Below are 45,393 nucleotides of genomic sequence, written 5' to 3' on the forward strand. Positions count from 1 at the left end.
CTATTGTCAATTTCATAGTTGAAAATAGCATTGGTTTTGAGTTGATTGCCACTGATTGTAAAAGAGGTATTGTCTGTACTCCCGGTACCTGCAACAAGAGTATAGGTATGGGTATTTCCAGCCGTATCGGTCGTTGTGAAAGTCCCGACGGCCGTTCCGGAGGCGGAGTTTTCGGCTACTGACGTGGAACTCAGAGAAATATTAGTTGGTGCTGTGTTCGGAGCATCTTCACATCGTGGTGGCCCGCCCCCAGTTTTCCATAGGCAACTACTATCCAAATCGCAAGCAGTTCTATTGAGACCAGAACATGCAGCATACAAAGAAATAGAGTAAAAAAAGAGTACTAGAAGAAATAACTTTTTCATGCTTCTCTGCTCCTGGAATTTTCAGTTATTATAATACAGTTGCCCCATAATTGCGCTAAAAGCCCTTTTTGCTATAATTCGTTCACTTATTGCCACCAGCAAGGGCAGTGAGGAGAGAAAAATCTAAGGAGTTTCCTAATGAAACACGCATCTGTGGGCAAATACCGCCCGTATCCTCAAGTTGATTTGCCAAACCGAGTTTGGCCTACCAAAACCATCACGCACGCCCCTATCTGGTGCAGTGTCGATCTTCGCGACGGTAACCAAGCGTTGATCACCCCGATGAATTTGGATCAAAAACTCTCTCTCTTCTCACTCTTGCTGAAACTCGGATTTAAAAATATAGAAGTGGGATTCCCTTCCGCATCGAAAGTGGAGTTCGATTTTTTACGCACCCTTGTAGAGCAAAAATTGATTCCCGATGACGTGACGGTTCAAGTCCTCGTCCAAGCACGGGAACATTTGATCGATAAAACGTTCGAAGCGTTAGCAGGGGTTAAAAAAGCGATTGTCCATTTGTACAACTCCACCTCGGTCGCACAGCGTAAAATCGTCTTCGGAAAAGAGCAAGATGAGATTATCGCGTTGGCGTTAGAGGGTGTCGATATGGTCAAAGCCCGCGCCGCCAAGCACGACGGTGAGATCAGTTTAGAGTATTCACCGGAGAGTTTTACGGGGACTGAACTGGAATATGCCGCCCGTATCTGTAACGCCGTTACCGATCGTTGGGGGATCAGCGCTGAGCGTAAAGTTATTATTAATCTCCCTGCTACGGTCGAGATGGCGACACCGAACGTCTATGCCGATCAGATCGAGTGGATGAGCCGACACCTTACCAACCGTGAACACGTGTTGATCTCGACCCACACCCATAATGACCGTGGAACTTCCGTTGCCGCAACGGAGTTGGCGTTGTTGGCTGGGGCGGATCGTGTCGAGGGGACGTTGCTCTCCAACGGTGAGCGTACCGGAAACGTCGATATTATTACGTTGGCACTCAACATGTATACCCAAGGAGTTGATCCTGAGCTTGATTTCAGCGATTTAGAGAGTGTTGTACGTGTCGTCGAAGAGTGTACCGATATGAAAACCCATGAGCGTCACCCGTATGTGGGTGAACTTGTCTATACGGCGTTTTCAGGGTCTCATCAAGACGCGATCAACAAAGGGTTGGCGTATCAACGTGCTAAAGACGATGCGTTTTGGGAAGTACCGTATCTCCCTATCGATCCGAGCGATGTGGGACGCAATTACGAGGGGATTATCCGTATCAACTCCCAGTCGGGCAAAGGGGGAGTAGCTTACGTCCTCGAAGATAAATTCGGCTATTCATTACCGAAGAAAATGCACCCTGAGATCGGAACGATCGTTCAGCGCGTTACCGACGAAGCGGGACGCGAACTTTCCAGTGAAGAGATTTTAGACATTTTCGAGAAAACCTATTTCGGTGAACCGCATGACATTGAGTTTGTGGATTATTCGGTGATCTCCGAGAGTGCAAAAGAGCACTCGGCGAAATGTGTGTTGGAATACACCCATAACGGCAAAGCGATCCGAAGCGAAGGGGTGGGGAATGGTCCTATCGATGCGTGCAAAAACGCGTTGATGGTGGAGTATTCCCACAGCTTTAAAATCCTCTCCTACAGCGAGCATTCACGCGGAGAGCTCTCCAGTGCCGAAGCGGTTGCCTACATCGAGATTCAGACCGAGAGTTTGGATAAATTTTTCGGGGTAGGGTGTGATAACGACATCACTGTTGCTTCGATTAAAGCGATGTTTAGCGCTCTTAATAGAGCATTTTCGTAATTCTTCTGTGTTATCCCCAATCAAGTCGGGGATGCATTCCTAGCGGTTATCTCTGTCTTCAAGTGTTCCATCTGGATGTAGCCAAAAACCGTCTGACAAATAAGTAGCTTCACCTTCTGAATGAGTGATAGCACTGTATAGTTGTATTAAAAAATTATCAACCATTCTATTTGTATGATTTTTATACCTATGATAGTTTTCGACATCGTAATCTAAAGCAATGAGTTCATCATTAGATATAACTCCTAGTTTAGCTTTTAATGCTTCAATAGAATGAATCCATTTTTTCCTATCTTTAATATAATATTTTCCTTGATAGGCATTTTCATCAAGTATCTCTTGATATCCAAGTGCCAATGCTAATTCAACACTTTTTGCATAATTCATTTTCATAATAAAGTTCTACGACGCAATCAGCGGGAAATTTTCAGGGTGTTCGATAATATCAACGGTGAGATCAATATCTAAATCCGGCCAGTAAAGATGACCGTTTGCATAGGTCTCGACATTGCCGATTTTTGCTACCGAAGCATCTTTAAACCACGGGAATGTTTCAAAAGACATAAACAGCTCTTTACCCTCGGTTAGAATCCATACACCGTTAGGGGAAATGTTGGTGATTTCAGTTTCCAAAGTGTGCCTCCCAAGCATTTTTAAACGTTTCAATATTCTCTTTTGTCATCGTTTCAATCTCTTTTAGACGAACATTTGAGAGCTTATAACTCGTTGCAATTTCGATAGTCGGTTCAAGCCAAAGCTTCGCTTCGCCGTCAGGACAGATAACATGGATATGCATACGTGCCTCTTCACGAGAAAAAAAGAAAAAACGGTAATCTTTAATTTTCAGAACGGTTGGCACGTTAAATGTCCTCTCATACTTGCTTATGAGATATAGTTTAGCAAAAAAGTCGTAAAAAGATTATGTACTTTTCTTTTTCATAAGAAAAGTACCAAAAGAAAATCGCCTTGCGACAAGTCGCTGGCGGTCGCTTCACAGTACTGCGAGCGACCTTGCTCTGCGTAGTGTAGCAAGGCAGAAAATTATTTGATGAAATGATTTTCGCATTCTGCGAAAATAGAAAAACAATCCCTGCGATTCAACTCCTAGAGCCGCGTGCGATGCAGAAGTGCAAGGAGTCACGTGAGCGTTCATGGATCGCGGTATGCTCTTTTGCTACTTTTCGGCTAAACAGAAAAGTAGAATTACTATTTAAACCAATCAGTGATACAATAAACGAACTAAAATAAAGAGGTTGCAATGCCAACGATTAGCTTGTTTTACGGAATCGTTATTAGTCTTTATTACTTTGATAATGAAAAACATCATACCCCTCATATTCATGCAAAATATCAAGATTTTTCGGGGGTATTTGATATAGAGAGTGGAGAGATGATTGAGGGAGATTTGCCAAAAAACAAGGTAAAACTTACAGTGGCATGGATGGAGATTCACAAAGAAGATTTGATGGCAGACTGGGAATTAGCTATCACTGGTCAGCCTGTTTTTAAAATCGAACCGTTGAAATAATCATGCGTATTTATGTCAAATCAGTAGAAATCTTTGAGTTTCCAAAGCTCTCTATTACGTTTAATACCGACGAGAAAAAAATATTTGATGTCTCTCCCTATTTGGATAAAGGGATATTCACAGAGCTTCAAAATCAAGATTATTTTAAACAAGTAAAAGCGACCAATGGAACCATTGAGTGGCCAAATGGTCAAGACTTTTGCCCTGACACATTGTATATAAAGGGCAGGTGAAGTTGGGAATGACTGCGTAACACCCTTCGACAGGCTCAGGGCAAACGGAAAAAACTTCTCTTTTCCTTCTAACTTCTTTAATTAAACCCTTCTTCGCTATAATCGCGCAATTTTTACTAAACGGTGAGTAAACCATGATGGATGTCCGCGAAGCCTTTTTGGCCTTTTTTGAATCAAAACAACACGCACGGGTTCCGAGTTCCCCACTTGTCCCCGATGATGCAACCCTCCTTTTCACCAATGCGGGGATGGTTCCGTTTAAATCGATCTTTACGGGTGATATCCCTATTCCTGCCAATCCGCGTGCGACCAGTGCACAGACGTGTATCCGTGCGGGTGGAAAACACAATGACCTAGAGAACGTCGGTCATACGGCACGTCACCACACGTTTTTCGAGATGCTCGGAAACTTCAGTTTCGGTGATTATTTCAAAGAGGAAGCGATTGCCCATGCGTGGGAATTTGTGACCGAAGTGATGAAACTCCCTGTCGATAAACTCTGGGTTACTGTCCATGAGAGCGATGACGAAGCGGAAGAGATTTGGAAGAAGCATATTGCCGCAGATCGCATTATGCGTTTGGGTGATAAAGATAACTTCTGGCAGATGGGAGATACCGGACCGTGCGGACCGTGTTCGGAAATCTTCGTCGATCAGGGTGCGGAACATTTCAATGGACCTGAGGATTATATGGGGGGAGACGGGGATCGTTTCCTAGAAATCTGGAACCTCGTATTTATGCAGTATGAGCGTAATACCAAAGGTGAATTGAAACCGCTTCCGAAACCATCTATCGATACGGGGATGGGGCTAGAACGTGCTACGGCAGTACTCGAAGGGGCATTGAGCAACTACGATTCAACCCTCTTTATGCCGATTATTCGCAAAGTCGAAGCCCTTATCGGTAAACCCTATACGTATGCAAGCGGTGCATCGTATCGTGTTATTGCCGATCATATCCGTACGGCTACGTTTCTCCTTGCTCAGGGGACAAACTTCTCTAACGAAGGGCGCGGGTATGTATTGCGTCGTATTTTACGTCGTGCGGTTCGTCATGGATATTTGCTCGGATTTACCAAACCGTTTATGTTTGAGGTTGCCGACACCGTTGCCGAGTTGATGGGGAAACAATACCCTTACATTGTTGAAAAATTGGCAGTTTTAAAAGAGCAAATCATGCTCGAAGAGGAACGCTTTTTCAAAACCATCGCTTCGGGGATCGAACTCTTCAACGAAGAGTTGAAAAACACCAAAGAGACCTTCAGCGGAGAAGTGGCGTTCAAACTCTACGACACCTTTGGATTTCCTCTCGATTTGACCGAAGATATGTTGAAAGAGAAACATCTCTCTCTCGATGTAGAGACGTTTGAAACTTTGATGTCTGAGCAACGCAAGCGTGCGAAAGCGGCGTGGAAAGGTTCGGGAGACGCGCACGTCGAGGGGGATTTTAAAACTCTCCTTGAGACGTTCGGGGTTAATACTTTTATCGGATACGGCTACACGAAAGCTTCCGTCAAAATCCAAGCTCTTTTGAGTGAAAGTTTTGAGCGGGTTGAGCAACTTCATGCGCACCAAAGCGGATGGGTACTCCTCGAAGAGACACCGTTTTATGCGGAAAGCGGCGGACAAAGCGGTGACACGGGTAAACTTGGCGATAAAGCGACCGTTACCGAAACGAAAAAGTTTCACGGCTTGAACCTCTCTCATATCGAGACGAAATCGACCGTGAGTGTCGGTGAGAGTATCGAAGCGGTTGTTGATCCTGAGCGTAACGAAATTGCAAAACACCACTCGGCAACGCATCTTTTGCACGCGGCATTGTACGAGCAATTGGGTGAGCATATTTCCCAAGCGGGATCACTCGTTGAGCACAATCGTCTCCGTTTCGACTTCTCCCACCCTAAGGCAATGAGCCACGAAGAGATTGCTCTGGTAGAAGAGAGGGTGAACTATCATATCTTCCATGCGTTGGAAGGGTTGACGAGAGAGATGAGTATCGACGAAGCGAAAAAAAGCGGTGCGAAAGCGCAGTTCGGCGAGAAATACGGTGACACCGTCCGTGTCGTCAATTTTGGAACTGCGTCGGTCGAGTTTTGCGGCGGTATCCACGTCGATAACACGGCAACCATAGGGACATTTGTGATCGTCAAAGAGAGCGGTGTGAGCGCGGGTGTTCGCCGTATCGAAGCAGTGTGCGGAAATGCAGCATATAACCTCTTTAAACAACAGCGTCACCTTCTCGAAGAGGTCGAAGCATCGGTTAAAAATCGCGATGTATTGGCGGGGATCGAGCGTCTTAAAGAGCAGGTTAAAACTCTAAAAACTGAAATGAGCACATTGGCGTCGAGTGCGAAAGAAGAACTCTCGATCACGATGATGGGATCTACGGCAGTAGTAGTCGCCGAACTCACAGCGGGTGATATCAAAGAGCGTATCGATGAACTCAAAAATCAGCACGATTCGGTTGCGGTGATCCTCTTCCAAGTCAAAGACGACAAAGTGCTTCTCGCGGCAGGGGCTAAAAATACAACCGTAAAAGCGGGTGATTGGATCAAAGTAATCGCTCCGATCCTCGGCGGCGGCGGCGGTGGACGTCCTGACTTTGCCCAAGCGGGCGGAAAAGATGCTAGCAAATTGGGTGAAGCTAAAGAAGTAGCATTGGCGTATGTAACGAAGGAATTGGGACAATGAAAGAGTTTTTGATTGAAACTTTCGCTCATCATCGGACATTGATTGTTTTTTTACATGTCATCAGTGCCGTTATTTGGGTCGGCGGGATGATTGCTATCCGTTTTGCTACTCATCAATCATTGGCACTTATCAGTGATCCAAAAGTGCGATTAGAGCGTGCAGCACATACATTAAAACGTCTCTTCAGTATTGTATGGCCATTTGTGATTGTTCTTATTGTTACGGCTGTTTTTATGGCTGTGGGATTAGGATTTCGAGCAGCGGCAGTAGATCCGATGGGTAATGTTATCGATGCGTACGCTATGAGTTTGTATAACACCATCCACATAAAAGAAGCGATTTGGCTTATTATGGCGATGAATCTTGGTGCTATGATGTGGCGACGTAATAAGGCAGAGTTTGCATTGAAAAATGGTGACGTTGAAACGGCGAAGAGTATGTTGGGTTTGATTGCCAAATATATGGTTCCGCTCAATATAGTATTGGGTGTTATCGCGATTTATATCGGCGTCTTTTTAAGAGGCGCTCACGCATAATATGCTCCGTTTAGCTTCATCCTCGATAACCCGCGCTGAGCTTCTAGGAGTGGCGGGTATCCCTTTTATCCAAGAATCTATCGATTTCGATGAAGATTCTATTGTTGCCTCCTCTCCTAAAAATTTTGTCTATCAAGCGACACTCGGAAAATACCGTGTTAATTTGGAAAAATTCGGATGTGCCGATTATCCTCTTCTCGTAGCCGACACGGTAGTAACGGCGCATGGTAAAATTTTGCGCAAGGCGAAAGACGAAGCGGATGCCCGAGCAATTTTAGAGATGCAAAGCGGTTCGGATGTTGCTATCATCACTTGTATGATCTATAAAACTCCACGCCTTGAGCTTGTCGATATCTCATCGACGCACTATTTTTTCGATGTTTTTGATCCCAAAAATATCGATGCGTATCTGGAGAGCGGCGAGTGGAGAGGCAAGGCGGGAGCATGCATGGTGGAGGGGTTTTGTAAACCTTATATCCGTGAGGTTCGAGGCTTTGAGAGTACGGCGATGGGGCTCTCTGTCGAAATACTTAAACCTTTTCTATAGGAGAATACGATGAAGTTTATAGTGACAGCACTTTTAGGATTATTGTTAGTCGGATGTACAAAAACTCCTCTCACTAATCGGTCCCAATTTATGATGATTTCTCCTGATCAAGAGATGACTTTAGGTGCTACTGAGGCAAAGAAAGTTGTAGAAACGTCTAAAATCAGCACCGATAAAAAGCTCCAAGATCGTGTCAAACGGATCGGGGCTCAAATCGCTGCGGTGAGCGGACGAAGTGATTTCGCATGGGAATTTACGGTAATACAAGACGATACTCCCAATGCGTTTTGTCTGCCGGGGGGAAAAGTCTTTTTTTATACGGGGATTTTAAAAATTACCGAAAACGATGATCAAATAGCTACCGTTATGGGACATGAGATCGCACATGCTCTTGCTCGTCATGGTGCAGAGCGGATGTCGATGCAAAATGCGAGCAATATAGGCGCTCAGGTGCTAGCAGTGGCATTAAACGTTCCAGCACAATATCAAAATCTTTATGCGCAGGCGTATGGGGTTACTTCACAAGTAGGGCTCATTCTCCCTTATAGCCGTACTTTTGAGCATGAAGCGGATCAAATCGGTCTTTATTTGATGTGGAAAGCGGGATATAACCCTGCACAAGCGGTCAAATTTTGGGAAAATATGGCTCGTTTGTCTAAAAGTTCTCAAAAACCGCCCGCTTTTCTCTCCACCCATCCGGCGGATGAAGAACGGATTCGAGAGATTCGCGCATACATAGCACAACTCCCTGTCACTCGATGAATAACCCCTACACAAGCGAGCTTAATGCGCTAAAACGCTCAGGGCGTTATCGTGAACGTCATCTCCGCGATGCCTCACTGATTGATGCGGCATCGAATGATTATTTGGGATTAGCCCACAACAAAGAGCTTCATCAAAAAGCGTGTGAAACACTCTTGCACTATAGCGATCATGCTCCAAAAGCCTCGATGCTCGTAAACGGCTACCACCCGATCCATGCGGCATTTGAAGAGGCATTGTGTAGAGCTAACGGCTTTGAATCGGGGATCGTCATGGGGAGCGGGTTTAATGCGAATGTGGGACTGATCGAAGCATTAGTTCGCAAAGGCGATGTACTTTTGATGGATGAGGAGTACCATGCCAGCGGGATTGCAGGTGCACGGATGTGTGAGGGAGAGGTGGTATTTTTTCCTCATAACGATGTTGAAGCCTTTAAATCCGAGCTACTACGCGCAGAAGGAAAACGGGTTATTGTCGCGGTTGAGGGGATTTATTCGATGGGGGGTGACCTCGTTCCTAAAGCAATTATCGAGCTCTCCATTGAGCATCAAGCGATTTTGATTTTGGATGAAGCGCACAGTAGCGGTGTGATCGGTGAGCATTTGATGGGGGTACTCGATTATTATGCAATTACACCGACACCACTTATGATCAAAATGGGGACGTTGGGCAAAGCGTATGGCAGTTTCGGTGCTTATGTCCTCTCCTCGCGCCACATCAGTGAGTATCTCATCAACCGAGCTAAAAATGTTATTTATGCGACGGCACCTTCGCTGTATGATACGGCACTTGCTCATCATGCCCTCATCTTTATTCAAACGCATACCGATATGTTAGCTCAACAAATAGGTGCACGCCAGAGGATTATCAAAGAGGTATTAGGAATTGAGTGTTCTGGGCTGATTGTACCTATAGTAATCGGAGATAATCGTGAAGTGATGCGATTGCAAGGTGTCCTCAAAAGTGAGATGGGAATACACGTCGGAGCGATTCGTCAGCCAACAGTCAAAAAAGCGATCCTTCGTCTTATTGCACGGCTTGAAATAAGCGAAACAGACTTGGCGCAAGCGTGTGAGCGATTAACACAGATTTGGGTAAAATAGCGTCATGAATACGATTCGTATCAATCAGCTCAAAATCACCTATGCAGGTGAAGTAGTGGTAGATATTGCATTTGAAATTCGGCATTCATTGGCACTGGTGGGAGCAAGCGGAAGCGGTAAATCGCTAAGCCTCAAAGCTCTTTTGGGACTTTTAGATCCGACATTGGATGTTTTAATAGAGAAAGAGTGTGATTTTGAGTGGGAACGAGGCAAGAGTATTGCTTTGGTTCCTCAAAATCCTTTTACGGCATTGTCTCCGCTTACACGGATCAAAGATCAGATGTTTCTCCCCTTGTCGCGAAGCATTGAACTCTTTAACCTGCTGGGTTTGGATGAATCGCTGTTAGAGAGGTTTCCCCCTGAGCTCTCAGGTGGGCAGCTTCAACGAGTAGTGGTCGCTATCGCTCTAGGCTCGAATCCAAAGCTTTTGTTGTTGGATGAGCCGACAACGGCGCTGGATCCCACCTCAAAAGAGACAATGATTGCGTTGTTAAGAACATTGCAAGAAAAAATAGGATTTAAGATGTTATTTGTTACTCACGATATGGGGGTAGCATCGGCACTGTGTGAAGATATTTGTGTCTTGAGAGAGGGACGAGTCATCGAACAAGGGCTAATCGACATGGTGACGCATGAGCCCAAAGAGCCTTATACTCAATCGTTAATCGAAGCCGAATTTAAAACCAGGGGATTTAGAAATTGATCAACTCCTATGAAGAAGTACCGTTAAGGGTGAGAATGAAAAAATATTTTTTGATTGTAATTGGGATTATCGTGATGATTCCAATCGTTTTTTTAGGGTATCTTATTTACTCGTTTGAATACGAAACCCAAAAGCTGATTCAATATCAACCGCGTCTAACCACCGAAGTGTATGATCGAAACGGCAATAAAATTGCGAACCTTTTCAGTGATGAACACCGGTATTATGTTTCGTATGAAAACATCCCTCCACGTCTTATTGAAGCACTTTTGGCGATCGAAGATACGATGTTTTTCGAACATGATGGGGTTAACCCTGATGCGATTATGCGGGCGATCATCAAAGACGTCAGTGCTGGAAAGCTCAAAGAAGGGGCGAGTACGATTACACAGCAGTTAGTTAAAAATACGTTGTTGACTCGTGAAAAGAAATTTTCCCGTAAATTTAAAGAGGTTCTTTACTCGATCCGTATTGAACAAGAACTTTCTAAAGAACAAATTTTAGAGCGTTATTTTAATGAGATCTATTTGGGGCATGGTTATTACGGGATTAAAACGGCATCTGATGGGTATTTTCGAAAACCACTTAATGAACTCACTCTAAAAGAGATGGCGATGCTGGTAGGCTTGCCAAAAGCTCCGAATTTTTACTCACCGACTCGAAATTATGAACTCTCTTTAGGTCGGGCTAATCGCGTTATCGGTCGGATGTATGAGCTAGGATGGATCGATCAACCAACCTATGAAAAAGCAACAGATGAGCGACCAAAAGTTTATAACGATACTCTTAGTAAAAATTCGGGTCCTTATATCATTGATGAGGTAATGCGTCAACTCGGTGATGCCTTTCCTGATATTCGTAGCGGGGGCTATAAAATCTACACCAGTATCGATATGAGATTACAAGAAGCGGGATATAAAGCATTGCAATCTGGTCGTGACGAGATTCTGAAACGGGCACAGGAAGCAGGAGATTTAGATGAGAATATACAGCGTCAACTCAACGGTGCTTTGATCAGTCTTGATCCTCGAAGTGGTGAGATTTTGGCGATGGTAGGAGGGTATGATTACTCTCTCAGCCCTTTTAACCGTGTAACACAGGCAAAGCGTCAGCCGGGTTCAGCGTTCAAGCCTTTTATTTATCAAGTCGCACTTGATAGCGGTATGTCTCCCTCTTCTATGGTTCCAGATATTGCGCGTACGTATACCTATTCAGGTGATGATGGTGAAGAAAAAACATGGCAGCCGAAAAACTATAAAAATGAGTATAAAGGGATGGTGACAATCCGTAATGCGCTGACCCATTCACGTAACCTGGCGACGATCAATATGGTCAGCGATATGGGATTTGGAAAAGTGACCGATGGGTTGAGACGGTATGGGATTGTTGAGAATCTTCCACCTGATTTGTCTATTGCCTTGGGGACAATTTCTCTTTCCCCTCTTGATTTAGCAAAATATTACACTATGTTCGCAAGTGGTGGTGCATTAACTAACCCGATTCTTGTTCGACAGGTTATTACCCCTAAAGGGGAGACGATACGTTATGAAAATAAAAGCCGTCAAGTCAATACTCCTCAGCAAATTTATCTCATGACCTCGATCCTCAGAGATGTTGTAAGTCATGGAACAGGGACAGGAGCACGTGTCGGAGGGATGGAAATCGCTGGAAAAACCGGAACAACGAATAAAAATGTCGATGCATGGTTTGTCGGGTATTCACCGACAGTCGAGACGGTTGTTTGGTTTGGAAATGATAACAATACCCCGATGCGTCGAAGTGAGACGGGTGGTCGCGCAGCTGGACCGGTATTTAGGTATTACTACGAAGATATGTTACGTATTTACCCGAATACTAAACGTTATTTTGATGTACCTGCTGGAGTGTATGTAGGATCATCTAATGATCAAAATAATTCTGAGAATTACACGGATACCTCAACAGCACCCGATATAACACAAGAGGAAGCTCCAATTACGGAAGAAAAGTTATTATTTTAACTGATTTATGAGCAAGCTCAATTTTTTTTAAGGGGAGTTTTTCTACAATTCCCCACTCAGTTATTGGGGTGTCGCCAAGCGGTAAGGCAACTGGTTTTGGTCCAGTCATTCGGGGGTTCGAATCCCTCCTCCCCATCCACACTATGATTTTTTTACTGCTTTTTGGTTGCACGTGAAAGATAGATCCAAATAGTTCCCCCGATAAGTACAAGCATTACAGGTGCCAAATACGGTTTATCAGCAACTACTTTATACCCCTCGATTAAAGCCCCACCGAAAAGATAGCTACCACCACCGACAACGATTGCCCAGATTGCTGCACCGATGGCATTGTACGCACTAAATTTCCAAAAATCGTATTTCGTAAGACCAATAGCCAAGGGGACTAGCGTTTTTAATCCATAGATAAATTTTTTGACCACAATAATCCATGAACCGTGCTTTTTCAAAAGGAGATGGGAAAAGGCAAGTTTACGACGGTGTTTTCTAAAATACTCCATCATTTCACGTTTGTGATAGCGAGACATATAAAACATGAGTGAATCACCGATAAAGTTAGCGGTAAATGCAATAGCAATCGAGAGGGATATATCCATCTTCCCCATAAAACTCAGAACCCCGGCACCGAGAAGGGCAACAAAACCACCTCCAAGAGAGTAAAGAAAAAGTACGACGTATCCATACGTCGAGAGGTTGTTGAGCATGTCATCCATTTTATTATAACTTCCTTATTTTTGCTATTTCATCCCGTAAGCGGGCAGCTTCTTCAAATTCGAGTTTTTTGGCGGCTTCTCTCATTTTGAGATTCAGCTCTTCGATCAGTTTTTTCCGCTCAGCGGCAGGGAGTGTTTTCGCTTTTTTAGAGCGGTTGTATAGATCGCCGACATCTTCGAGTTTGAGATTTTCATCGAGTGAGCGTTTGGTAGTTGTCGGGGTAATCCCATGCTCAGTGTTAAATGCCTCTTGGGTTTCCCGTCGTGCCGTTGTTTTGGCAATGGCGCGTTCCATCGATCCGGTAATCTTTTGTGCGTACAAAATAACCCGTCCGTGTTCATTCCGCGCGGCGCGTCCGATGGTTTGAACGAGAGCGGTTTCGGAGCGGAGAAATCCCTCTTTGTCGGCATCTAAAATCGCTACGAGACTCACTTCGGGAAGGTCAAGCCCCTCACGGAGGAGATTGATCCCGATAAGGACATCGAAATCGCCGACACGCAATCCTCGTATAATTTGATTGCGCTCGATAGCGTCGATCTCGGAGTGCATATACTGCACCTTGATCCCCAAATCGGCGAGGTATTTGGTGAGCGCTTCCGCCATTTTTTTGGTTAAAACGGTGACGAGGACACGATCCCCAAGAGCCACCGTTTTTTTAATCTCATCGTGCAAATCTTCGACCTGATTTTCACTCGGTTTGATCGTGATAATCGGATCGAGCAATCCGGTAGGGCGGATAATCTGATGGGCGATCGTGGTACTGATATCGAGTTCTTGCGCTGATGGGGTTGCAGAGACGAACATATAATGGGGCGCTTTGTTCATAAACTCATCAATCATAAGAGGGCGGTTATCGAGGGCACTCGGAAGACGAAATCCGTAATCGACGAGTACCTCTTTACGACTCCGATCCCCCGCAAACATCCCCCGAAATTGCGGCAAACTCACATGGCTCTCATCGACGATAATGAGAAATTTATCGTGATGGAGGGTGAAATAATCGAGCAGGGTATACGGAGCTTCTCCGGGGAGTTTGTCGGTGAGATGGCGGGAGTAGTTTTCGACCCCCTTACACATCCCCGTTGCCTGAAGCATTTCGAGGTCAAATTCACATCGCTGTTTTAGGCGCTGTGCTTCGACGATTTTCCCTTGTTTGTCGAGCTCGTTTAGTCGTTCTCCCAACTCATCTTCGATCCGCTTGATCGCGCGTGAGAGTTTCTCTTGCCCCACCGCAAACTGACTGGTAGCGTAGATCGTGACCGTTTCTTGTTTTTCGGTCATCGTGTTGCTCAGGGGTTCAAAAAAGGTTAAACGCTCCACTTCATCCCCGAAAAACTCGATCCGTAGAGCCTGATCTTGCCAGTATGGGGGATAAATATCGACCACTTCACCGTTGACCCGAAAGTGACCGCCATCGAAATAAGTGTCATTTCGGGCGTATCCCATCTCGACGAGGCGTAGAAGGAGCTTTTTTTGGTTGATTTCATCACCGATGGCGATAACTTGCACCATCTTCTCATACTCTTCCGGATCACCGAGCCCGTAGTTAGCAGAGACGGAGGCGACAACGATAACATCATCATAGCTGAGGAGATTCGCGGTGGCAGAGAGGCGAAGCCGTTCCAACTCATCATTGATTGAGCTGTCTTTTTCGATAAACAGATCTTGGCGGGGGATATAGGCTTCGGGTTGATAGTAATCGTAGTAACTGATGAAATACTCGACATGGTTTTCAGGGAAAAACGAGCGAAACTCACTGTAGAGTTGTGCCGCGAGAGTTTTGTTATGGGTCATAATGATCGTCGGAAGCTGAACGCTCTCGATCACCTTCGCCATCGTGTAGGTTTTACCACTACCGGTTACCCCCTCAAGGGAAACATAGCGTTCGCCGTTTTTAATGCCCGATGCGAGAGCATCGATAGCAACGGGCTGATCACCGGCAGGTTGATAGGGGGTATGGACTTTAAAAATCGGCAATGAATGACCCTAAATTAGTTTCTACTATAGTTGTCGAATTATAGCGGAAAACCTGTTTCTTAATGAGGACGACTGCCTATAGGCTGCTGAGTTAAGGTGAGTTTTTGAAAACAAGATATAATTGATTATATGAGTGTAATTCAATAAGTAGGAAAGCTATATGACAAGTTCAGAATTGCAACAGTTAATCATGGCGGGTGAAAATAATTTATGTGATTTCAAACGTGAGTTTTATAAATATAATGGAGTAAATGATGGACGTGCCGAATTTATAAAAGATATCACAGCATTTGCAAACTCCACTCGCCAGAATGGAAAAGACGCATTTGTCATTGTTGGGTATAAAGATGGAAATTATTTTGATGTTAAATTGTCCGATATTGAAGATGAAGCGCAATGGCAAACTCTTGTGAATGGCAAAATCAGTCCACCAATAGAATTTACTTTTGAAGAAATTGAGATTACACACGAAGGGCAGGAACATCATCTTATATTGATTAAAATACCAGTTAGCTCTAGAAAACCACATATCGTGAGACAAGACTTTAAAACGGTTAAAAAAACACTCTATGAAGGCCAATGTTTTGTGCGCCTTGGTTCAAGTACGGCAATTGCAAATAGAGTACAAATTGCTGAAATGGTTTATGATGCTGATAAAAATTTTAACCCATATAAGAGATTAATTAAATATATTGAGTCGGTTCAGAAGACAGGTGAAAAAATCGATATTGGTGCAATTGAAAATCTTTTGTATCAAAATATGATTCCTTCTTTTTTTATGCCACTTTCACAAAATTTAGATGCAGTCAGTTTAAATAGTGCAGGTGTACCAATTCACAGCCCCTCAATATCACAAGCAGATTTACAACGAGATTCTTTAAATTTTAATGAAGCAGCAGATCATTCAAATACTGGTGATTATTCATTGGCAAAGACTTTTTTAGACAAACTTTCTGATATAAATAAATATAAAGAAGCTTGTCTTGTTGCGGGAGTTGTCTATACAGAATTGGGAGATCAGCAAAAAGCATATAGCTATTATGAACGTGCGATTGAATTAGAACCTGATAGCCCTGAAGTTTATTATCGTTATGCTATGTCTTATCTACGTAATAAAGAAATTGGAAATGGTATTTTAAATTTGGAAAAAGCATATGCACTAATTGATCCTGTTGAGGAGCCAATTCTTTCTAAAGTTATCATATACAATTTGGCTACAGTATATTATGAGAAAGATATTATGAAAAGGGCTAAAAATTTGATGCATGAATTTTTACAAATTCATTATGAAGAGGATGAGCCAAAGTTATTTGCTCAAATGGTAATTAATTCTTAATCAATACACCTTGGAATGACCTCATTTCATAGACACATTAGAATTCTTTCATAACCCCGAATGAGGACGTTCGCCCTGAGCCTGTCGAAGGGTGTGCAGTTCATGGTTCGACAGGCTCACCACGAACGGAAAAAAAGGTTATGCAAAAAGTTTACTATTTCATCCCCAGTACGATACTCACCATTGTATCAATATCGTCCATTTCGTGAGGATATAAGGAAGCGATTGCATCGGACGTCAATCGGTTGTTATCGATGGAGCGGATTTGATCGATAACGATATCTGAATCGTAGTCTAATGCGTCACGTTTGTTGATCCGATACCGAAGCGGTTGGGCATCATCGATTAGCTTGGTAGATAATGGGATTACTATTGTTGTTGTATGCCCTATGCTATTGAGCATATTGCTTTGGTAAATCAAGACAGGTCGTATTTTGCCTATTTCATCCCCTTTTTTAGGGTTAAGATTGGCTAAATAGATGTCTCCGCGTTTCATACTAATCCGTCATTTAGCGTATCATCAAATTCTTGAACCATAGACAACGAATGATCTCGCACTTTTAGGGATGCTCGTTTCATTTGCTCTTTGAGTTGTTCTTGCTTTAATGCTTCACGATAATAGGTTACTGAACGGCGAATCAATTCGCTCTTCGTAATCTTAAGGCTCTTTACCATGTCGTTGAGTGTTTCATAAAAGGTGTCATCTGATTTTAATGTGATCGTGTGCATGATCTCTCCAATCAATTATTATTTTAAATATTATACCAAATTACTTACTTTGGTATTACTAAATTACTTAAATAGTTTATTTATTGAAGAACTCATAGAAGACGCCATTTTTACCAATATGACTGCTGAGTTAAGGTGAGTTTTTGAATTATCGCTAATCTCTAACTCTTTTTCGAATTTTTGTCAGTGCGTTTTTCTTTTAACGTTTTGGTCGGTGCTTTTTTAACTGCTTTTTTTGAATCTTGGCCTTTTGCCATAATATCCCCTTTTTTAGATGTGTTAATCGTATAACTCTCCACACATAGTATACGACTTATACTTAAAAGGCAGTGGCAACTCAGAGGGATTTGGAAGGATTAGCGTTGAAGCAGAGCTAAACTATGTTAAAATTATGTCAAAGACTCTATTACCCAAGGTTAATCATGTTATTTAATCCCACTCCATTGGAAAAGTTGACGACACTCGTTACCGATTTACTTGAAAAACAAGTTGCTCTTAAAGGAGAAGTTGAAGCCCTTCGTGCTGAGGGTGTCTCGATTCGTGGTAATGAACAAACGAAAGATGCTGAAATTGAACGTCTAAATGGGGCGCTTGCCGCAAAAGATGAAGAGATTAAAATGTACGCTGATGAACTTGCCGCAAAAGATGTTGAGATTGAAGCCATCGTTTCTAAAATAGAAAGTTTGCTTGGATGAAGACCAAAATAGCCCTTACCCTCAATGCCAAACGTTACGACATTGATGTTGAGGAAGATTTTGCCCGTTTTTTAACCGAGCAGATGAGACAGGATTTTGAGTTTAATGGGAACAATGATCTCAAACTACTTCTCCAAGCCTATGTGCGTAAAAATTTTGCTCTGTATGAGCAAGAGAAGCAAACACTAGCTTTAATCGAACGTCTTCAAAATAGTTAACCCCCTCCACAATCGCTTCACAATAACTTTTTATACTGCTCTCATCAAAAGGGAATCTCGAAAGAGAAACTCTGAAAAAGGAGTTTAGGATGAATAAGTTGCTTTCATTACTGTTAATCGCAGCACTCAGTGCTTCAGTTGCTTCAGCGGACGCTAAAGCGGGTCAAAAAATCTATCTAAAAACGCTTAAAGCGAAGTTCAACATGAACGGAACCAAGTTTGCGGCTGAGCATACGGTAGGTGAATGGGAAGAGTTGTTTGCTGATGGAGCAAAAGGGTTTATCAAAGTTTATGGTGAGCGTTTTCCAAATGCAGTTCCGGTCCTTACGAATCCAAGCATGAGTGATAAACTCCAAGATATTGGTGATTTTGCTAAAGAGTACGGTTCAGATAGCGGAAACGTCCCGAGCTGTGGATAAGGGTTGTGTCATTCCGTGCACCGACACGGAATCTAAAAATACAAAGAGTGTGGATACCGTATCAAGTACGGTATGACGAAATTAGGCAAACATTAAATAAAAAGGATTTATGATGAAAACGTTAATTGCGATTCTTGGACTTACAGCTATGTTGAGTGCTGCTGATGGCGGTGCTTTGTATCAAAAATGTGCGGCCTGTCATGGTCTTAAAGGTGAAAAAGTAGCTTTGGGTAAATCAGAAGTGATTGCTGGATGGAGTTCTGCAAAAGTGGTTGATGCGCTCAAAGGGTATAAAGCGGGAACACGTAATACCAAAGGTATGGGTGCTTTGATGAAAGGGCAAACTGCCACATTGAGTGATGCTGATATGAAAGCTCTTGGTGATCATATCGCGGGTCTAAAATAATCTTTAGCTGCTGCGAGCTGTCGCAGTCTACAAATTATATTGTTTTGTTCCTCGTCACAATTCCCCTAATGGGGAATTACTCCCATCCCACGCAAATCTTTGTCCCGATTCTCTCTTCAGATTCAATCGTAATTTTCAAATCATACTCTCTTGCAATCATTGCGACGATATTTAGCCCTATTCCAAATCCTCCGACACTTTTATCAGCGCGGGTATAGCGCTCAAACACTCGATCAATCATTTCTGAGGGGATTCCTATGCCGTTGTCTTCGATACACAAATTACCATGAATGAGATTAATAGCAATATGCCCCTCCATTTTGTTGTACTTGATTGCATTTGAGAGGAGGTTATCGATGAGGCGAGTCGCTTTGGTGCTATCGATAATAAGTATGATATCGGGATTGATAGAGAGGGTAAGGGTGATTTTTTTTTGCTCGATTCGATGACGGAAATACTCGAGACGCTCATTCAAGAGATGAGATAAATCGAGTGCAGTATCCTTAACCGCTAAATCATGGTTTAAAATGAGGTAGGTAAGATCATCATAGAGTGTCGAGATTGTACGAGAGGCGATTTCAATTCGTTTGAGTTTTTTTGCTGCTGATAGTGGTAGCTCCCCTTCTTGTAGTGCTTCTATATTCGTGAGGATTGCACTAACGGGGGTATTTAGTTCATGGGTGGTATCTTTGATAAAATTATCGAGCAGGGCTATCGCTTCGTTCATAGGACGTAAAAACATTCGAGAGAGGAAAAACCCGATGATCCCTAAAATCACTAACAAGAGTGAACCGAAACTCAACACATCTTTAAGAACTTGGTGTCTCCAAAGCTCATCGTCACGGGTTTCAAAAACGAGATAATACTCTCCTAATCCATAGGGTGAGAGGGCAATAATGAGATGAATATACCCCTTATGCAAAGCAATATTTTCGCGAAAATCGGTGTGGTTTTGATATAAATTGCCGACAAGAAAATCTTTGCTGTATCCATACAAAGCAGTTGTATAAGCAAGGTCAGTCGGGAAAGTTTTGAGATTATGACCGTTTTCTAACCATTGTTTGAGTTTTGGGACATAAGTCTCACTCTCCAACTGCATTGCTAGACGATGCGAAGAGAGCATTTGAGTTTTTACCGATTCATAATAGAGGATTGCAATCAGCCCCAAAATGAGAATACTCATTACTCCATAAAGAGCTAAAAAACTTCGTAAAGTTCGGTATTTAGCGAAATTGATACCCGAGGCGCTTGTGGCTGACAATGGAATCCTTTCCGAGGAGTTTACGGAGCGTTTTAATATAGGTGCGTAGACTTCCATCACTAGGGGTTTCATCGAAGTCCCACAAATACTCCATGATCATCTCATGATGCAAAAGTTCATTGCGGTGTTGGATAAAAAGTTTGAGGAGCTTGTGCTCTTTGAGTTGTAAATTTTGGACGATTCCATTGATTGTAAGCACTTGATTATCGATGTCGTAGGTAATCCCCTCGGCTAACGTGAGAGCATCGGTCGGATTATGGTAAAAATTGCGCTTTAGGATCGTTTGAATCCGTAACAACAGCTCTTTGAGAGCGAAGGGTTTACGGATATAATCATCTCCCCCGCTCTCAAACCCCTCTTCGACATCACTCATAGCATTACGTGAGGTGATAAAGATCGCAGGAGTTGAATTTCCCTCTTTACGGCTTGTTTTGAGGAGGGAAAAGCCATTTCCGCCTGGGATATTGACATCGAGGAGTAATAGATCGAATTTTTGCTCATAGAGGGTATCTTCAGCGGTTGCAGCATCATAGACACAAGTGACGTCATAGCCGCAACTTTCAAGATATTCGCTGACACTTTCAGAGAGATTCGGGTCGTCTTCGAGTAAAAGAAGCTTCGCTTTAATCATGTGAGTAGTACCCCAAAAAGTATAAATAAAATAAAGGCAAAGAGTGCTGAAATAAGAGCGTAGGGGAGTTGTGTTTTGACATGTTCACCAACCTCACATCCGCTTGCCATCGACGAAATGATAGTGGTATCGGAGATGGGAGAGCAGTGATCGCCGAAAACTCCTCCTGAGATCACGGCTCCTATTGCCAAAGCTACCGGTGCATCGAGACCTACTGCGAGAGGTACGGCGATGGGGAGCATAATGCTAAAGGTCCCCCAACTCGTCCCCGTAGCAAATGCGATGAGGGCAGCTAACATAAAAATGGCTCCCGCGAGATAGGCGGAGGGGAGATAGTCACCGATAAAGGAGGCGAGGTATTGCCCCACCTCCATATCTGAACTCACTCCGCCGATAGCAAAGGCAAAGAGTAAAATAAAGGCAATAGGGGTGAGGGTTTTGGCTCCGCTAAAGGCCGCTTCTAAAAATTCTCCTGTTTTCATGGTGTTGGTGAAACGGTAGTAAATCCACATCAAAATAAGAGTTAGTGAAAGGGCATAAAAAATTGAACTGGATCCGGAACCTTTTAAAATATCTCCCTTTCCGCTAAGGAGCATGAAACCGATTACCCCGCCGATCATCCAAACGATAGGCCATAAAAAGAGGCCGACACTTTTAGTGTTTTCTTCATACTGGGGTGAGAACTCATGCGGGAGTGAATGACGCATAGGACCGATATCGATCTCATACCAAATAACGATAAAGGTAACAATGAGAGCAATATAAGCATAAAAATTAAAAGCGATGGAATGAATAAGCCAAGTTGCACTTTCACCCGCGATCAGTCCGGCGGTGATTTGTCCGCCTATAAGTCCCAAGAGTAATGCTCCCCATCCGTTAATGGTGATGATGGAGCAGACCGGTGCTGAGGTCGAATCACAGACAAACGCCAATTTCGCTCGGCTGATACCATAGCGGTCACAAAAAGGTTTTCCTACCGCACCGGCTACGAGAGAGGTGATAGATGATTCGATAAAAATAATAATTCCTGCAACAAAACTAGGGATCAGAGCACCTCGTTTGGTGGTGACGAGTGAGTGTTTGATACTCAGCTCATGGACAAAAGCTCCGACACCGCCACTGCGTTCGATCAGTGTCATGACAGAACCGACCATGATTGCAAATCCGAGGGTTTTGAGCACCCATCCTTCGCTAAGTAGAGCGATAAATCGTTCGATAATAAGAAGAATCGTCGTAATCAGATGAAAATCGGCAATAATAAATTCACCAATCAATACCGCTACGGCTAATGCGATAAAGACCGAGCGACTAAAGAGGGCAAGTAAGATGGCAACAAGGGGAGGGATTAACCCTAAAAGACCGTATTCGATTGGATATCCTTACAGTATCATTTGCAGGCGCATAATACCGGGACGGTCAAATTGCTCACGGTAGTATTCACTTCGTTTCTCATCCATGACTTCAAAGCCTAGCTTTTTGTAGATCATTTCATTCTCAACGGAACCGATTTCAATTGCCGTTTGAACTTTTCGATATCCTTTGAGTCGTGCAGTGAGCATACTTTTTCCAATGAGCTCTTTAAAGACATCAAGACTTTTAAACTCCGGTTTAATAAGCATAAAATCGAGGACAAATGTTTTATTGTCCACTTCACCCTCACATAAAAGATAAGCGGCTATCCGTTCGTGATACGTTTCATCAAAACCGATCTCTTCGAGTGCTTTGGAAAATATTTCATGCGTGGCGATACGGGGTTCATAGCCACAAATGGTTCCGGCTATCATCCCATCTGAGAGGGCGATGAAAAAATTGGAGAAATGACAATAGCTTTTCGTTGAAGTGAGAGCTAAGCGTTTTAAATTCGCTAAAAGAGTTTCATTATCAGATGTATTAAAAACCAGATCGAATAAACCGATCTTTTTTCCTCCCCGTGAACTCTCTAGCAATGCTTGGGCTATAAAGTCAATATCTACCTCGGATGCTTTGCGAACCGTTATTGCCATTATTGCCTCACTTGCCAAATTTTCTATATGCTATACTACCTAACTTTAAAACAAACTAAGAAAAATGAGATGTTGAAAATAACTTTGCCCCTTTTGCTTTCGTCTGTCCTTTCTACCCTCTTTGCTTTTGAGCAATTTGTGGTTGTCCTTTCTCCTGAGCTAAACGCGACGAGTGCCTCATTGCAGCGGTATGAGAAACAGCGTCAGTGGGTTAAAATTGGCGATAAAGTCCCTGTTACCTTAGGGCGAAGCGGTTTGGGATATGTTGCGTTTAAACAACCGCTTAAAAATGAAGGGGATGGACGCTCGCCAGCAGGGGTATTTCCCATAACATCAACTTTTGGCTACGATCAGAACACAACATTTAAACTTCCTCACTGGCATGCAGATGAAAATCTCTATTGTGTTGATGATGTTAATGATTCACGTTACAACAAAATACTCCGTATTTATGACAAAAGTTCTCTTCCCTCCAGTTACGAAGTGATGCGACGCCCTGATGGAGTGTATCGTTATGGTGCAGTGATAGGGTATAACCCATCGGCGCAAAGGGGACGTGGTTCATGTATCTTTATCCATCTAAACCAAAGTGATAAACGTCCTACATCGGGATGTACGGCTATGGATGAAATTCCTTTAAGAACATTATTAGAGTGGTTAGATGGAGCGAAAAAACCACAGATTTTACAGATAGTGAAAAGTGAGTGTGGGAAATACCAAAAAGAGTTCGAGGGGATAGAGTGTGAATAAAATACGTTCGTGGTGAGCCAGTCGAACCATGAACGTCACCCTTCGACAGGCTCAGGGCGAACGTTCTTTGAATGTTATATTAGTTATTAACGACATCCACTTTTGGCGTTTTTGCGGTTGAAGCCGGAAGCATCGGATAGATAACCGTCGGTTTTTTACCTTCTAACGCTTTTAGGAAGGTTTCGATCTCTTCCGTCTCTTTGTCATTCAAATCAACACCGAGTTGGATACGACCCATCTCTTTGATCGCCTCGCCGAGTGTTGCGATTTGACCGTTGTGGAAATACGGAGCAGTTTCGGTGATATTACGGAGTGTGGGTACACGAACCATACCGTTTTTATCCCCTTTGAAATCTCCTACATTCATGTGTTTATAGGGAGCCACAGCACCGAATGCCTGCATTGTTCCGCCGAGTGCGATATCGTTATGACAGGTAGCACACCCTTTGTCGATAAAGGTTTTAAGCCCTTTTTGCTCCGCTTTGCTCAAGGCATTTTTCTTCCCATTGAGGAAATCATCGTAACGTGATGGGGTAACGAGGGTACGCTCGAATACGGCGATAGTATCGGCTACTTTAGTAAAATCAACTTTGACATCTTTGCCGTATGCTTTTTTGAATGCATTAACATAGGCTGGGATAGAGTTGACGACACCCTCTACGAACTCTTTTGGCGCGGCCATTTCAGGTCCTGCTTGGATTGGTCCTTGGGCTTGGTCTTCGAGATGCGGTGAGCGTCCGTCCCAGAATTGTTGGCTGTAGAATACGGCGTTATAGACTGTTGGTGAACTGAGACCATGAGGATTAGCTGTCCATTTGTGCCCGATAGCGGCAGACATACCATCAACTCCTCCGATTGCGAGGTTGTGGCAGCTGTTACAGCTAATCAAACCGCTTTTAGAAAGGCGCGGCTCGAAATAGAGCATTTTTCCGAGTTCTACTTTAGCCGCAGTTGTCGGGTTTTTTGGATTACTGGTCAGTGCATTGAGCGCTTTTGCAGAGGTTGGGATCGGTTTTAAACCGGCTGTTTTAGCTTCATCTACGAGTGAAGCACCCATGACGCTTGATGCGATGATGGCAGAGATCATTAATATTTTCATTGTGAATCCTTGTGTTTTATGGATTGGAACGAGAATTGTAGCAGAATAAAGTAAAGGAAAAATTTTATCCTTTAGCTAATTCTTGCATAACAGTTGAACGTTTTGTATGCTCTAGCCGCCTACAGGCTGATTCAAATGCCCCGGCCTCCCCCACAACGATACACTGCTCTTTAGCCCGTGTAAGTGCAGTATAGAGGAGTTTGGTATTGAGCATTATATGGTGCGAAAAACTCATTACCATTACAACAGTGTTGTATTCCATCCCCTGAACTTTATGGACACTTAGTGCATAAGAGAGGTTGAGAAAATCGTTGACTTGTTCAAATTTATAATGGACAATCACCTCTTCGTTCGGATAATAAACATAGGCAATTTCTTCCTCTTCATCGATGCGGAAGAGTATTCCGCACATACCGTTGAAGATTCGTCGCTCACTTGCCTCAGATTCCTCTTTGAACTCTTCAGGGGTGGTAGAGGGGAGATTTTCGTTTTTAGTATGGACAACTTTGTCCATGAGACGAAATTCCCCTTTAAAGGTTTTGATCTTTTTTTTTGGATTCGGGTTGAAATAGTCTTGCAGTAGGAGATTGAGATTATCAACCCCTAGTGTATTCCCCCGCATCGGAGAGATCACCTGAAAGGCGCTGAGGTATTCGCGTATCTGTTTAGCTTGGAGCTTTTCGCGCGATTTTGGGAGATGCTGGAGGGTTACATCCGCGATAGCGGCGAGGATATTGTGGGCGTGTGTTTTTAGGACATCATCAAACTCGCTGCTGCTAAGAGAATTTTTGAGAGCATAGCGGTTGGGGATATCGACATTATGAAATGTAAAATCTTCATAATGCTCTTGATACTGCGGGATGATCCCCTTTCTGACATCATTAGCGATTAGAGCGATGGCTTGCCCTTCTCTCTGACGGTAAATTTGGGTGAGCATCACCGTCGGGGCGAGGTTTAGGGTAATCGCATCCGAGAGAGGACTTCCCGCCCCGATAGGGGGAAGCTGTGCATCATCACCGACGATGATAACGGTTGCGTCACGATCTATCTTCGCCATCAGCCGCGCAAAGAGCATCGAATTGATCATCGAGGCTTCATCGATCAAGATCACCTGAAAGGGCATCGTGTCGTGCGATTCGAACCGTACCAGCAAACTTTGGATCGTGGCGCTTTGGTAGCCGCTGCGCTCCCTTATCCGCTGAGATGCGATACCACTCAGAGCACAGGTCATAATGAGGCTCGGCTCATGTCGGGTGGATAGCAGATCGAGGAGCGCTTTGGCGGTCGTACTTTTCCCTGTTCCTGCATAGCCGACGAGAAAAATGAGTCCGCATCCTCGGTTTATGAGCTCTAATGCACTGTATTGTTGTTCTCCTAGTGTCAGGGAGTGTGTTTCACAAAAAGCTTTCAGATCATTACATAGAGGCTCATGAGAGGCTTTAGCTCGACGTTTAAACTGCTCTATCAGAAGTATTTCGGCTTCATAGATGCGAGTTGGGGAGAGTTTCAAACTCGGCAAGATTGTGATGCTCCCCTCACGAAGACGATCCTCCAGCGCCTCTTCGTACGCACGTTGATCTCCTAAAGCTACTAGAAGATCGAGTTTGCTAAAAAGGGCATTTTTTTCGATACAGCTGTTCCCCTCAGAGTCGCAGTATTCGCTGAGGGTGTACTCCATTGCCGCTTGGATACGCCGCTCATCATCCGTTCTTAGCCCCATATTCAGCGCGATCTCATCGGCTTTTTTAAATCCGATACCGTTAATCCGCATCAGACCATACGGGTTATGTTTGATCGCTTCGATGGGATCTTTTACCTCTTTTAACGCTCCGGCTATAAGTCGAAGCAGAGCAGGGGTGACACCAAATGGGGCTAAAAACTCTCCTAATGCCCTCATGGAGCGAAACTGTTTCCATCCGCCGGAGAGCTTTAGGAGACGTTTTTCATTCATCCCTTTAATCTCCATGAGACGCTCGATATCATTATCGAGTATATCGATTAGTCCCTCTGTACCGTATTTTTCGATCAATTCAGCGGTGAGCTTTTTCGTGAATCCTTTGACGACGCGGTTGAGAAAAAAGAAGAGTTCATTTTGGTTGACGATGAGAGAATGGGCTTTAAACGTCCGCCCGTGTTGCGAGTGTTCTTCCCATGATCCTTTGAGGGTCACTGCTGCATCTTTGAGATTATCGACATCGCTCTCGTAGTAGTGGGCGCTGATTTTATCCCCCCCTTTGAGCGTGGCGATGAAAAAGCCGTTGTTTTGGTAGATGATCCGATCAATCTGACCGATGAGGGTTTGCATCACGCTTTTACGCGGAGGTTTCTTTCCTCTTCTTGTGATTTGTACAACTCTGCACACCCTTTGGCGAGCTCACGGATTTTGAGGATGTAGTTGGCACGTTCGGTAACCGAGATCGCTTTGCGCGCATCGAGGGTGTTAAACGTATGGGACGCCATCATGCATAGATCATACGCGGGGAGGGGAAGCTCGGCATCGAGACACCGTTTACACTCGGCGGCTTTAGCTTCAAACTCGTGAAAAAGCATTGCCGTATCGGCGATTTCAAAGTTATATTTTGAAAACTCGATCTCACCCTCTTTGTGGATGTCGCGGTAGAGGGTTTTGCCGAATTTATTTTCGCTCCATACGATATCAAATACCGTATCAACCCCTTGCAGATACATCGCGAGACGTTCCGTACCGTACGTTATTTCAACCGCTACAGGATCACACGTTACTCCGCCCACTTGCTGAAAATAGGTAAATTGAGTCACTTCCATACCGTTCAGCCACACTTCCCAGCCCAGACCCCATGCTCCGAGGGTCGGAGATTCCCAGTTGTCTTCGACGAAACGGATATCATGATCTTTGAGGTTTAGATCGAGGTATTCTAGACTTTTGAGATAAAGCTCTTGGATATTTTCAGGACTCGGTTTGATGAGGACTTGAAACTGATAGTAGCTTCCCAAACGGTTCGGATTTTCGCCGTAACGACCGTCTGTCGGGCGACGGCTTGGGGCGACATAGGCAACCGACCACGGTTTGGAATCGAGCGAACGTAAAAAAGTTGCAGGGTGAAAAGTTCCCGCACCGGCGGCAATGTCATAAGGCTGTACTATGGCACACCCTTGGTCGTTCCAAAATTGTTGAAGTTTTAAAAGCATATCACCAAATGTAATCATAACTATCCCATCAAAATAAATTGCGCCATTATACCAAAAAGCGTATTTAAAGCCTTTTTTAATACGATACGCCCTATCATAGAGTAATTCCAAAAAAGCGAGTAGAGGGTGAAACATTATTTTCTTTTGTTGTTTTTATGCTTCACCTCACTTTTTGCGCAACCACATGTAGAAAAAGTATCGGTAAAGCTGCAATGGGCAGACCAATTTCAATTTGCCGGTTATTATATTGCTAAAGAAAAAGGATTTTACCGTGATGCAGGATTAGAGGTAACGATTCAAAAGTTTGATCCAAAAAGACTCGCCATTGATGAGGTGATGTCTGGAAATAGTACTTATGGAATCGGGCGATCGTCCCTTTTACTTGATCGTATGAATGGAAAAGATGTTGTTGCATTAGCGGCTATTTTCCAAACTTCTCCCTTTATTCTCCTTTCGGAAAAATCGTTAGATATAAAAACGCCTCGTGATCTCATCGGAAAACGGGTCATGATGACCGAGGATTTTCAAGATACTATTTCGGTACGAGCGATGCTTAACTCTCAAGACATTCGCATGAATGAACTTACATTTATTCAGCATAGTTTTAATCTTAATGATCTAGTAAACGGTAAAGCGGATGTAATGGCATGTTATATCTCAAACGAACCGTTTGTTTTGAAAGAAAAAGGGATTGAGACAAATCTGATTAATCCAGAGGCCTACGGGTTCGATTTTTACAGTGATATCCTCTTTACTTCCGAAAGTGAAGTAAAAAATAATCCTAAAAGAGTTCGTGCTTTTGTCAATGCGACTTTGAGAGGATGGGAATACGCTTTTCAAAATATTCCCGAAACAGCACAGCTTATCCGAGAACGCTACAACATGCAAAATAAATCTTTAGAGAGCTTGATTTATGAAGGACGGGTTCTTAAAGAATTAGCCTATCGTGGTAATCAGCCACTAGGGGCGATAACGATCGATAAATTTAGACGTATATCGGATATTTATAGAGTGATGGGATTGCCACAAAATGAAGATCGTTTTAAAGGATTTGTCTATGATGATTCAAAAAATCAATCGCTTCTTATGAATGTTAAGGAACGTACTTTTTTAAATACTACGACTATCCGTTATACCTCTACTTCAGCCTGGCCACCGTTTAATTTCCAAGATAAAGAGCACACTGAACTTCAAGGGATTGTTATCGATTTTTGGGATTTGATTGTTAAACGAACCGGTATGCATACCCAATTTATTCCATCATCGACGTGGAACGAAGTGCTTCATTTAATTAAAACAAAAACGGCGGATGTTACGTTAGGAACAGCTACTTCTGCAGATAAAGAGCCTTATTCCATTTTCTCAAAACCTTATGCCACATTTGCAAATGTCATCGTAACGAACAAGAGCATCGACTTTCTTCCGGGACTTGATGCATTAGAGGGGAAGCGATTAGCAATCGGTAGCGGATACAGTGTAATCGATTCGATTAAAAAGCAGTATCCAAAAATTACGATTGTTGAAGTCAGCGATACCCGAGAGGGATTAAAAATGTTGAGTGGCGGACGCGTTGATGCTGTCGTGGACATTCTCCCCGTTGTTGCGTATTTGATGAATGCCGATCATTATATGGACTTAAAAATATCGGGAACAACCGAGTTCGATTTTGAGGTAAGGATGATGATCCGTAATGATTATCCTGAACTAAAATCAATCATCGACAAAGCGATTGATTCGATCAGTGTCGCTGAACGACAAAAGATTTTTAACCGCTACATTGCAATCACGTATGAAGAGAAAATCGATTTTACCTGGGCGTATCGTATCGCTTTTTTTGGGTTTATTATTATCTCATTTTTTGTGTACCGTCAATTTGAAATGGGCACTTACAATAAGAGACTCTTACGGATGGCAACGACGGACCCTCTGACACAGTTATCTAATCGTATCCGTTTGGATGAAAAATTACTTGAATGTCATCAGAATTATCAGCGAACCAAACGTGCTTATTCAGTCATCATGCTGGATCTTGATTTCTTTAAACGGATTAATGATACGTATGGTCATTTAATCGGCGATAAAACACTTGTTACCCTTGCCGAAATTTTACGTATTTCCATTCGCGACACTGATATTGTGGGTCGATGGGGTGGGGAAGAGTTCATGATCATTTGTCCAGAAACATCAATAACTGGTGCCCGTCATCTTGCGACTAAAATTTATGAGACCATAAATAACTATGATTTTCCTCATATTCAAGCACTGACATGCAGTTTTGGTATTGCAGAAAGCACACAAAACGATCGTATTGAAAATGTAGTAGGACGTGCAGATACCGCTTTGTATTTGGCAAAATCAGAGGGGCGTAATCGTATTTGTTTGGGATAAGTTATCCCAGTTTACAAACAATATCTCCGATAGTACGATTCAGCGAATGGGCGACAACGGAACATTTTACTTTGAGTAAAAAGCAGATATTTTGACGCTGAACAGGGGTTATACACTCATAATTCCCCATCCCTTTAGCGATGATAAAATCCGCACTGTCAAAGAGTTTTTGGGCTTCAGGTGATGCGAGGCTGTAGACAAATCCGGGGGTAGGAACTCCGCTATCCATTAACGTGCATATCTTCTCTATCCCTGCTTCATACGCTTCGCTCAAAGTCACATCATTGATGATGGGATTTCCCCGTACCATATAGGTAAAATCAATCTCAGGATAGAGGTTTTGGAGTGATTGTATCGTGAGAGCATCAAAGATATGCTCTCCCGCATTGTCACCGATATATAGAACGGTTTTGGTATTTTCGAGTTGTGTGCGTAATGTTTCGGTATCATCATGGTGAAACGGAGTGTGAAAAACAGAGTTAATCGCATCATGCAGATCGAAACTTACCTCTGCGGCGAGATCGATGACATTGCCCACGACCGCAGTTTTGAGAGCCGCAATAAAAGGATCATTGCTTTGTTCTATCGTTTCTTGTAAAAAAGGGAGGTAGGTTTTGGCTTGCTCTGTGGCATGTTGTTTTTGTTTTTCATAAAGATCATGGGTATTGGCTAACACGGCCATTTGCTCATACAAAGGGGCAGCAATTACGGGTGGAGAGAGGGTGAAATCGGCATTTTTTAGAGCATTTTCAACATAAGTTATAATCGTAGAAGATAACGCTTCATTAGCATGAATCGCTTCACAAACACGTTTACTTTGACCTGCAATGCAGGTAATACATTCATTTTGGATGGTCATTGAGCGGCGTGATCGTCGATAACTTTGCCCCACATCAGTTTGTATTTACGACGCATAAACTCCACCTCTTGCTGGGAGAGACGCAGTTGTTCAGTGAGGGTAGCAATGGTATTGCGATCTTCATCATAGAGTTCTTGGAGAGATGCGAGCGCCTCTTTTAGAAATTCATTTTCACTTTTGATCGAGTCGATCGTCTCATCTTTCGCTCCGAGAACTTTTTCATGGAGGTTGATGATGGTTCCAATTGTTTTTTCGACGAAACTCGCTCCGATCGTGACATCAGCGTGGGATGCACTGAGCTCTTGGAGACTCACAGGGACGATTCCTGCCATCCCTTGTCCCGCATCGATAAACACCTCTCCATCTTCGATGGTAGTAGTAAGTTTGCCACGGACAATCAACGCTTCAACGGCACTGCGATCCATTTGTGTCATCTCAGCGTAATCATTGATATTCATCCACTGCCCTTGCATTTTTTACCACCTTTATCTTATTAAACGATTATAGCAAAACACGTACCTAAAAGTTGAGTGGATTTTATTTAGCACGGTTTACTGTGCGTGGGCTTCCTGCCGAAGGAAACTTAGCGTTAGCGTAGCCGAATGGGACGCGTTCCATTGGCGTATAAAATTATAGAATCGTTTCAATCTCCAATGAATCCATTTCGACTTTTTTCGCTTTTGTGATTCGATCTTCTTGGAGTTTCATCCGTAACTCTTCATTTTCCAATGCCAAAATTTGCATTGCCAAATACGCCGAGTTGATTGCTCCCGCTTTACCGATTGCAACTGTTGCTACCGGCATACCCGCTGGCATTTGCACTGTTGAGAGGAGAGCATCGATACCTGAGAGTGCTGATGCACTCATTGGAACCCCAATGATTGGTTTGATCGTTTTAGAGGATAAAACACCTGCCAAATGAGCCGCCATTCCGGCTGCCGCAATAAATACTTGTGCCCCTTTGGCTTCTGCTGCTAAAACATAATCTTTGGTTCTCTCAGGAGAGCGGTGGGCGGATGAGATAATAAGTTCATATTGAACACCAAATGCTTCTAAGGTTTCTGAGCACGACTTCATAACATCGTAATCACTTTTGCTCCCCATAATAATTGATACGAATTTCATTTTTTCTCCTTTTGTTGTTTTAGATTTAGTATATTCGTTCGTGGTGAGCTCGAGGAAACATCGCTTCGCGAGCGGTACCCTTGTTTTGTCGAATCATGAACTTACCCTTCGACAGGCTCAGGGCGAACGGGTCAATTAACACTTCGTCACCGTCCCCATATCCTCGGTAGCAGGGATACGGAAAAAAGTAAAGTGAGGCAATGTACATGGCAGTTTAAATCGGTTCAGATTACCGCTGTGAACCTGATCCCATACTTTCCCATTTTCAGCGAGGAGTTGTTTAAAACTGATATGCCACTCCCCATTTTCTTCCCACACTTTTCCGATTTCATTATCGACTGGTTTAAGGAGATTTCCCTCAGGGAAAACGAGTTCCATTGTATCGTTCGGGAACGTTTTGTATTTGCACTCGAAATACTCTCCCGATTCATCCACAATCCCGCTCACCTGATGCGTTCCCATCATCATCGAAAAATCGAGATTTTGGGTGTCGTGTTTTTCAAACGGACGGTTTACGAGATACGCATCGGTAAAACCTCTGTTTTGCATTGTGTTAAGCTCTTTTTGATAACGTCCAGGATCACTTTCTCCCTCATAATAATCATCGATTGCTCTACGGTAAACTTTAGCCGTAATGGCGGCGTAATAAGGTGCTTTGGTACGCCCTTCGATTTTGAGTGAGTCGATACATCCCGCATCAATGATCTCTTGGATGTGACTTGCGAGATTGAGGTCTTTGGAGTTCATGATATAAGTGCCGATACCCTCATCTTCGACGAGTTTAAACAGCGTACCCGTTTCAGGATTGGCGGCGTACATCTCATAAGGGAAACGGCAGTCGTTGGCACAACTTCCACGATTGGGGACACGACCACTTTGTAGTGTCGAGATTAAACAGCGACCGCTATAGGCAAAACACATGGAGCCGTGCACAAACACTTCGATCTCTAAATCAGGAAGTTCTTCTTTGATCTGTTTTAAATCTTTAAGAGAGATTTCCCGTGCTGCGATAATACGGCGCGCACCCATATCATAGTACACTTGCGCATCTAAAACATTCATTACGTTGGCTTGCGTTGAGAGATGGAGTGGAATATGGGGTGCGATTTGATGAGCGAGCTTTAAAACTCCGGGAGTTGCGACGATAAATGCATCGGGTTCGAGTGATGCCATCGTGGCAATATGCTCTTTGAGCAGTTTCAGCTGAGAGTTAAACGGAAAGCCATTGATAGTCACATAGACTTTGCGACCACGCGCATGAGCGTAATCGATCCCCTCTTTGAAGCTTTCCAAATCAAACTCTTTGCCAGAGCGGATACGGAGTGAAAAATGGCTCACTCCTCCATATACGGCATCGGCACCGTAGTCAATAGCAATTTTTAGTTTTTCTAAATTCCCTGCAGGGGAAAGAAGCTCCACTTTTTTCAATACGGCTCTCTTTACAGTATAAGTGGGCGAATTGTATCGTTTTCTTTATTTATTTTTGCCCAAAAGAAGCCAAAAGAGCCTCAATATCATCACTGCTTACAATATCTTCAGTTGAAGTATCCCCATGGATATGAACGGCAGAACCTACCCGTTTACTGTCATCGATTTTACCTGCAAATAAGTGGTTCATATAGGTTGAAAGAGCACGCATAACATTGATAACCCGTTCTATTTTTTGACGGTGGATATCTTGGTACTGCATGATATCCATAATGTTCATAATGGTATCTCCTCCATTTTGGAGGATTTCGAGAATGGCTTCTAAATTTTGTTGTGCATCTCGATTTTTTTCTAACTGCGTTGCAAACGCTTCAACATGAGGAAATTTAGCACTTAACGTTGTAAAAAGTTCGATATTACTGGTAATGATATTACGGAGGATTTTAACATCTTTTTCCCCTTTGCCTAAATCATTGCTGATTCCTTCGATAAGATCGAAAATTTCAGTTGCTTTTTCTTCACTCTCTTTGGTAACGTCATCGAGTTGATGAACCATTTTATTATCATCAGTTGGAGGTGGAGGGGGCCAGCTTTGCATCGCGGATACACGGTATTTTTCTGGATCGGTTTCATGATAAGGCACAGGAGTTTCAGCTACTTCATCGATACTTTTCTCTTCGACTTCTGCAACTTCAGACTCGTCGTAAGCTTCATCCAAATCTATGTCACCACTCATCAGCGCATCTAATTCTTCTTGCGTCATTGCAATACCTCAACGATTAAATTGCACTATAATAGCATGTAAATCTTTAGTTTTAATGGATGAATGATGAAAGTTGATCTTCATAATCACACTGTTTTGTGTAATCACGCTACAGGGAGTGTAAACGAGTATGTTGAATCCGCAATAACATGCGGAACAGAGTTCTTTGGATTTTCCGATCACGCCCCGATGCACTACGATCCGGCCTATCGGATGCGTTTTGAAGATATGAGTGTGTATGAGGGATGGGTGCAGGAGGCAAAAGAGACGTATAAAGAAAAAATAACGGTTTTATTGGGATACGAAGTCGATTTTTTGCCGGGGTATATGGACGATAGAGTGTTGAATCGATCGTGTGATTATTTGATCGGAAGTGTCCACTTTATTGATGATTGGGGATTTGACAATCCTGAATTTATAGGACGTTATGAGGGGGCAGATATCAATGCAATCTATGAGCGTTACTTTAAACTGATCGAAGAGATGGCGCAAAGTCGAAAATTTGATATTGTCGGTCATTTGGATTTGTTAAAGGTATTTAAATTTCTTCCAACCAAAGACATCCGCTTATTAGCTAAAAATGCGTTGCAAGCGATAAAAAAAGGGGACATGTCGATCGAAATCAATATGTCAGGGTATCGAAAACCTATCGCTGAGGCCTATCCATCTGCGATGTTGCTTGAGGAAATTGCCGAACTTCAGATACCGATCACCTTTGGTTCAGATGCGCATCGTCCGGATCAAATCGGACTTTTTGGAGATGATGTTCAAGCATTGGCCCGTTCTGTCGGTTATAGTGAATGCGCTCTTTACCAAGGGCGAAAACGGGAGATGGTTAAATTTTAATCACGTTTTTCCCTCGAATTTTTGGGAACTTTTGCTATACTGCTTGCACTTTATTATTTTCAGGAGATTTGCATGGGTAAATTCGTAAATAGCGTCGACGAGTTTTTCAGTTTTTGTAAAGAGAACGATGTTCAATTCGTTGACTTTCGTTTCACCGATATGAAGGGGACATGGCATCACGTTAGTTACCGTATGAGTGCGGTAAACGCGGGTCAATTTGAAGGCGGTCTTCCGTTTGACGGTTCATCTATCGATGCTTGGCAGCCGATTAATCGTTCAGATATGTTGCTTAAACCAGATGCAGAATCTGCGTTTATGGACCCGTTTACTGCTGATCCGACCGTTATCGTTATTTGTGATGTTTATGACATCTACAAAGGTCAAGCATACGAAAAATGTCCTCGTGCAATTGCTAAAAAAGCGTTAGAGCATCTTGCAAATGCAGGTGTAGGTGATGTTGCTTATTTCGGACCTGAAAATGAATTCTTTGTATTCGATGATGTAAAAATTCGTGATGAAGTCAATTGTCAATACTTTGAAGTTGATACCGAAGAGGGTGAGTGGAATGATTCAAAATCATTTAAAGACGGGTTCAATACCGGTCATCGCCCACGTAATAAAGGGGGTTACTTCCCGGTAGCACCGATCGATACTATGGTTGATCTTCGTGCTGAGATGATGTTGGCATTAGAGCAAGTGGGTCTTGAAGTTGTTCTCGGTCACCACGAAGTTGCACAAGGTCAAGGTGAAATCGGTATCGTTTTCGGAACTCTTGTAGAAGCGGCTGATAACGTTCAAAAGCTTAAATACGTTATCAAAATGGTTGCTCATCTTAACGGTAAAACAGTTACTTTCATGCCTAAACCACTTTATGGCGACAACGGTAACGGTATGCACGTTCACCAATCAATCTGGAAAGATGGCAAAAACACATTCTATAAAGAGGGTGGTTACAGCAACTTGTCTGAAACAGCGTTGCATTATGTCGGTGGTGTTTTCGCTCATGCTCGCGCCGTTGCAGCATTCACAAACCCATCAACCAACTCGTACAAACGTCTTATCCCTGGATTTGAAGCTCCGTCTATCTTGACGTACTCAAGCCAAAATCGCTCAGCATCTTGCCGTGTTCCATACGGTGCGGGTGAAAAAGCAACACGTATCGAAATGCGTTTCCCGGATTCAACTTCATGCCCATATCTTGCGTTTACGGCTATGTTGTTGGCTGGACTTGACGGTATCAAAAACAAAACCGTTCCGGTTGGTCCGATGGATGAAGATTTATTTGAACTTAGCCTTGCTGAAATTCGTGAAAAAGGGATTCAGCAAATGCCACACACACTACGTGGTTCATTAGAAGCATTAATTCGTGATAACGAGTTCTTGCAACCGGTAATGACTCCGGAGTTCATCGATACGTATCAACACTACAAATTCGAAACACAAGTATGGCCTGATGAATCTCGCCCAACTGCATTCGAATTTAAATCTACCTATTCTTGTTAATCTGAAACACGAGCTCAAGGGCTTGTGTTACCACTTTTTCTACTTTTCTTTTAAACCGTAGTCTTATCATTAAAGCTTAAGCTAGATATGACGATAATACTCACATCTTATATGCACATAGTGCAATCTCAGGAGTCTCACATGAAACGTAATGCATTCACCCTTGTCGAGTTGATCTTTGTCATCGTTATTATCGGAGTATTGGCAGCAGTTGCTGTACCACAGTTTAAAAACCTTAAACAAAATGCAGAAGTCAAAGCAGTCATTAAAACGACAATTGATACAGCTAGTGGTGCTGCAAGTGCAGCTGTAAATCAGATAGATTTAGAAAATAATAACTCAGTTGAGCTAGACAATCTTGTTAGCGTTAAGGGCAAGGGATGGAACTATTCATCGACTAGTGATGGAAGTTATACACATGTGACATCAACCGGTACAGTAGCAACAATAACTCTTAATAAAACTCTTCGTACTGTTTATTATGGCATAGATTGTGATAATTTCACGGATTCTGTGAGCAGAAATAAATGTGCGGAAGATCTTAATACAACGCTCAATGGTGCAGGTAGTCTTGAGACAAACGCTACCATTACTTTTTAACTTTTATGAAAATAAAATCAGTAAGATGTGCTTTTACACTCGTCGAGCTGATATTTGTCATCGTCATCATCGGGGTTCTCTCGGCGGTGGCAATCCCAAAATTTGCCAACCTCACTGATAACTCTAAATCCGCTTCCGAACTTGCCACCGCTTCATCAGTCCAAAGTGCACTTGATTCCATCCATGGTGAATGGATTGCCAATACGTGTGATTTTGATTGGGGAAATGGACAAAATACAGGGAATGCAGGACAAGCACTTAATGCTACTGGCTATCCGACGACTCTTGGTTCTGCTGCTCATCCATTGGATGCTATTTTGAAAAATACGGAAAATGGAGATTGGGTATTGGTCGGTGGAAAATATTATGGTCCGGCAACCAAAAACGGCACCAGTACCAAAGATCGTAATATTGCTAATAAACCTGAGGGAAATGATTATTGGGAATATAATGCTACTACCGGAACATTTAAGCTCATAGAGCCGTAATAACAAAAGCGAAAAGAAGAAGTGTGGTTTACTGCGCGTGAGCGCTCTGCTGAAGAGAACTTAGCGTTAGCGTAGCCAAGAGGGACTTTGTTCCTTTTGGCGTAAATATATATAGTTATGGTAATTGCGGACCGGCAGCTGAATAGTCAAATCCACTTTGTCCATCAGTATATTTATGAAAGTTAGCAATGAAAAGGGCTGCTAGTTTATCACGTTGAATGAGATACGCATCACGGTCACTCCATGCATTGCGTGGGTTTAAAATCACAGGATCGATGTCACCCAGTGTTTTTGGGATATGGAAACCAAAGGTATTGGTGGTGTCAAATTCACTGTGGTTGATGCTTCCATCTAAGATAGCATTGATACATGCCCGCGTATCTTTGATACTCATCCGTTTTCCAACGCCATAAGCTCCTCCCGTCCATCCGGTATTGACCAGATAAACATTAACACCGTGTTGATCGATTTTTTGACCTAAAAGCTTAGCGTACACGGTAGGATGAAGCGGCAAGAACGCTTCCCCGAAACACGAGCTAAATGTTGCAACCGGTTCAGTAATGCCACGTTCGGTTCCGGCAACTTTAGCGGTGTAACCACTTAGGAAATAGTACATTGCCTGTTCTTTTGTGAGACGGCTTACCGGAGGCAAGACACCAAAAGCATCGGCTGTGAGAAAGATGATGTTTTTAGGGTGAGGCGCTTGAAGGCTCGGTTGGTGGTTATCGATGTGTTCGATTGGATAAGAGACACGAGTATTTTCTGTTTTAGACCCGTCTTCGTATTTAACATTGCCGTCTTCATCAAAAACGACGTTTTCAAGCAAGGCATTAGGGCGAATAGCATTAAAGATTTCAGGTTCACTTGATGGGTCGAGATTGATTACCTTCGCGTAACATCCGCCTTCAAAATTAAAAACCCCATCATCATCCCATCCGTGTTCATCATCACCGATAAGAGCACGTTTAGGATCAGTAGAGAGGGTAGTTTTACCGGTACCGCTGAGGCCAAAAAAGAGACAGGTATCTCCTGCATCTCCGACATTAGCTGAACAATGCATAGAGAGTTTACCCTCGAGCGGCAACCAGTAATTCATCATAGAAAAAATACCTTTTTTCATCTCTCCGCCATACCATGTACCACCGATAATACATAGGTTCTCTTCAACGTTAAAAAGGACAAAAACTTCGGAATTTAAGCCATGATTTTTCCATTTTTCATTAACCGCTTTACACGCATTGAGGACGGTAAATTGTGGTTTAAAAGTTTCAACTTCAGCAGCCGTTGGGCGAATAAACATATTTTTGACAAAATGAGACTGCCATGCAATTTCAGAGACAAAACGGACGGAGCGCTTACTGGTAGGACTGGAACCGCAAAATACATCGGTGATGTAGAGATCTTTGTCTGAAAGTTGTTCTTTTGCAACTTCTAAAAGCTCATCAAAAATAGCTTTATCGATTTTTTTGTTCACATCTCCCCAAGCAATGTACTTGTTAGAGGGATCCGCATCCACAAAATATTTGTCTTTCGGGCTTCTGCCGGTAAAAATACCGGTATCAACCATCGTCGCACCGTTGTTAGCAAGGTGACATTCACCATTCTCGAGTTCATGCTTCATCAACTCTTCATAGCTAAGGTTATGGAAGAGCTTTCCACTGTTTTTTATGCCTAACGTCTCAATCTCTGCAGAAATCATGGTGTTTTTTACCTTTTAGGACTCATCTGTGTACTGTACCTAGATGAAGATTTGAAGCTTTCACTTCATTTATGGTGCGAATTATACGCCTCTAATTTATAAACGAGAATTAAAGTGATCGATTATTTAAATTGAGATGCCAATTCCGTCAAAATTTTTGGTGCCAATACTTCACTTCCGTTGTACTTTTGGAGTTTTACCCCTACATTACTCATACTTTTTGCTGTATTTTTACACGCCATTTTTACCACGAGGTAATCACAGTCTTCGATAGTGTCCGCCATTGTGTCATGGGCACGGATATGTTCTATATCATCAGCATCGTGATCGCAGGTGTGATGTTCATCATGGTCATGATCTTCTTCACCGGCAACTTTAGGATTAGCGCGTAACCCTTCTAAAGAAAAGCTTTTAAACATTCCACCACTGAGATTAAACACCGCAAAATAGGGTGTATGGCCAGCATTTCCGGCCATTTTGAGAGATTCATCCATTACAGGTACAGCGATTTTCATTTTTTTCCTTTAAACACCATTGGAACGCGTCCCAATTGGCTATGTTAACACTGGGTTTCACCCAAAGGGCACTTCGCCCTCAGAGGGAAGCTCAACTAGCATAATTTTGATTTAGGAAATTATGCCACAGTGAGCTTAAATACCCGACTCTTTTACAATAATGGTTAAAAGTAGTTATCTTTAAACGTTTTGTAAGAATTATAGGCTCATAATAGTAGCAAGGTTACGAGTGTAATCTATATTTTAAACTTCGAAGGAGTTCTTATGAAACGTTCTGGTTTTACGATGATCGAGTTAATCTTCGTTATCGTTATTTTAGGTATTTTGGCTGCAGTGGCTATTCCACGTCTTGCTGCAACACGTGATGATGCAAAAATATCTACGCTTGCAACAAACACAACGCAAATTGTTACCGATGCATCAGCAGCATACACAGCTGCAGGTGATTTAAATGTGACTACAAAAACACAGTGGGAAGCTGTGACTAATGTTCGTGGTCCTGAAGTTAATTATGATACTGCGCAACAGGCTAGAATTTATGATAAAGCACTTGCTAGTGGAGGTACAGAATGTACACGTATTACATACGATTCTGCTGCAGGTACATTAACAACACAATCTAAAAATATTGAAAATGCAATTTGTCTGGGAATCAACCAGCGTTTAGGTTTGTCAGCAGATGTTGATACTAATACAACAATTTCTATCAAAGGTTCGAAAGTCACTTTCTAATTAAGTGAAAGATGCATGTAGGTGCAAAATGTTTTGCACCTACATTTAGAAGGCAAATAAATATGCGTCAAGCTTTTACAATGGTTGAATTGATTTTTGTGATTGTTATATTAGGGGTATTAGCCGCTATAGCAATCCCAAGACTGAATGCAACGCGTGATGATGCAAAAGTTTCTGCAATGGCGCAGAAGATAGCTATAGGAGCTACTGAAATTGCTGCGTATGCAACCGCTAATGGTTCTATATCAAGTGATTTTTCGCAGATGTCAAATTCTTTTCTGGTACTTAAAAATAATTCTGATGCAGTTCTTTCGCCAAATGAAGCAACGATAAAAATGGGTATGGTCGATAATTGTGTTATTGTGGACATAAATAGTACCGCAACAACTGATACTTTAAATGTAACTTTTAGTCCACATAATAATGATTTTTTATGTATGCCTTTACAGCAAATGTTTCATATTCAAGATTATCCGATGAAATTACGTGGAAATAGTATTGTTTATTAATTTAAAGAGGTAGAAGTATGAAACGATTGGGTTTTACAATGATTGAGCTTATTTTCGTTATTGTAGTATTAGGGATATTAGCGGCGATTGCAGTTCCTCGTCTTAGTGCAACACGTGATGATGCACAAATTGCTAAAGGCCGGAGTGATGTTTCGGCTATCCGTGCAGCAATAGTAAGTGAACGGCAAGGACGATTATTGCAAGGGCAGTCTGCTTACATTAATCACCTTGATGACGCAAACAATAATGCGGGGGAGACGTTGTTTGACAATAACGGAACTGCTACGAATGTTTTATTGCAATATGGGATTACATCCGCTGCCGGCAATGGACACTGGATGAAAACGGGTACAGATGCTTATACTTACAGGGTTATGGGTGACCCTGTTGCTTTTACCTACACTCAAGCAACAGGTATATTTGATTGTACTCACACTAATGCAAATTGTAAACTTTTAACCGAATAATTTATAATAACGTTGAATTACTATTTTCAAATAGCCCTCTTGGGCTCACCTCTCGAACTCCTCACTTATCATTCTGAAATAGTTCTTAACATCGGTACAGAAGTCAACGCTACCCTTTCCAACCGTGTTTTAAAAGGTGTCGTTATTGCTAAATGTAAGAAGCCTGATTTTATAACTCAACCTATCGGGGAAATATCCCCATTTTTTTACTCCGATACCCAAATCAAAACAGCACAGTTTATCAGTGATTATTATGGGTGTTCGCTTGGTGAGGCGTTGAATTTATTTGTGCCGTTTCCCGTTTGCCCTGAGTCGTTCGAAGGGTTCATGGTTCGACAGGCTCACCACGAACGGGCACCTGTCAATATTACCCTCTCCGAATCACAATTAAAAGCCCTCGATTTTATCCGTTCTCATCGCGTATCCCTTTTATTTGGTGATACGGGAGCGGGGAAGAGCGAAATCTATATGTCACGTATGGATGAAATTTTATACGAGGGAAAACGGTGTTTACTCCTCCTCCCAGAAATCTCACTTACCCCTCAAATGGAAAAGCGTTTTAAAAATCATTTCGGTGATTCGGTGGTGTTATGGCATTCTAAAATGACCCCGAAGCAAAAAAAAGTAACATTAGCAAAAATCTATGACGGCTCGGCGCATATCATCGTCGGTCCTCGCTCGGCTCTCTTTTTACCGATAGCGGATTTGGGACTGATTGTTGTCGATGAGGAGCATGATGAAAGTTATAAGTCCTCATCACGTCCTCGCTATAATGCACGGGATATGGCGGTATATATCGGCACACTATTGAAAATTCCCGTTATGTTAGGGAGTGCGACTCCATCACTCTCTAGTTATGCAAAATATCCGTTTTTTCGTCTTCGTGGAGGGTATTATGAATCGAAGCGGACGTTTGTTTTTGAACCCTCACTCGAAGCACTAACCCCTTCTATTGATAATGCAGTCATGGAAAACTTTAGCTCAGATCATCAGGGGATTGTTTTCATCCCCACTCGGGCAAATTTTAAATACACGGTGTGTGATGCGTGCGGTTATCACATCGAGTGTCCGTTTTGCAGTGTCGGGATGTCTCAGCATAAAAACTCTCGTGCCCTTAAATGCCATTACTGTAACTACACCGAAGTGTTGCCGAAAGTGTGTCCGAAATGTCAAAGTGGTTCGCTTCGTACGACGCGGCTTGGGACGGCGGAGGCGGTGGAGCATTTTAGTAAACTCTCAGAAAATCTAAGGGTTCAGCAATTTGATCGGGATATCATCACCACCCAAAACAAACTGATCAAAGTACTCGAAGCGTTTAACGCCCATGAAATCGATTTGTTGGTAGGGACGCAGATGCTCTCCAAAGGGCATGATTACCATGATATTACCCTTGCTATCATCATGGGAATCGATAATCTTCTCTCCCAAAGCGATTACCGAGCACGGGAGAAGGCTCTTTCCCTCTTAATCCAAATTGCAGGTCGAAGTGGGAGAAAACAAGATGCTACCGTAATCGTACAAAGTTTTAATGAGTCATTCTTCAGAGGGTATTTGGATGATTATGAGCAATTTTTGATCGACGAGATGAAAATTAGGGCGGGGCGATACCCTCCGACGAAAAAATTGGCACGTTTACTATATGCGCATAAAAACGGTATAAAGGCAAAAGAAGAGATGGAGAAGGCAGTAGCGGCAATCGAGCAGATATCGGTTGTTCAGATTGTTGGATTCGGCCCATCACCTATCGAGAAAATTGCGGATAAATATCGGTTCCAAATACTGTTGCGAAGTGACAAGAGTACAGATTTAATACGTGCTATCAGAGCGGTTAAATCGAGTCTTTGTGAAATCGACATGGATCCTATAGAGTTTACGTAAAATTAACATCCAACAAGCTACAATCCAAGCATGATTAAACGTTACCCTACCAAACAAATTTTTGTCGGAAATGTCCCCATTGGCGGAGATGCCCCTATCTCGGTGCAGTCGATGACCTATTCACGTACTGCGGATGTTCACGCGACTGTCGAGCAGATTAATCGTCTCCATTTTGCCGGATGCGATATCGTCCGTGTTGCCGTCCCTGATGAGGAAGATGCACACGCCCTCAAAGCGATCAAAGAGCAGATTTCACTCCCCCTCGTCGCCGATATCCATTTTAATTATAAGCTCGCCCTAATCGCGGCGGAAGTGGTGGATTGTATCCGATTTAATCCCGGAAATATCGGGGAGAAATCACGGATTCGTGAAATTGTCAAAGCATGCCAAGAGCGCCATATCCCGATACGGATCGGGGTTAATGCGGGGAGTTTAGAGAAAGAGTTTGAACAGCGTTACGGTCAAAGTGCGGAGGGGATGGTAGCCTCTGCCGAGTACAACATTAAATTCCTCGAAGATTTGGGTTTTACCGATATTAAAGTTTCTCTCAAAGCAAGTGATGTTCAGCGCACCGTCGAAGCGTACCGTATGCTTCGTCCTAAAAATAACTATCCGTTTCATTTGGGTGTAACCGAGGCGGGGACGATTTTTCATGCAACGATCAAAAGCGCTATTGGGTTGGGAACATTATTACTGGAGGGGATCGGCGATACGATGCGGGTCTCTATCACGGGGGAACTCGAAGAGGAGATCAAAGTCGGTCGCGCGATTCTAAAAGACAGCGGCGTCGCCAAAGAGGGGCCGAATATTATCTCTTGTCCGACGTGCGGGCGGATAGAGGCGGATTTGGTCTCTGCGGTTGCGGTGATTGAAGAGCGGACGAAACACATCAAAAAACCGCTCGATCTCTCAGTGATGGGGTGTGTCGTTAACGCTATCGGAGAAGCGAAACATGCCGATGTTGCTATCGCCTACGGCAAAGGCTCGGGATTGGTAATGGTGCGGGGTGAAGTTGTTGCACGCCTTGATGAAGATAAGCTCGTGGATCGGTTTGTCGAAGAGGTTGAAAAAATGGAAAAAGAGGAAGATTAAGATGGAAGAATCACTGTACAACTTAGCCTTTGAACGTTCCGTCCTCAGTTCCATCGTCTTTGATCCCGCTCAGTTTGATGATTTCGATGCCGTTTTAACCCCTGAAGATTTTTATCTCGCGGCGCATCAGGAAATTTACCGTGCAATGATGTCTTTGGCCCATCGTGATCTTCCGATCGATGAAGAGTTTCTCCGTAAAGAGCTCACCGCTAAAGGAAAATTTGATGAGCGGGTAATGGTGGATATCCTCACTGCCAATCCGATCGCGAATACCAAAGCCTATGTTCAAGAGATCAAAGACAAAGCGATTAAACGTCATCTCATTACGCTCACGACCGAGATCAAGCGTGTAGCCCTCGAAGAGGAGCTTAGTGGCGCAGATGTCGTCGATTTAGTAGAACAAAAACTCTATGAGATTACCCAAAGCTCTCAAGCGACCGATTTTAAAGATGCCCCCTCTATCGCGGATGAGACGCTGGCCTATATCGAAGAGATGAAAGCTCGTGGGGATTCGGTCCTCGTCGGGGTCGATACTGGGTATGCAGAACTCAATAAAATGACGACGGGATTTGGTAAAGGGGATCTCGTCATCATCGCTGCCCGTCCGGCGATGGGAAAAACCTCATTTGCCCTCAATATGGTTCAAAACCTCCTCGACAAAGGGAAAGGGGTAGCATTTTTCTCCCTAGAGATGCCGGCAGAGCAGTTGATGCTCCGTCTTTTGAGTGTTCAAACCTCTATCCAGCTTCAGCGTCTCCGTGTGGGGGATATGAATCCTCAAGAGTATAAACAGCTAAACGATGCGGTCGATAAGATGCGTCG

General features: G+C 43.1%; 49 protein-coding genes and 1 tRNA gene. 28 read left to right on the top strand and 22 right to left on the bottom strand.

Translation table 11 applies throughout. The features are described 5' to 3' along the window. The coding region (locus PHR02_RS03345; protein ID WP_299988918.1) for a hypothetical protein at window positions 1-365 on the bottom strand (365 nt) is incomplete at its 3' end. Window positions 366-503: 138 nt separating this feature from the next. Between PHR02_RS03345 and leuA the strand changes: the two genes are divergently transcribed. Further along, window positions 504-2,171 (top strand): 2-isopropylmalate synthase, encoded by a 1,668-nt coding sequence (gene leuA / locus PHR02_RS03350; protein WP_299988922.1) that lies wholly within the window; start codon window positions 504-506, stop codon window positions 2,169-2,171. Between the two features lie 39 nt (window positions 2,172-2,210). Here leuA and PHR02_RS03355 read toward each other — a convergent pair whose 3' ends face one another. The 3 genes from PHR02_RS03355 to PHR02_RS03365 are packed head-to-tail and all read right to left on the bottom strand — an operon-like array spanning window position 2,211 to window position 3,030. Beyond that, on the bottom strand, window positions 2,211-2,564 hold the full coding sequence (locus PHR02_RS03355) for a hypothetical protein (RefSeq protein WP_299988924.1): 354 nt from the start codon (window positions 2,562-2,564) through the stop codon (window positions 2,211-2,213). A 9-nt stretch (window positions 2,565-2,573) separates the two neighbouring features. Continuing rightward, window positions 2,574-2,804: a DUF2442 domain-containing protein gene (locus PHR02_RS03360; RefSeq protein WP_295014522.1), complete on the bottom strand. Its 231-nt coding sequence runs from the start codon at window positions 2,802-2,804 to the stop codon at window positions 2,574-2,576. Continuing rightward, entirely contained in the window at window positions 2,794-3,030 is a 237-nt protein-coding gene (locus tag PHR02_RS03365) for a DUF4160 domain-containing protein (protein ID WP_295014524.1), read from the bottom strand. The genes PHR02_RS03360 and PHR02_RS03365 overlap by 11 nt, the downstream gene beginning before the upstream one ends. A gap of 399 nt (window positions 3,031-3,429) precedes the next feature. On the opposite strand from PHR02_RS03365, the gene PHR02_RS03370 reads away from it, so the two are divergent. The 10 genes from PHR02_RS03370 to PHR02_RS03415 all read left to right on the top strand — a co-directional run bounded on the left by PHR02_RS03370 (window position 3,430) and on the right by PHR02_RS03415 (window position 12,412). Beyond that, window positions 3,430-3,699, top strand: coding sequence for a DUF4160 domain-containing protein (locus PHR02_RS03370; protein WP_299988928.1), 270 nt, complete (start codon window positions 3,430-3,432; stop codon window positions 3,697-3,699). A 2-nt stretch (window positions 3,700-3,701) separates the two neighbouring features. Further along, a complete protein-coding gene (locus PHR02_RS03375) occupies window positions 3,702-3,932 on the top strand; it encodes a DUF2442 domain-containing protein (RefSeq protein WP_299988930.1) in 231 nt (76 codons plus the stop codon). Between the two features lie 137 nt (window positions 3,933-4,069). After that, complete coding sequence (gene alaS, locus PHR02_RS03380) at window positions 4,070-6,622, top strand: alanine--tRNA ligase (protein ID WP_299989084.1); 2,553 nt, start codon at window positions 4,070-4,072, stop codon at window positions 6,620-6,622. Next, complete coding sequence (locus PHR02_RS03385; RefSeq protein ID WP_299988933.1) at window positions 6,619-7,158, top strand: hypothetical protein; 540 nt, start codon at window positions 6,619-6,621, stop codon at window positions 7,156-7,158. Before alaS ends, PHR02_RS03385 begins: the two co-directional genes overlap by 4 nt. 1 nt (window position 7,159) lies before the next feature. After that, window positions 7,160-7,705, top strand: coding sequence for a septum formation inhibitor Maf (gene maf / locus PHR02_RS03390; RefSeq protein ID WP_299988936.1), 546 nt, complete (start codon window positions 7,160-7,162; stop codon window positions 7,703-7,705). Between the two features lie 9 nt (window positions 7,706-7,714). Beyond that, complete coding sequence (locus tag PHR02_RS03395) at window positions 7,715-8,467, top strand: M48 family metallopeptidase (protein ID WP_299988939.1); 753 nt, start codon at window positions 7,715-7,717, stop codon at window positions 8,465-8,467. After that, window positions 8,464-9,570, top strand: a complete 1,107-nt coding sequence (locus PHR02_RS03400; RefSeq protein ID WP_299988941.1) for a pyridoxal phosphate-dependent aminotransferase family protein — start codon at window positions 8,464-8,466, stop codon at window positions 9,568-9,570. The genes PHR02_RS03395 and PHR02_RS03400 overlap by 4 nt, the downstream gene beginning before the upstream one ends. A 4-nt stretch (window positions 9,571-9,574) precedes the next feature. After that, window positions 9,575-10,273, top strand: coding sequence for an ATP-binding cassette domain-containing protein (locus tag PHR02_RS03405; protein ID WP_299988943.1), 699 nt, complete (start codon window positions 9,575-9,577; stop codon window positions 10,271-10,273). 35 nt (window positions 10,274-10,308) lie between these two features. Then, the gene (locus PHR02_RS03410) at window positions 10,309-12,273 is read left to right on the top strand and encodes a PBP1A family penicillin-binding protein (protein ID WP_299988946.1); all 1,965 of its coding nucleotides are present in this window, start codon (window positions 10,309-10,311) and stop codon (window positions 12,271-12,273) included. A 64-nt stretch (window positions 12,274-12,337) separates the two neighbouring features. Beyond that, a tRNA-Gln gene (locus PHR02_RS03415) sits at window positions 12,338-12,412 on the top strand. A gap of 13 nt (window positions 12,413-12,425) precedes the next feature. Here PHR02_RS03415 and PHR02_RS03420 read toward each other — a convergent pair. Further along, the gene (locus PHR02_RS03420) at window positions 12,426-12,986 is read right to left on the bottom strand and encodes a DedA family protein (RefSeq protein ID WP_299988947.1); all 561 of its coding nucleotides are present in this window, start codon (window positions 12,984-12,986) and stop codon (window positions 12,426-12,428) included. A gap of 4 nt (window positions 12,987-12,990) precedes the next feature. Further along, the gene (gene uvrB, locus PHR02_RS03425) at window positions 12,991-14,964 is read right to left on the bottom strand and encodes an excinuclease ABC subunit UvrB (RefSeq protein WP_299988951.1); all 1,974 of its coding nucleotides are present in this window, start codon (window positions 14,962-14,964) and stop codon (window positions 12,991-12,993) included. A 160-nt stretch (window positions 14,965-15,124) separates the two neighbouring features. On the opposite strand from uvrB, the gene PHR02_RS03430 reads away from it, so the two are divergent. Beyond that, complete coding sequence (locus PHR02_RS03430) at window positions 15,125-16,300, top strand: RNA-binding domain-containing protein (protein ID WP_299988954.1); 1,176 nt, start codon at window positions 15,125-15,127, stop codon at window positions 16,298-16,300. A 154-nt stretch (window positions 16,301-16,454) separates the two neighbouring features. Here the strand turns inward: PHR02_RS03430 and PHR02_RS03435 are convergent, their stop codons facing one another. Further along, entirely contained in the window at window positions 16,455-16,796 is a 342-nt protein-coding gene (locus PHR02_RS03435; protein WP_299988957.1) for a type II toxin-antitoxin system PemK/MazF family toxin, read from the bottom strand. Further along, the gene (locus tag PHR02_RS03440) at window positions 16,793-17,029 is read right to left on the bottom strand and encodes a DNA-binding protein (RefSeq protein WP_299988959.1); all 237 of its coding nucleotides are present in this window, start codon (window positions 17,027-17,029) and stop codon (window positions 16,793-16,795) included. Before PHR02_RS03440 ends, PHR02_RS03435 begins: the two co-directional genes overlap by 4 nt. A gap of 422 nt (window positions 17,030-17,451) precedes the next feature. Between PHR02_RS03440 and PHR02_RS03445 the strand changes: the two genes are divergently transcribed. The 4 genes from PHR02_RS03445 (at window position 17,452) to PHR02_RS03460 (ending at window position 18,767) form a co-directional block, all read left to right on the top strand. Further along, on the top strand, window positions 17,452-17,724 hold the full coding sequence (locus PHR02_RS03445; protein ID WP_299988962.1) for a hypothetical protein: 273 nt from the start codon (window positions 17,452-17,454) through the stop codon (window positions 17,722-17,724). Further along, window positions 17,721-17,942: a hypothetical protein gene (locus tag PHR02_RS03450; protein WP_299988965.1), complete on the top strand. Its 222-nt coding sequence runs from the start codon at window positions 17,721-17,723 to the stop codon at window positions 17,940-17,942. Before PHR02_RS03445 ends, PHR02_RS03450 begins: the two co-directional genes overlap by 4 nt. An 89-nt stretch (window positions 17,943-18,031) precedes the next feature. Further along, window positions 18,032-18,361 (top strand): cytochrome C, encoded by a 330-nt coding sequence (locus tag PHR02_RS03455; protein WP_299988967.1) that lies wholly within the window; start codon window positions 18,032-18,034, stop codon window positions 18,359-18,361. A gap of 112 nt (window positions 18,362-18,473) precedes the next feature. After that, window positions 18,474-18,767, top strand: coding sequence for a c-type cytochrome (locus tag PHR02_RS03460; RefSeq protein ID WP_299988970.1), 294 nt, complete (start codon window positions 18,474-18,476; stop codon window positions 18,765-18,767). Between the two features lie 76 nt (window positions 18,768-18,843). Here the strand turns inward: PHR02_RS03460 and PHR02_RS03465 are convergent, their stop codons facing one another. The 4 genes from PHR02_RS03465 to PHR02_RS03480 all read right to left on the bottom strand — a co-directional run bounded on the left by PHR02_RS03465 (window position 18,844) and on the right by PHR02_RS03480 (window position 22,662). After that, the gene (locus PHR02_RS03465) at window positions 18,844-19,950 is read right to left on the bottom strand and encodes a HAMP domain-containing sensor histidine kinase (RefSeq protein ID WP_299988973.1); all 1,107 of its coding nucleotides are present in this window, start codon (window positions 19,948-19,950) and stop codon (window positions 18,844-18,846) included. A gap of 40 nt (window positions 19,951-19,990) precedes the next feature. Beyond that, a complete protein-coding gene (locus PHR02_RS03470; RefSeq protein WP_299988976.1) occupies window positions 19,991-20,659 on the bottom strand; it encodes a response regulator transcription factor in 669 nt (222 codons plus the stop codon). Next, complete coding sequence (locus PHR02_RS03475) at window positions 20,656-21,933, bottom strand: Na+/H+ antiporter NhaC family protein (RefSeq protein ID WP_299988979.1); 1,278 nt, start codon at window positions 21,931-21,933, stop codon at window positions 20,656-20,658. The genes PHR02_RS03470 and PHR02_RS03475 overlap by 4 nt, the downstream gene beginning before the upstream one ends. Before the next feature lie 105 nt (window positions 21,934-22,038). Continuing rightward, window positions 22,039-22,662 (bottom strand): acyl-CoA acyltransferase, encoded by a 624-nt coding sequence (locus PHR02_RS03480; protein ID WP_299988981.1) that lies wholly within the window; start codon window positions 22,660-22,662, stop codon window positions 22,039-22,041. Window positions 22,663-22,731: 69 nt separating this feature from the next. Between PHR02_RS03480 and PHR02_RS03485 the strand changes: the two genes are divergently transcribed. Next, window positions 22,732-23,412, top strand: coding sequence for a L,D-transpeptidase family protein (locus PHR02_RS03485; RefSeq protein WP_299988983.1), 681 nt, complete (start codon window positions 22,732-22,734; stop codon window positions 23,410-23,412). A gap of 79 nt (window positions 23,413-23,491) precedes the next feature. Here the strand turns inward: PHR02_RS03485 and PHR02_RS03490 are convergent, their stop codons facing one another. From PHR02_RS03490 to glyQ, 3 genes are all read right to left on the bottom strand, one after another. After that, window positions 23,492-24,511 (bottom strand): cytochrome-c peroxidase, encoded by a 1,020-nt coding sequence (locus tag PHR02_RS03490; RefSeq protein WP_299988985.1) that lies wholly within the window; start codon window positions 24,509-24,511, stop codon window positions 23,492-23,494. Window positions 24,512-24,575: 64 nt separating this feature from the next. Further along, window positions 24,576-26,816, bottom strand: a complete 2,241-nt coding sequence (locus tag PHR02_RS03495) for an AAA family ATPase (RefSeq protein WP_299988987.1) — start codon at window positions 26,814-26,816, stop codon at window positions 24,576-24,578. After that, window positions 26,816-27,697 (bottom strand): glycine--tRNA ligase subunit alpha, encoded by an 882-nt coding sequence (gene glyQ, locus PHR02_RS03500; protein WP_299989087.1) that lies wholly within the window; start codon window positions 27,695-27,697, stop codon window positions 26,816-26,818. Before glyQ ends, PHR02_RS03495 begins: the two co-directional genes overlap by 1 nt. Window positions 27,698-27,805: 108 nt before the next feature. Between glyQ and PHR02_RS03505 the strand changes: the two genes are divergently transcribed. Then, on the top strand, window positions 27,806-30,067 hold the full coding sequence (locus tag PHR02_RS03505) for an ABC transporter substrate-binding protein (RefSeq protein ID WP_299988989.1): 2,262 nt from the start codon (window positions 27,806-27,808) through the stop codon (window positions 30,065-30,067). 1 nt (window position 30,068) lies between these two features. Here the strand turns inward: PHR02_RS03505 and PHR02_RS03510 are convergent, their stop codons facing one another. The 5 genes from PHR02_RS03510 to PHR02_RS03530 all read right to left on the bottom strand — a co-directional run bounded on the left by PHR02_RS03510 (window position 30,069) and on the right by PHR02_RS03530 (window position 34,242). Further along, window positions 30,069-30,959 (bottom strand): ARMT1-like domain-containing protein, encoded by an 891-nt coding sequence (locus PHR02_RS03510; protein WP_299988991.1) that lies wholly within the window; start codon window positions 30,957-30,959, stop codon window positions 30,069-30,071. After that, window positions 30,923-31,399 (bottom strand): DUF3972 domain-containing protein, encoded by a 477-nt coding sequence (locus PHR02_RS03515; RefSeq protein ID WP_299988994.1) that lies wholly within the window; start codon window positions 31,397-31,399, stop codon window positions 30,923-30,925. The genes PHR02_RS03510 and PHR02_RS03515 overlap by 37 nt, the downstream gene beginning before the upstream one ends. Before the next feature lie 157 nt (window positions 31,400-31,556). Next, on the bottom strand, window positions 31,557-32,051 hold the full coding sequence (gene purE, locus PHR02_RS03520) for a 5-(carboxyamino)imidazole ribonucleotide mutase (protein WP_299988997.1): 495 nt from the start codon (window positions 32,049-32,051) through the stop codon (window positions 31,557-31,559). A gap of 135 nt (window positions 32,052-32,186) precedes the next feature. Next, window positions 32,187-33,479: a peptidase U32 family protein gene (locus PHR02_RS03525; RefSeq protein ID WP_299989000.1), complete on the bottom strand. Its 1,293-nt coding sequence runs from the start codon at window positions 33,477-33,479 to the stop codon at window positions 32,187-32,189. A gap of 49 nt (window positions 33,480-33,528) precedes the next feature. Further along, complete coding sequence (locus PHR02_RS03530; protein ID WP_299989002.1) at window positions 33,529-34,242, bottom strand: chemotaxis protein; 714 nt, start codon at window positions 34,240-34,242, stop codon at window positions 33,529-33,531. Window positions 34,243-34,308: 66 nt separating this feature from the next. On the opposite strand from PHR02_RS03530, the gene PHR02_RS03535 reads away from it, so the two are divergent. The 4 genes from PHR02_RS03535 to PHR02_RS03550 all read left to right on the top strand — a co-directional run bounded on the left by PHR02_RS03535 (window position 34,309) and on the right by PHR02_RS03550 (window position 37,679). Beyond that, complete coding sequence (locus PHR02_RS03535) at window positions 34,309-35,088, top strand: histidinol-phosphatase HisJ family protein (protein ID WP_299989090.1); 780 nt, start codon at window positions 34,309-34,311, stop codon at window positions 35,086-35,088. A gap of 72 nt (window positions 35,089-35,160) precedes the next feature. After that, entirely contained in the window at window positions 35,161-36,591 is a 1,431-nt protein-coding gene (gene glnA / locus PHR02_RS03540) for a type I glutamate--ammonia ligase (RefSeq protein ID WP_299989004.1), read from the top strand. A gap of 141 nt (window positions 36,592-36,732) precedes the next feature. After that, window positions 36,733-37,191 (top strand): type II secretion system protein, encoded by a 459-nt coding sequence (locus tag PHR02_RS03545; protein WP_299989006.1) that lies wholly within the window; start codon window positions 36,733-36,735, stop codon window positions 37,189-37,191. A gap of 5 nt (window positions 37,192-37,196) precedes the next feature. Then, the gene (locus PHR02_RS03550) at window positions 37,197-37,679 is read left to right on the top strand and encodes a type II secretion system protein (protein ID WP_299989009.1); all 483 of its coding nucleotides are present in this window, start codon (window positions 37,197-37,199) and stop codon (window positions 37,677-37,679) included. A gap of 115 nt (window positions 37,680-37,794) precedes the next feature. On the opposite strand, the gene pckA is transcribed toward PHR02_RS03550, so the two are convergent. Together pckA and PHR02_RS03560 are read right to left on the bottom strand one after the other, a co-directional pair. Continuing rightward, the gene (pckA, locus tag PHR02_RS03555) at window positions 37,795-39,378 is read right to left on the bottom strand and encodes a phosphoenolpyruvate carboxykinase (ATP) (protein WP_299989013.1); all 1,584 of its coding nucleotides are present in this window, start codon (window positions 39,376-39,378) and stop codon (window positions 37,795-37,797) included. Between the two features lie 122 nt (window positions 39,379-39,500). Beyond that, window positions 39,501-39,893 (bottom strand): hypothetical protein, encoded by a 393-nt coding sequence (locus PHR02_RS03560; RefSeq protein ID WP_299989016.1) that lies wholly within the window; start codon window positions 39,891-39,893, stop codon window positions 39,501-39,503. Between the two features lie 264 nt (window positions 39,894-40,157). Here PHR02_RS03560 and PHR02_RS03565 point away from each other — a divergent pair, with 264 nt between their 5' ends. The 6 genes from PHR02_RS03565 to PHR02_RS03590 all read left to right on the top strand — a co-directional run. Beyond that, window positions 40,158-40,625 (top strand): type II secretion system protein, encoded by a 468-nt coding sequence (locus PHR02_RS03565; RefSeq protein ID WP_299989018.1) that lies wholly within the window; start codon window positions 40,158-40,160, stop codon window positions 40,623-40,625. Window positions 40,626-40,687: 62 nt separating this feature from the next. Next, window positions 40,688-41,134, top strand: a complete 447-nt coding sequence (locus PHR02_RS03570) for a prepilin-type N-terminal cleavage/methylation domain-containing protein (RefSeq protein ID WP_299989020.1) — start codon at window positions 40,688-40,690, stop codon at window positions 41,132-41,134. Window positions 41,135-41,151: 17 nt separating this feature from the next. After that, a complete protein-coding gene (locus tag PHR02_RS03575; protein WP_299989023.1) occupies window positions 41,152-41,601 on the top strand; it encodes a prepilin-type N-terminal cleavage/methylation domain-containing protein in 450 nt (149 codons plus the stop codon). Window positions 41,602-41,613: 12 nt separating this feature from the next. Then, window positions 41,614-43,479 carry a primosomal protein N' gene (locus tag PHR02_RS03580; protein ID WP_299989024.1) on the top strand — a complete coding sequence of 622 codons (1,866 nt, stop codon included), beginning with the start codon at window positions 41,614-41,616 and terminating at the stop codon, window positions 43,477-43,479. A gap of 30 nt (window positions 43,480-43,509) precedes the next feature. Further along, the gene (gene ispG, locus PHR02_RS03585) at window positions 43,510-44,571 is read left to right on the top strand and encodes a flavodoxin-dependent (E)-4-hydroxy-3-methylbut-2-enyl-diphosphate synthase (RefSeq protein WP_299989027.1); all 1,062 of its coding nucleotides are present in this window, start codon (window positions 43,510-43,512) and stop codon (window positions 44,569-44,571) included. 1 nt (window position 44,572) lies between these two features. Continuing rightward, a partial coding sequence (locus PHR02_RS03590) for a DnaB-like helicase C-terminal domain-containing protein (protein WP_299989030.1) occupies window positions 44,573-45,393 on the top strand: 821 nt, incomplete at its 3' end.

This window comes from Sulfuricurvum sp., from assembly GCF_028688295.1.
In the GTDB taxonomy this organism is placed as follows: domain Bacteria; phylum Campylobacterota; class Campylobacteria; order Campylobacterales; family Sulfurimonadaceae; genus Sulfuricurvum.

Bases quoted from the DNA above. Each gene is read 5' to 3' on its own strand.
- glnA (WP_299989004.1), top strand. From the start codon at position 35,161: ATGGGTAAATTCGTAAATAGCGTCGACGAGTTTTTCAGTTTTTGTAAA.
- PHR02_RS03395 (WP_299988939.1), top strand. From the start codon at position 7,715: ATGAAGTTTATAGTGACAGCACTTTTAGGATTATTGTTAGTCGGATGT.
- PHR02_RS03515 (WP_299988994.1), bottom strand. From the start codon at position 31,399: ATGCAAGGGCAGTGGATGAATATCAATGATTACGCTGAGATGACACAA.
- PHR02_RS03485 (WP_299988983.1), top strand. From the start codon at position 22,732: ATGTTGAAAATAACTTTGCCCCTTTTGCTTTCGTCTGTCCTTTCTACC.
- purE (WP_299988997.1), bottom strand. From the start codon at position 32,051: ATGAAATTCGTATCAATTATTATGGGGAGCAAAAGTGATTACGATGTT.
- PHR02_RS03355 (WP_299988924.1), bottom strand. From the start codon at position 2,564: ATGAAAATGAATTATGCAAAAAGTGTTGAATTAGCATTGGCACTTGGA.
- PHR02_RS03560 (WP_299989016.1), bottom strand. From the start codon at position 39,893: ATGAAAATCGCTGTACCTGTAATGGATGAATCTCTCAAAATGGCCGGA.
- leuA (WP_299988922.1), top strand. From the start codon at position 504: ATGAAACACGCATCTGTGGGCAAATACCGCCCGTATCCTCAAGTTGAT.
- PHR02_RS03370 (WP_299988928.1), top strand. From the start codon at position 3,430: ATGCCAACGATTAGCTTGTTTTACGGAATCGTTATTAGTCTTTATTAC.
- PHR02_RS03465 (WP_299988973.1), bottom strand. From the start codon at position 19,950: ATGAGTATTCTCATTTTGGGGCTGATTGCAATCCTCTATTATGAATCG.
- PHR02_RS03455 (WP_299988967.1), top strand. From the start codon at position 18,032: ATGAATAAGTTGCTTTCATTACTGTTAATCGCAGCACTCAGTGCTTCA.
- PHR02_RS03575 (WP_299989023.1), top strand. From the start codon at position 41,152: ATGAAACGATTGGGTTTTACAATGATTGAGCTTATTTTCGTTATTGTA.
- glyQ (WP_299989087.1), bottom strand. From the start codon at position 27,697: ATGATTACATTTGGTGATATGCTTTTAAAACTTCAACAATTTTGGAAC.
- PHR02_RS03430 (WP_299988954.1), top strand. From the start codon at position 15,125: ATGACAAGTTCAGAATTGCAACAGTTAATCATGGCGGGTGAAAATAAT.
- pckA (WP_299989013.1), bottom strand. From the start codon at position 39,378: ATGATTTCTGCAGAGATTGAGACGTTAGGCATAAAAAACAGTGGAAAG.
- PHR02_RS03550 (WP_299989009.1), top strand. From the start codon at position 37,197: ATGAAAATAAAATCAGTAAGATGTGCTTTTACACTCGTCGAGCTGATA.
- PHR02_RS03440 (WP_299988959.1), bottom strand. From the start codon at position 17,029: ATGCACACGATCACATTAAAATCAGATGACACCTTTTATGAAACACTC.
- PHR02_RS03420 (WP_299988947.1), bottom strand. From the start codon at position 12,986: ATGGATGACATGCTCAACAACCTCTCGACGTATGGATACGTCGTACTT.
- PHR02_RS03400 (WP_299988941.1), top strand. From the start codon at position 8,464: ATGAATAACCCCTACACAAGCGAGCTTAATGCGCTAAAACGCTCAGGG.
- PHR02_RS03375 (WP_299988930.1), top strand. From the start codon at position 3,702: ATGCGTATTTATGTCAAATCAGTAGAAATCTTTGAGTTTCCAAAGCTC.
- maf (WP_299988936.1), top strand. From the start codon at position 7,160: ATGCTCCGTTTAGCTTCATCCTCGATAACCCGCGCTGAGCTTCTAGGA.
- PHR02_RS03435 (WP_299988957.1), bottom strand. From the start codon at position 16,796: ATGAAACGCGGAGACATCTATTTAGCCAATCTTAACCCTAAAAAAGGG.
- alaS (WP_299989084.1), top strand. From the start codon at position 4,070: ATGGATGTCCGCGAAGCCTTTTTGGCCTTTTTTGAATCAAAACAACAC.
- ispG (WP_299989027.1), top strand. From the start codon at position 43,510: ATGATTAAACGTTACCCTACCAAACAAATTTTTGTCGGAAATGTCCCC.
- PHR02_RS03565 (WP_299989018.1), top strand. From the start codon at position 40,158: ATGAAACGTTCTGGTTTTACGATGATCGAGTTAATCTTCGTTATCGTT.
- PHR02_RS03410 (WP_299988946.1), top strand. From the start codon at position 10,309: ATGAAAAAATATTTTTTGATTGTAATTGGGATTATCGTGATGATTCCA.
- PHR02_RS03490 (WP_299988985.1), bottom strand. From the start codon at position 24,511: ATGAAAATATTAATGATCTCTGCCATCATCGCATCAAGCGTCATGGGT.
- PHR02_RS03470 (WP_299988976.1), bottom strand. From the start codon at position 20,659: ATGATTAAAGCGAAGCTTCTTTTACTCGAAGACGACCCGAATCTCTCT.
- PHR02_RS03460 (WP_299988970.1), top strand. From the start codon at position 18,474: ATGAAAACGTTAATTGCGATTCTTGGACTTACAGCTATGTTGAGTGCT.
- PHR02_RS03445 (WP_299988962.1), top strand. From the start codon at position 17,452: ATGTTATTTAATCCCACTCCATTGGAAAAGTTGACGACACTCGTTACC.
- PHR02_RS03450 (WP_299988965.1), top strand. From the start codon at position 17,721: ATGAAGACCAAAATAGCCCTTACCCTCAATGCCAAACGTTACGACATT.
- PHR02_RS03535 (WP_299989090.1), top strand. From the start codon at position 34,309: ATGAAAGTTGATCTTCATAATCACACTGTTTTGTGTAATCACGCTACA.
- PHR02_RS03495 (WP_299988987.1), bottom strand. From the start codon at position 26,816: ATGCAAACCCTCATCGGTCAGATTGATCGGATCATCTACCAAAACAAC.
- PHR02_RS03530 (WP_299989002.1), bottom strand. From the start codon at position 34,242: ATGACGCAAGAAGAATTAGATGCGCTGATGAGTGGTGACATAGATTTG.
- PHR02_RS03570 (WP_299989020.1), top strand. From the start codon at position 40,688: ATGCGTCAAGCTTTTACAATGGTTGAATTGATTTTTGTGATTGTTATA.
- PHR02_RS03405 (WP_299988943.1), top strand. From the start codon at position 9,575: ATGAATACGATTCGTATCAATCAGCTCAAAATCACCTATGCAGGTGAA.
- PHR02_RS03480 (WP_299988981.1), bottom strand. From the start codon at position 22,662: ATGGCAATAACGGTTCGCAAAGCATCCGAGGTAGATATTGACTTTATA.
- PHR02_RS03385 (WP_299988933.1), top strand. From the start codon at position 6,619: ATGAAAGAGTTTTTGATTGAAACTTTCGCTCATCATCGGACATTGATT.
- PHR02_RS03545 (WP_299989006.1), top strand. From the start codon at position 36,733: ATGAAACGTAATGCATTCACCCTTGTCGAGTTGATCTTTGTCATCGTT.